The organism is Actinoplanes regularis, from assembly GCF_900188005.1.
Taxonomy (GTDB): domain Bacteria; phylum Actinomycetota; class Actinomycetes; order Mycobacteriales; family Micromonosporaceae; genus Actinoplanes; species Actinoplanes regularis.
This window is the reverse complement of the sequence record NZ_FZNR01000029.1, coordinates 57,672-102,766: the sequence shown is the minus strand read 5'-3', so window position 1 is coordinate 102,766 and position 45,095 is coordinate 57,672. Positions and strand designations below refer to the sequence as shown.

The window sequence follows — 45,095 nt, the reverse complement described above, 5'->3', positions numbered from 1 at the left end:
CGACTCCGGCAACCCCACCGACGCCATCAACCCGCTACCGGCCAACACCGTCAACACCCGCGAACGCACCGCCACCACCCGCGCGGCCTCCGCCAGCGACAACAACCCAGCGACATGAGCCGCCGCGATCTCACCCTGCGAATGACCCACCACCGCAGCCGGACGAACCCCGACCGACTCCCACAACCGCGCCAACGCCACATGCACCGCAAACGACACCGGCTGCACCACATCAACCCGCGCCAACAGCTGCTCATCAGCCAACGCCGCGTAGAGGTCCCAATCCACATGGGGAGACAGCGCCTGCGCACACTCGGCCAGAGCCGCCGCGAACACCGGCGACTCCTCCACCAGCCCGAGAGCCATACCAACCCACTGCGCACCCTGACCCGGGAACACGAACACCGGACCACGACCCGCGACCACCTCGACCGGAACAATCTGCCCCAGCCCGGCCAGCAGCTCCTCACGGCTCGACGCGACCACAGCGGCCCGCACCGGCATCCGGCCACGCCGCGTCGCCAACGACCACGCAACATCCGCCGGCACCACACCCGCATCCGCGCCGACCAACTCCGCCAAACGCCCAGCCTGCCCCTGCAAAGCCACCGACGAACGCGCCGACAACCCCACCAACACCGGACCCTCAACCGGCACCACCTCAGCCGGCACCACCACCGGAGCCTGCTCCAAAATCACATGCGCGTTCGTCCCACTGATCCCGAACGACGACACACCCGCCCGCCGCGGCCGACCCACCACAGGCCAATCACGAGCCGCGGTAAGCAGCTCGACCGCACCCGACTCCCAATCCACCTGCGAAGTCGGCTCGTCAACGTGCAACGTCCGCGGCAACACCCCATACCGCATCGCCATCACCATCTTGATGACACCACCGACACCCGCCGCAGCCTGCGTATGCCCGATATTCGACTTGAGCGAGCCGAGCCACAACGGCTCACCACCAGCCCGATCCTGGCCATACGTCGCCAGCAGCGCCTGCGCCTCGATCGGATCACCCAACGTCGTACCCGTGCCATGCGCCTCCACAGCGTCCACATCGGAGGCGCCGAGCCCGGCATCAGCGAGCGCCTGCCGGATCACCCGCATCTGGGAGGGGCCGTTCGGCGCGGTCAGGCTGCTGGAGGCGCCATCCTGATTCACCGCGCTACCCCGCACCACCGCGAGCACGTTGTGCCCCAGCCGCTCGGCGTCGGAGAGCCGCTCGACCAGGAGCAGGCCGATACCCTCGGCGAAGCCGGTCCCGTCCGCGCCCGATGCGAACGAGCGGCAGCGGCCGTCGGCGGAGAGGCCACGCTGGCGGCTCAACTCGACGAAGACGTCGGGTGTGGACATGACGGTGACACCGCCGGCCAGCGCCATCGAGCACTCACCCCGACGCAGCGACTGCACCGCAAGATGCAACGTCACCAGCGACGACGAACACGCCGTATCCACCGTGACCGCCGGACCCTCCAGGCCCAGCGTGTACGAGACCCGGCCGGACGCCACGCTGTACGCGTTCCCGTTGCCGATGTAGCCCTCCAGGTCGGCCGGGGTCGTGTCCACCCGGGTCGCGTAGTCCTGGTACATCACGCCGACGAAGACGCCGGTCTGGCTGCCCCGCATGGTGGCCGGGTCGATGCCGGCCCGTTCGATGGCCTCCCAGGAGGTCTGCAGGAGAAGCCGCTGCTGGGGATCCATCGCCAGCGCCTCACGCGGGCTGATCCCGAAGAACGCCGGGTCGAAGTCGGCGGCGTTGTCGATGAACCCGCCGCCGGTCGTGTAGTAGGTGCCGGCCGACTCGGGATCCGGGTGGTAGAGCCGGTCCAGCGGCCACCCGCGGTCATCGGGAAACGCCGAGATCGCATCGCGGCCGCCGGCGACGAGGTCCCAGAGCTGCTCGGGCGAGGACACCCCCGCGGGGTACCGGCAGCCGATGCCGACGATGGCGATCGGCTCCGCCGCGCGCTCCTCGGTCTCGCGCAGACGCTCCTTGGTCTGGGCCAGGTCGGCGGTCACCCGCTTGAGGTATTCGCGCAGCTTCTGCTCGTTCTCCATGCTCTCAGCCTGCTGGTCGGGCCGGGCCGGGCACACCCCTAGCGCGCCCCTGCCGCCCCCGTATGCGCAGCGTTCCCGGGCGGCCGGAAAGGCCACCCGGGAACGCCGTGCGCGGGCTCAGGCGAGCGAGTCGATGAAGGCGAACATCTCCTCGTCGCTGGCGTCGTCGAGCTTGCCGGTGAGGCCGGCGTCATCGGTGTCGCCGAGGCGTTGCAGCAGGGCCTGCAGCCGTCCACGTACGCCGCCGCGGTCCTCGTCGGTCATCGGCTCGGCCAGGAGCGTCTCCAGCCGGTCCAGTTCGGCGAGGGCGGGCACCGCCGGCGGCTTCGGGCCGCCGGCGGGCAGCCGGTCGAGCAGGTGCCCGGCGACCGCCGTGGCGGTCGGATAGTCGAACACCAGCGTGGCCGGGAGTTTGGCCCCGATCGCATGGCCGAGCCGGTTGCGCAGTTCCAGCGCGGTGAGCGAGTCGAAGCCGAGATCGATCAGGCCGCGTCCGGCGTCGACGGCGTGCGGCCCGGCGAAGCCGAGGACCGAGGCGACGTGCATGCGCACCAGGTCGAGGACCGCCGCGGCGGCCTGGTCCGGCGCGAGCGAGGCGATCCGCTTGCGTAGCGCCTCGGCCTCGGACGCCGATCCACCACCGGCGGCCGTGGCCCGGCGGCCCGATCCGCGCGCCACGAGGCTCCGGAGGGCCGGCGGTACTCCGTTGCCGGACGCCCGGGAGCGGAGCCGGGTCAGATCGAACCGGGCCGCCACCACCGCCGGATCCGCAGTGGCCAGGGCCGCGTCGAACAGTGCCAGGCCGGTTCCGGTGTCCATGGCGGCGATGCCGGAGCGCCCCATCCGCGCGACGTCCGCGTCACCGAGCTTGCCGGTCAGTTCGCTGCGCTCGGCCCAGAATCCCCACGCGACGGAGGTGCCGGGCAGCCCGAGCGAGCGACGGTGGCCGGCGAGCGCGTCGAGGAACGCGTTCGCCGCCGCGTAGTTCGCCTGCCCGGCGCTGCCGAAGGTGCCGGCGCCGGAGGAGAACAGCACGAAGGCGGCCAGGTCGCGGTCGCGGGTCAGCTCGTGCAGGACGACCGCGGCGTCCACCTTGGGCCGCAGGACCGTGTCGAGGCGGGCCGGGTCGAGCGAGCCGACCACGCCGTCGTCGGTGACACCGGCGGCGTGCACGACGGCCCGGATCGGGTGGGCCGCGAACAGCTCGGCCATCGCCGCCCGGTCGTCGGCCGCGCAGGCCACGATCTCGGTCTCGGCGCCCAGCTCGGCGAGCTCGGCGCGCAGCTCGGCGGCGCCCTGGGCCGCCGGACCGCGCCGGCTGGTGATGACCAGACGGCGTACGTCGTGCGTGCTGACCAGGTGCCGGGCGATCTGCGCGCCGATCGTGCCGGTGCCGCCGGTGAGCAGCACCGTGCCCTGGTCGAGGCCGGCGGGCCGGTCCGTGACGGCCGACCGGGCGAGACGCGGGACGAGCAGTTCCCCGTCCCGTACCGCCAATTCGGTCTCGCTGTTCAGCGCGCCGGCGACGGCGGTCCAGGGGATCGCGCCGCCGTCCCGGTCGAGCAGGCCGAATCGGTCCGGGTTCTCCGCCTCGGCGGAACGGACCAGACCCCACACCGCGGCAGCGGGCAGGTCGGGCCCGCCGGCGACCGCACCGGTGGTCACCGGCACCAGCCGGGAAGCGGCCAGCCGGTCGTCGGCGAGCCACCGCTGGACCAGGACGAGGACCTCGCCGACCGTGTCGCGCACCGCCGTGGACAGCTCCCCGTCGGCGCCGGTGACCGGCGCGAACACCACGTCGGGAGCCTCGGCACCGGCCTCGATCGCCGCAAGCAGCGCGTCCAGATCGTCGTACCCGGGGGCCGCGGAGAGCCCGAGGTCGTCCGCCCCGAGCACCGCCCAGGGTCCCGGCTCGGCGGCCGGCGACTCGCTGACCGGCGTCCAGCCGACCGTGTGCAGGGCCGTGGCGGAGGCGGCGCGTAGCTGAGCCTCGGTGATCGGCCGCAGGGTCAGCGCGTCGACCGACACGACCGGCGCTCCCCCGGCGTCCGCGGCGACCAGGGCGACCCGGCCGTCCGGCGACGGGGTGAGCCGCACCCGCAGCGTGGTCGCCCCGGACGCGTGGACGGTGACGCCGCTCCAGCTGAACGGCAGCTGCACGGTCGTGCCCGTGCTGCCGAGGGCGTGCAGCGCCGCGTCGAACAGTCCCGGATGCAGCACGAACCCGGCGGCCTTGACGTCCGGCGGAAGTGCCACCTCGGCGTAGATCTCGGTGCCCCGGCGCCACGCGGCCCGCAGTCCCCGGAAGGCCGGTCCGTACTCGTAGCCGCGCTCGGCCAGGTCGTCGTAGCCGCCGCCGAGGTCGATCGGCTCGGCGCCGGCCGGTGGCCAGGCCACCAGGTCGAAGCCGGCCGGGCCGGATTCGGCGGCGAGCAGGCCGGACGCGTGGGTGACCCACTCCGCGTCGTCGCCGGCGCGGGAGTGCACCGCGACCTCGCGACGGCCGTCGCCGTCCGGCGAGCCGACGGTGACCTGTACCCGCACCGCGCCCTCGGCCGGGATCACCAGGGGGGCGAGCAGGGTCAGTTCGTCCAGGCGCCCGCAGCCGACCTCGTCGCCGGCCCGGACGGCCAGTTCGACGAAGGCGGTTCCGGGCAGCAGCGCGGTGCCGAGTACGGCATGGTCGGCGAGCCACGGGTGGCTCTTGCGCGACAGCCGGCCGGTGAGCAGCACAACCTGGTCGGAGCCGGCCACCGGAACGACGGCGCCGAGCAGCGGGTGCTCGGCCTGGCCGAGGCCGGCGGCCGTGACGTCGGCGGTGCTGGACGTTCCCTCGAGCCAATACCGCTGGTGCTCGAAGGCGTACGTCGGCAGGTCGACCACCCGGGCGTCCTCCGGCAGCACCGTGTCCCAGTCGACGTCCGCGCCAGCGGCGTAAGCCTCACCGGCCGAGGTCAGGAACCGGCGCCAGCCGCCCTCGTCCCGGCGCAGCGTGCCCACCACCCGCGCACCGGTATCCGCCAGCGGCACCGAAACCACCGGATGCGCCGAGACCTCGATGAACAACCCGAACCCGTCAGCGACCAGCACGGACGCCGCATCAGCGAACCGCACCGGCCGACGCAGATTCTCAAACCAGTAATCGTCACCGAACGACTCGACCCACTCACCGGTCACCGTCGACAACATCGGAACCGTCGCAGAACCCGACGGCACCCGCCCGAGTTCCTGCAGCAGCTGCTCACGCAGGGACTCGACCATCGGCGAATGAGACGCATAATCCACTGCAATCAGCCGCGCCCGAGCGCCAGCCGCTTCCGCATCGGCGACCACCTGGCGCACACCGTCAGGCGTACCCGCGATCACCGTCGAGTCGGCGGCGTTCACCGCCGCCACCGACACCCCGTCCGGCAGCGACAACGCCGACTCCGGCAACCCCACCGACGCCATCAACCCGGTACCGGCCAACACCGTCAACACCCGCGAACGCACCGCCACCACCCGCGCGGCCTCCGCCAACGACAGCAACCCAGCGACATGAGCCGCTGCGATCTCACCCTGCGAATGACCCACCACCGCAGCCGGACGAACCCCGACCGACTCCCACAACCGCGCCAACGCCACATGCACCGCAAACGACACCGGCTGCACCACATCCACCCGCGCCAACAGCTGCTCATCAGCCAAAGCCGCGTACAAATCCCAATCCACATGCGCAGACAGAGCCTGCGCGCATTCGGCCAGAGCCGCCGCGAACACCGGCGACTCCTCCACCAGCGCCAACGCCATACCGACCCACTGCGCGCCCTGACCCGGGAAAACAAACACCGGACCACGACCCGCCACCGCCTCGACCGGCACCGCCGCACGCAGACCCGCGACCAGCTCCTCCGCCGACGAACCAACAGCAACCACCCGATGCCCGAACACCGCACGCGACGACACCAGACTCCGCGCGACATCCACCGGCTCGGCCTGCTCGGCTGCCGCGATCAACCTTTCCACCTGGCCGTCGAGCGCGCCCACCGACTTCGCCGACACCACCCACGGAACAACCGGAGCACCGACCTCACGCTCGGCTTCCACGAGCGGCGGCGCCTGCTCCAAAATCAGATGAGCGTTGGTGCCGCTGATCCCGAACGACGACACACCCGCCCGTCGCGGCCGGTCCACCGCGGGCCAGTCGCGGGCCGCGGTGAGCAGCTCGACCGCGCCGGAATCCCAGTCCACCTGCGGGGTGGGCTCGTCGATGTGCAACGACTGCGGAAGGGTGCCGTGCCGCATCGCCATGATCATCTTGATGACGCCGCCGACGCCGGCGGCCGCCATCGCGTGGCCGATGTTCGACTTGAGGGAGCCGAGCCACAGCGGTTCCCCGCCGGCCCGGTCCTGACCGTACGTCGCGAGCAGCGCCTGCGCCTCGATCGGATCACCCAACGTCGTACCCGTGCCATGCGCCTCCACGGCGTCCACGTCGGACGGCCGCAGACCGGCGTTCTCGAGCGCGGCCCGGATGACCCGCCGCTGAGCCGGGCCGTTCGGCGCGGACAGGCCGTTGGAGGCGCCGTCCTGATTCACCGCGCTGCCCCGGATCACCGCGAGCACGTTGTGACCCTTCGCCAGGGCCTCGGAGAGCCGCTCCAGCAGCAGCACGCCGACGCCCTCGCCCCAGCCCGTACCGTCGGCGGCCGCGGCGAACGGCTTGCACCGGCCGTCCTGGCCGAGCCCACGCTGGCGGGAGAACTCCGTGAACGCGCCGGGCGTGGCCATCACCGACGCCCCACCGGCCAGCGCCATCGAGCACTCACCCCGACGCAGCGACTGCACCGCCAGATGCAATGCCACCAGCGACGACGAACACGCGGTGTCCACACTGATCGCCGGACCCTCCAGCCCGAGCGTGTAGGCCACCCGGCCGGAGGCGACACTGGCGGCCCCGCCGTTGCCGAGGAACGCTTCGAGATCGTCCGGTACGACCCGCAGGCCGGACGTGTAATCGTTGTGGATCACGCCGACGAACACGCCGGTGCGGCTACCGGCCAGCGTGCCCGGGTCGATACCGGCCCGCTCGAGGGCCTCCCACGACGACTCGAGCAGCAGCCGCTGCTGCGGATCCATCGCCAGCGCCTCACGCGGACTGATCCCGAAGAACGCCGGGTCGAACAGCGCCGCGTCGTGCAGGAAACCCCCCTCACGCACGTACGACGTACCGGCGTGCTCCGGGTCGGGGTCGTAGAGACCCGGCACGTCCCAGCCACGGTCGGCCGGGAACGGCGTCATCGCGTCCCGGCCCCGCGCGACCAGCTCCCACAGCTGCTCGGGTGTGTTCACCCCGCCGGGGAAGCGGCAGCTCATGCCGACCACGGCGATGGGTTCGCCGCCGGCTTCGACCAGCCGGCGGTTCTGCTGCTTGAGACGCTCGGTCTCCTTGAGCGACGCGCGCAGGGCGTCGACGAGCTGCGCATTCGAGGTGGTCATCAATGGCTCCAGGTGCGTCGGGTCAGGAGTCGGACGAGCTGAGCGCGAGCTGGATCAGCGCCGCCGCGTCCAGGTCGTCCAGGGAGTCGTCGTTGCCGGGCTCGGCGGTCTCGGTGACGCCGGCCAGGGCGAGCAGCGTGTCGAGGACCCCGGCCTCGCGGAACCGGGCGATCGGCACCGACGCGAGCGCGGACCGCAGCGCGGCCTCGTGATCGTCGGCGGCACCGCCGTTGTCGTCCGGCAACAGCTCGGCGAGGAGTTGGCGGGCCAGTACACCGGGGCTGGGGTAGTCGAAGACGAGCGTGGCCGGCAGCCGCAGGCCGGTGGCCGCGCTGAGCCGGTTGCGCAGTTCCACCGCGGTCAGCGAGTCGAAGCCGATCTCCTTGAACGCCCGGCTCACGCCGATCCGGTCCGGCTCGGCGAAGCCCAGCACGAATCCGACGTGCGAGCGGACCAGATCGAGCACGGCACGATCCCGGTCGGCGGCGGACAGGCCACGGATGCGGTCCACCAGTCCGGAACTGTTCTCGGCACCGATCCTGGCGGTGTTCGCCACCCGGCGCACTCCGCCGACCAGCGAACGCAGCACGGCGGGGATCTCGCCGGACGAGCGCAGCGCCGGGAGGTCCAGCCGGACCGGGGCGACGACGCCCCACGGCGAGTCGACGCTCGCGTCGAACAGCTCGGCACCCAGCTCCGACGAGAGCGGCAGCACGCCGCCGCGGGCCATCCGCCGCACGTCGGCCTCGGACAGGTGCGCCGTCATCGACGAACGCTCCGCCCAGAAGCCCCAGGCCATCGCGGATCCGGGCAGGCCGGCGATCCGGCGGGCCTCGATCAGGCTCTCCAGGAAGACGTTCGCGGCGGCGTAGTTGCCCTGACCGGATTCCCCCATGGTGGCGGCCGCCGAGGAGAACACCGTGAAGAACGCCAGGTCAGCGTCGCGGGTCAGCTCGTCGAGATGCACGGCCGCATCCACCTTGGGCGCCAGCACGCCGGTGAGCCGCTCCGGAGTCAGTGCCGAGACGAGACCGTCGTCCAGGGCACCGGCCGCGTGCACGACACCGGTCAGCGGCGCGTCGGCCGGTACCGCGGCCAGCATCCGCTCCACCACCTGACGGTCGGCGACGTCGCCGGTGACGACGGTCACCAGGGCGCCGAGCGACTCGAGCTCGGCGACCAGCTCCCGGGCACCGGCGGCGGCGAGGCCGCGGCGTCCGGTGAGCACGAGGCTGCGTACGCCGTGCGCGGTGACCAGACGCCGAGCCACCACCCCGCCGACCAGGCCGAGTCCGCCGGTGATCAGGACGGTGCCCAGCGGATCGGCCGGCCGCGGCACGGTGAGCACGATCTTGCCGATGTGCCGGGCCTGCGACATGAACCGGAACGCCTCCCCGGCCCGGCGCACGTCCCACGCCGTGACCGGCAGCTTCGCCAGGACCCCGTCCGCGAACAGCGAGAAGATCTGGACCAGCATCTCCTGGGTCCGATCCGGGTCGAAGTCGGGCAGGTTGTAGGCGGCGTAGCGCACGCCCGGGTGCTGCCCGGCGACCTCGGCGGCATCCCGGATGTCGGTCTTGCCCATCTCCAGGAAGTGACCGCCGCGCGGCAGCAGGCCGAGCGAGGCGTCGACGAACTCGCGGGCCAGCGAGTTCAGGACCACGTCCATGCCGGCCCCGCCGGTCACGGTCGCGAACTTCTCGGCGAAGCCCAGGTCGCGCGAGTTCGCGATGTGGTCGTCGTCCAGTCCCATCCCCCGCAGCACGTCCCACTTGGCCGGGCTCGCGGTCGCGAAGACCTCCGCCCCCATCCAGCGGGCCAGTTGCACCGCGGCCATGCCCACGCCGCCGGCGCCGGCATGCACCAGGATCCGCCGGCCGGGCTTGAGATCCGCCAGGTCCACCAGGCCGAACAGCGCGGTGACATAGATGACCGGGATCGCCGCGGCCTCGGCGAACGTCCAGCCGGCCGGCATCGGTACGAGCTGGGTCCGGTGCGTGACGGCCACCGGTCCGAAGGAGCCGGTGAACAGGCCGGCCACCCGGTCTCCCGCCGCCAGGTCGGTGACGCCCGGTCCCACCTCGAGGACCACGCCGGCCGCCTCGCCGCCCATGATCTCGTTGACGTGCACCATGCCCAGCGCGGTGACGACGTCGCGGAAGTTGAGGCCCGCGGCGCGCACGGCGACCCGGATCTCGCCGTCCTCCAGCGGCGCGGCCGCGTCCGGCGCGGGAACCAGCGCCAGGTTCTCGAAGGTGCCGTCGGCCGTGACATCGAGTCGCCATTCGCCGGCCGGCGGGACCAGTTCGTCGCCGGCCGCCCGCCGCAACCGCCGTACCCGCAGGGCACCACCGTGCAGCGAGATCTCCGGCTCGTCGAGGGCGAACACGGCTGGCAGCGCCGCCCGTGACGCGCCGGCGTCGTCCAGGTCGATCAGGAGGAACCTGCCCGGATTCTCGGCCTGCGCCGACCGCACCAGTCCCCGGGCGGCCGTGACCGCCAGGTCGGTGAGATGCTCGCCCGGTTCGGCCTGCACAGCTCCGCGGGTGACCAGAGCGAGGCGCGATCCGGCGAACCGGTCGTCGGAGAGCCACCGCTGGACCGTCGCCAGCGCGTCGATCGCCGCACGGTGGACGTCGGCGGCCGGTTCGCCCGTCGCCGGACCGGTCAGCGGCAGCACCACCACGTCCGGCACGCTGCCGGTCACCTCGTCCAGGTCGCCCACTTCGGCCCACGAGCCGGCGAAGCCGTCGGCCGGGATCGGCTGCACCGGCCACTCGACCCGGAACAGCGCGTCGTGGCCGGCCGGCCTGGCCGCTCCGGTGAGTTGGTCCGGCAGGACCGCACGCAGGTCGAGCCCGTCGATGGTGGCGACCGGGGCGCCGGTGGTGTCGGCGACCCGGATCGCCATGCTGTTCGGCCCGGTACGGGTGATCGCGCAGCGCAGCGCGGTCGCCCCGGTGGCGTGCAGGCTGACGCCGGTGAACGAGAAGGGCATGGTGACCGCCGGATCGTCGTCCAGCAGCACGCTGCCCTGCAGCACGGCGTCGAGCAGGGCCGGGTGCAGGCCGAAGCGGGCGGCGTCCGCCGCGGCCGCCTCGGGCACCGCCACTTCGGTGAACAGCTCGTCGCCGCGCCGCCAGGCCCGGCGCAAACCTTGGAAGACCGGGCCGTAGCCGTAGCCGTCGAGGCTGTCGTAGAAGGTGTCGACCGGGATCGGCCGCGCGCCCGTGGGCGGCCAGGCGGTCAGGTCGCCGGGACGGCTCACGGTACCGCCGGCCAGCGTGCCGACGGCGTGGACGGTCCAGTCCACACCGTCCCCGGAGGAGTGGACGGTGACCGGTCGGCGGCCGTCGTCGTCGAGCTGGCCGGCGACCACCCGGAGCATCACCGGGTCGTCGCCGAGCACCAGCGGGGCGGCCAGGGTGAGCTCCTCGATCCGGTCGCAGCCGACCTCGTCGCCGGCCCGCACGGCCAGCTCGACGAAGGCCGCGCCCGGAAGCAGGACCGTGCCCAGCACCTCGTGCTCGGCGAGCCAGGCGGGGCTGGTCGCGCTGACCTGGCCGGTCAGCACCACGCCGCCGTCGTCGGGCAGCACGATCGCGGCCGGGAGCAGCGGGTGCTCGGTCGTGCCGAGTCCGGCCGAGGCCAGGTCGCCGACGCCACCGGCGGACTCCAGCCAGAAGCGGTGCTGTTCGAAGGCGTACGTCGGCAGGTCAACAGGCCGCCCGGCAGGAACGATATCGACGTCCGCGCCCGCGGCGTAAGCCTCTCCCGCCGAGGTCAGGAACCGGCGCCAGCCGCCCTCGTCCCGGCGCAGCGTGCCCACCACCCGTGCACCGGTCTCCGCCAGCGGCACCGAGACCACCGGATGCGCCGAGACCTCGATGAACAACCCGAACCCGTCAGCGACCAGCACGGACGCCGCATCAGCGAACCGCACCGGCCGACGCAAATTCTCAAACCAGTAATCGTCACCGAACGACTCGACCCACTCACCGGTCACCGTCGACAACATCGGAACCGTCACAGAACCCGACGGCACCCGCCCCAACTCCGACAGCAGCTGCTCACGCAGCGACTCGACCATCGGCGAATGAGACGCATAATCCACTGCGATCAACCGGGCCCGGGCCCCAGCCGCTTCCGCGTCAGCGACCACCTGGCGCACACCGTCAGGCGTACCCGCGATCACCGTCGAGTCAGCGGCGTTCACCGCAGCCACCGACACCCCATCCGGCAGCGACAACGCCGACTCCGGCAACCCCACCGACGCCATCAACCCGCTACCGGCCAACACCGTCAACACCCGCGAACGCACCGCCACCACCCGCGCGGCCTCCGCCAGCGACAACAACCCAGCGACATGAGCCGCCGCGATCTCACCCTGCGAATGACCCACCACCGCAGCCGGGCGAACCCCGACCGACTCCCACAACCGCGCCAACGCCACATGCACCGCGAACGACACCGGCTGCACCACATCGACCCGCGCCAACAGCTGTTCATCAGCCAACGCCGCGTACAAATCCCAATCCACATGCGGAGACAGCGCCTGCGCACACTCGGCCAGAGCCGCCGCGAACACCGGCGACTCCTCGATCAAACCGAGAGCCATATCGACCCACTGCGCGCCCTGACCCGGGAACACGAACACCGGACCACGACCCGCGACCACCTCGACCGGAACGATCTGTCCCAGCCCGGCCAGCAGTTCCTCACGGCTCGACGCGACCACAGCGGCCCGCACCGGCATCCGGCCACGCCGCGTCGCCAACGACCACGCCACATCCGCCGGCACCACACCCGCATCCGCGCCGACCAGCTCCGCCAAACGGCCAGCCTGCCCCTGCAAAGCCACCGACGAACGCGCCGACAACCCCACCAACACCGGACCCTCAACCGGCACCACCTCAGCCGGCACCACCACCGGAGCCTGCTCCAAAATCACATGCGCGTTCGTCCCACTGATCCCGAACGACGACACACCCGCCCGCCGCGGCCGACCCACCACAGGCCAATCACGAGCCGCAGTAAGCAGCTCAACCGCACCCGACTCCCAATCCACCTGCGAAGTCGGCTCGTCAACGTGCAGCGTCTGCGGCAACACCCCATGCCGCATCGCCATCACCATCTTGATGACACCACCGACACCCGCCGCAGCCTGCGTATGCCCGATATTCGACTTGAGCGAGCCGAGCCACAGCGGCTCACCACCAGCCCGATCCTGGCCATACGTCGCGAGCAGCGCCTGCGCCTCGATCGGATCACCCAGCGTGGTGCCGGTACCGTGCGCCTCCACGACGTCCACATCGGACGTGCCCAGCCCTGCATCAGCAAGCGCCTGCCGGATCACCCGCATCTGCGACGGACCATTCGGCGCGGTCAAACCGTTCGAAGCGCCATCCTGATTCACCGCACTACCCCGAACCACCGCCAGCACGTCATGACCCAGCCGCTCGGCATCGGAGAGCCGCTCCAGCACCAGCATGCCGACGCCCTCACCCCAGCCCGTACCGTCCGCAGCCCCGGCGAACGACTTGCACCGCCCGTCGGCGGCCAGGCCACGCTGGCGGGAGAAGTCGACGAACGTGTCCGGAGTGGACATGACGGTGACACCGCCGGCCAGCGCCATCGAGCACTCACCCCGACGCAGCGACTGCACCGCCAGATGCAACGTCACCAGCGACGACGAGCACGCCGTATCCACCGTGACCGCCGGACCCTCCAGGCCCAGCGTGTACGAGACCCGGCCGGACGCCACGCTGTAGGAGTTGCCGTTGCCGACGAAGTCCGCGACCTCGGGCGGCAGCTCGCGCACCCGGGAGGCGTAGTCGCCGTACATGACGCCGACGAAGACGCCGGTCTGGCTGCCCCGGACGGTGGCCGGGTCGATGCCGGCCCGTTCGAGGGCCTCCCACGACGACTCGAGCAGCAGCCGCTGCTGCGGATCCATCGCCAGCGCCTCACGCGGGCTGATCCCGAAGAACGCCGGGTCGAACAGCGCCGCGTCGTGCAGGAAGCCGCCCTCGCGGACGTACGAGGTGCCGGGCCGGTCCGGGTCCGGGTCGAACAACCGGGCCAGATCCCAGCCGCGGTCGGCCGGGAACCCGGTGATGCCCTCGCCGCCGGCGGCGACCATCGTCCACAGATCCTCGGGCGAGCGGACGTCACCGGGGTAACGGCAGCTCATGCCGACGACCACGATGGGATCCGCCGACGAGTCGCCGGCGGGCGCAATGGTGACGGCCACCGGGTTCGCGTCGCCGACCAGCCGGGCCCGCAACTCCCGCACCAGTGCCGCCGGGGTCGGGTGGTCGAAGGTGAGCGTGGCGGGCAGGCGGAGCCCGGTCTCCAGGGCGAGCCGGTTGCGTAGCTCGACCGCGGTGAGTGAGTCGAAGCCCAGGTCCTTGAACGCCTGCCCGGGGTCCACGGCCCCGGCCCCGCCGTGGCCGAGCACCAGCGCGACGGTACGGCCGACCAGGTCGGTGAGGACGCGGTCGCGGTCGGCGTCGTCCATCGCGGCCAGCCGACCGGCAAGGGACCGCGCTGCCGCGAGGTCGGTGGCGCTGCGCCGGGCCGCGGGGCGGACCAGCGCGCGCAGCAGGTGCGGGACGGGACCGGCGGCGGTCACCGCGGCCAGATCGAGCGGGATCGGCGCGAGCACCGGACGGCCGGCCGTCAGCGCCAGGTCGAACAGTTCGAGGCCGGTCTCGGTGCTCAGCGGCAGGATGCCGGAGCGGGCGATGCGCTTGCGATCGGCCTCGGTGAGATGCGCCGTCATGCCGCTCTCCTGTGCCCACAGGCTCCAGTTCAGCGAGACGGCGCGCAGGCCCTGGGCGGCGCGCAGCCTGGCGAGGCCGTCCAGGAACGCGTTCGCGGCGGCGTACGCGGCCTGACCGGGCCCGCCGAACAGGCCGGCGTCCGAGGAGAAGAGGACGAACGCGGCCAGATCCCGGTCGCGGGTCAGCTCGTGCAGGTGCAGCGCGGCGTCCACCTTGGGACGCAGGACGTTGCCGAGTCGCTCCGGGGTGATCGAGCCGAGCACGCCGTCGTCGAGGACGCCCGCGGCGTGCACCACGGCGGTGAGCGGCTGGGTCGCGGGGATCTCGTCGAGCAACGCCCGCAGGGCGTCACGGTCGGCGGCGTCGCAGGCGGCGATCCGCACCTGGGCGCCCTGTGCGGTGAGTTCGGCGGCCAGTGCCGCCGCGCCCGGGGCGTCGGAGCCTCTGCGGCTGGTGAGCAGCAGGTGGCGTACGCCGTGCACGGTTACCAGGTGCCGGGCGACCAGCGCCGCGAGGCCGCCGGTCCCGCCGGTGACGAGGACGGTGCCGTCCGGGCCGAGCCGGACGGGCTGGGCGTCCGCCGGGGCCGCCGATCGCACCAGGCGGTGTCCGTGTGGCACCCGCTCGCGCAGCACGACCTCGGGCTCACCGCTGGCCACGGCCAGTGCCACCGCGTCCTCGACCGGCAGGCTTCCGTCGGTGTGGACGAGCAGCAATCGGCCGGGGTGCTCCGCCTGGGCCGAGCGGACCAGGCCCTGCACCGCCGCGGTGGTCAGGTCGTCCGGGTCGGCCCGGGCGACGAGGGCGAGGTGATCGTCCGGACGTTGCTCGTCGGCGAGCCGTGCCTGCAGGTCGAGGAGCACGTCCCGGACCGCGGCGTGCACGGCCTCGGCGGTGGCACCGTGGCCGCCGAGCTCGACGATCTGCCACCCGTCGGGGGACGTGACCGGGCCGGCGGGCAGCGGCGTCCAGTCCGGTTCGAACATCGCCTCGTGCGGCACCCCGCCGGCACCGGCCAGCTGCCCGGCCGCGACCGGCCGGGAGACCAGCGCGTCGACCGAGGCGAGCACCTCGCCGGCACCGTCGTAGAGGACCAGGGCGACGGTGTCCGGCCCGGCGGGCGTCATCCGGACGTACGCCCGGGTGGCCCCGGCCGCGCGCAGCGAGACCCCGGACCAGGCGAACGGGACGCGCACCTGCTCGTCGGTGCCGTCGATCAGGCTCGTGGCGTGCAGGGCCGCGTCCAGCAGCGCCGGATGCAGCCCGTACTCGCCGGCGCCGTCCGCCGGCAGCTCGACCTCGGCGAGCACTTGCGTCCCTCGGCGCCAGGCGGCACGCAGACCGCGGAAGGCGGTGCCGTATCCGTATCCGGCCTCGGTCAGCCGGTCGTAGAAGCCGTCCAGGTCGATCTCCCGCGCATCGGCGAGCGACCACGGCTCGACCGGCTCGGCCGCGGCCTCCGGGGCGACCACACCGGCCGCGTGGCAGCGCCACTCCCCCGCCGCCGACGAGTAGATCTCGACCGGCCGGGTGCCGTACGCGTCCAGCGCACCGACCACGACGCGCACCGCCGTCCCGGACCGCTCGTCCAGGATCAGCGGCTCCCGCAGGGTCAGTTCGGTGAGCCGCCCGCACCCGGACTCGTCACCGGCGCGGATGGCCAGCTCGACGAAGGCGGTGCCGGGCAGCAGGATCCGGCCGTGCACCGCGTGGTCGGCCAGCCAGGGCTGATCGGCCACGGAGATCCGGCCGGTGAGGACGGCACCGCCGGAGCCGGGCATCGCGACCGCGGCGCGCAGCAGCGGATGCCCGGTCGCGGTCAGTCCGAGCCCGGCCGCGCCGGCACCCGTGCCGGCCCCGTCGAGCCAGAACCGCTGCCGCTGGAACGGGTATCCGGGCAGCTCGACGCCGTCGGCGGAGGCGCCGGGGAACATCGCCGGCCAGTCCGGGTCGGTGCCGCGGACATACGCGGTGGCGACCGCGGTGAGCAGGGTCGCCGGCTCGGGGCGCCCGGCCCGTAGCGCCGGCACGAAGACGATCCCGGAGTCCGGGTCGACGCACCGCTGGCCCATGCCGCTGAGCACGCCGTCCGGCCCGATCTCGACGAACGTACGGACGCCCTGCGCGACCAGCGTGGTGACCGCGTCGGCGAACCGCACGGTGTCGCGAACGTGCCGCACCCAGTAGTCCGGCGAGCAGATCTGGTCGGCGCCGATCTCCTCACCGGTCACCGTCGAGACGATCGGAATGGCCGGCGGTGAGAACGACAGCACCCGGGCGAGCCACCGCAGATCGGCGAGCATCGGCTCCATCCGGGCGGAGTGGAACGCGTGGCTGACGGTGAGCCGCTTGGCCCGGCGACGCTGGCGCTTCCAGTGGGCGACCAGCTTCTCGACCGATTGGGTCGCACCGGACACCACGACGGCGTCGGGAGCGTTGACGGCCGCGATGTCGAGCTGGGCGTCGAGCAGGGCCCGTACCTCGTCCTCGCCGCCCTCGACGGCGGCCATCGCACCGCCGGCCGGGAGTTCCTGGATCAGCCGGCCGCGCACCGCGACCAGCGCGGCGGCGTCGGTGAGCGACAGTACGCCGGCGACGTGCGCGGCCGCGATCTCGCCGACCGAGTGCCCGGCCAGGTAGTCGGGGCGGATCCCCCAGGACTCGATCAGCCGGTAGAGCGCGACCTCGACGGCGAACAGCCCGGCCTGTGTCCAGATCGTCTGGTCGAGCCGCTCGCCGCCGTCGAGGACGACGTCCCGGACCGAACCGGGCAGGTGCAGATCGAGCGCGGCGCAGGCCGCGTCGAAGGCCGCGGCGAAGACCGGGTACGTCTCGTAAAGCTCCCGGCCCATGCCGGTGCGCTGGGCGCCCTGGCCGGTGAAGAGGAACGCGACGGGATCGGCCGAGCGGACGCCGGTGATCAGGCCGAACGGGTCCTCCAGCGCTTCGCGCAGCTCGCCGGTGGTGCCGGCGACCACGGCGGCCCGGTGTGACAGGTGAGCCCGGGTGGTGGCCAGCGCGGCGGCGACGTCACCGGCCGGCCGGTCCGGCAGGGCGGCGGCGAGGCCGGTGGCGCGCTCCCGCAGGGCGGGCTCGGAGGCCGCCGAGAGCGGGAACAGTACGGGGCCGGTCAGCGTGCCGGGGCGGGCCGGGGCGGCGGCCGGCGCCTCCTCGATGATCACGTGGGCGTTGGTGCCGCTCATGCCGAAGGAGGAGACGGCTGCCCGGCGCGGCTGCTCGCCGGCCGGCCACGGGCGGGCCTCGGTGAGCAGTTCGACGGCGCCTGACGACCAGTCGACGTGCGGGGTCGGCTCGTCGACGTGCAGGGTGGCCGGCAGCGTGCCGTGCCGCAGGGCCTGGATCATCTTGATGATTCCGCCGACTCCCGCGGCGGCCTGGGTGTGGCCCAGGTTCGACTTGAGCGAGCCCAGCCAGGCGGGTTCGGCGCGTCCCTTGCCGTAGGTGGCGAGCAGCGCCTGGGCCTCGATCGGGTCGCCGAGCGTGGTGCCGGTGCCGTGCGCCTCGATCGCGTCCACGTCCCCCGGCGTCAGGCCGGCGTCGGCCAGCGCGGCCCGGATGACCCGGATCTGCGCCGGGCCGTTGGGGGCGGTCAGACCGTTGGAGGCGCCGTCCTGGTTGATGGCGCTGCCGCGGATCACGGCGAGTACGCGGTGGCCGCGCCGGTGCGCCTCGGAGAGCCGTTCCAGCACGAGCACACCGACGCCCTCGGCCCAGGCGGTGCCGTCGGCGGCCGCGGCGAACGGCTTGCACCGGCCGTCCGGGGCGAGGCCCCGCTGCCGGGAGAAGGCCAGGAAGCCGGCCGGGCTGGACATCACGGCGACGCCGCCGGCCAGGGCGGTCGAACATTCGCCGCGGCGCAGGGCGTTGACGGCCAGGTGGATCGCGACCAGCGACCCGGAGCAGGCGGTGTCCACGGTCAGGGTCGGGCCCTGCAGGCCCATGGTGTAGGCGACGCGGCCGGCGATCACGCTCTCCGCGGTGCCGGTGAGCAGATAGCCCTCCAGCCCTTCGGCGGCTTCGGCGAGGCGGGGTCCGTACTCCTGGCTCTCCGCGCCGATGAAGACGCCGGTGGCGGTGCCACGCAGGCTCTGCGGGTCGATGGCCGCGTCCTCCAGGGCCGACCAGCTGGTCTCCAGCAGTAGTCGCTGCTGGGGGTCGGCGGCGAGCGCCTCCCGCGGGTTGATGCCGAAGAACGCGGCGTCGAAGAGGTCGGCGTCGTGCAGGAAGCCGCCGTGCCGGGTGTACGTGGTGCCGGGATGCTCCGGGTCCGGATCGTAGAGGGCGGCGACGTCCCATCCGCGGTTGACCGGGAATTCGGTGATCGCGTCGCCACCGCGGTCGAGCAGCTCCCACAGTCCGGCGGCCGAGTCGACGCCGCCGGGGTACCGGCAGCCGATGCCGACGATGGCGATCGGCTCGTCGGTGGCCGCGGCGGCCGGCTCGGGCTCCGGCTCGCGGACCGCTGTGCCGAGTTCGGCGGCGATCCGCTCGGCGACGGCGCGCGGGGTCGGATGGTCGTAGGCGAGGGTGACCGGAAGCGCGATCCCGGTGGCGGCCACCAGCCGGCGGTGCAGCTCGACCGCGGTCAGCGAGGCCAGACCGAGGTCGAGAAAGGACTGGTCCGGATCGACCCGGTCGTCGAGCACGGCGCCCGCCTCGTCCCGGACCAGGGCCAGCAGCCTGCGAAAGTCTCCGAATTGGCGCGTCATGATGTCTACCCCGTTGGCTGATGCGATGCGGTCACGGTCACGGACGGGCGCCCGGCACGAACAACCCGCGGGCGACGCCCTTCGGATCGACGGCGAGCACGTCGAAGTTCTTCTTGGTGCGGTCGAGCCGGCCGAACAGGTTGTCCGGCCCGGTGATGACGAGCCGGTCGACGCCCAGGTCGTGCAGCGTGCCGGTGACGGCCGGCCAGTCGATGGGCCGGTCGAAGGTGTCCAGCAGCATGGCGCGCATGCCCTCGCCGGTGCGCACGATCGAGCCGTCGCTGTCGTTGATCAGGGTCAGCCGCGGCGCGCCGACGTCGTAGCGGTCGAGCACCTCCAGTTCGGCGCGCAGCCGCAGGGCGCCGAAGGCGGCCGCGTGCACCGGCGGGCGCATGGTCTGCATGGAGTAGCCGCCCATCGCGGAGACCGCGGCCTTCAGCTCGTCGAGTACGGGCTCACGTACGGAGACCATCAGGAAGCCGTCGTCGAGGCGGCCGGAGAGGTCGTGGTATTCGCCGCGGTCGCTGAGGCCGGCCAGGAACTCGGCGAACGGCTCCTCGGGTACGCGGGTGACGGTCTGCGTCACCACGTCGCGGTGCTCGGTTCGGAAGTACTCCTGCTCCAGCTCGGCCCATTCGGCGGTGAGCCGCAGGACGTCGGCGAAGGACAGTGAGCCCACGTACGCGGCGGCCGCCTTCTGCCCGAAGCTCGGACCGGTGCAGATCCCGGGCCGTTCGCCCAGTTCCCGCTCGGCCCGGTCGGCGAGCGCGGTGGAGTTCACCACGAAGGCCAGCTGGTGGTATGTCGAGTACTCGTCGGTGCTGTCGTAGAACCGGTCGAGCAGGTCGTAGCCGAGCACCCCGGAGGCCTCGGCGAGGCGGGCCCGGGCGTACGGGTCCACCACCATGTACCGGCCCACGTCGGCGAAGCTCGACGGTCCCATTCCTGGAAATACGATTGCCGTCCGCTCGGACATCGGACCCCTTTTCAAGCGTTTATCCAGGGGCCGACCCTAGGCGCGCGGACCGCTGACCTTCATCCCCTAAGCGCCCCTATAGCCATCGGCGTTCACGCCAGCGAACGGAGAACATGCAGCTCAGCGCAGTTTGATGGTCAGAAAACGCCAATCTCATAGATCGGCCGTTCATCTGCGTTTACAAGATAGGGGTTACCCCGACTCACCCGTGTTCCTAGCATCCAAACCCGGGAACGCCGATTATCCGAGCCATTTGAAGGGACAAATTTCGTGCCCACGAATACCGCGACAGGCAGCGCCGTGCGTCGATTCCATCCGCGCCCGGAGGCGACTGTCCGGCTGGTCTGCCTGCCGCACGCCGGGGGCTCCGCCTCCGCCTACTTCGGACTGTCCCGCGACCTGTCGCCGGAGATCGACCTGCTCGCCGTGCAGTACCCCGGGCGCCAGGACCGTCGCGAGGAGGCCTGTCTGACCGACCTCCACGAGATGGCCGCCGAGGTGGTCGCCGGCATCCTGCCCTACCTGGACCGGCCGGTCGCACTGTTCGGGCACAGCATGGGTGCCACCGTGGCCTTCGAGTCCGCGCGACTGCTCGAGCGCGAGCACGGGCACACCCCGGCGCGCCTGTTCCTCTCCGGCCGCCGGGCGCCGTGCACGCAGCGACCGGACAGCGTGCACCGCCGGGACGACGCCGGGCTCCTCGCCGAGGTGCGGCTGCTCAGCGGCACCGCGTCGGCGGTCCTCGAGGACGAGGAGATCATGCGGATGGCGCTGCCCGCGCTGCGCGGCGACTACACGGCGATCGAGACCTACCGCCCCGAGCCGGGGGTCGTCACGGCCGCACCGCTGACCGTCCTGACCGGGTCGGACGACATCCGCACCTCAGCCGACGAGGCGGCCGCCTGGGCACGGCACAGCACCACCGAGTGTGCGGTTCACACGTTCACCGGCGGCCACTTCTTCCTCAACGATCATCTCGCCGCCATCGCCCGCCTGGTCGAACGGCACCTGCTCGGCTGAGCGCCCACTGCCGGACCGACGGGGGAAACGATGTTTGCACCGACCACACTCACCGATCGCGACGAGCACCAGGGCCGACTGCGCACCCTGCTGGGTGACGCGGTCGCCGGGAGCGGCCACACCGTGCTGATCACCGGCCCGGTGGCCAGCGGAAAGACCGCCCTGATCAGCACCCTAGCCGAGCCCGCCGGGGAGGCCGGCGCCCTGCTGCTCGAGACCTCCTGCCCGGCCTCGGCCGAGCGGCTCGGGTTCGGGCTGCTGCACCGGCTGCTGCACAGCACGACCACGGCGTCCGACGTGCTCGCGGAGAGCCGTTTGCTGCTGGAGATCGCCGTGACGGCCGCCGCGGAGGAGCGGCCCGCGCTGGTCGCCGAACTGGCCGCGGCGCTCGCCCGGGTGGCCGCCGAGCGCCCGCTGGTCCTCACCGTCGACGACATGCACCACGCCGACGAGCCGTCGGCCCAGGTCCTGCTCGACCTCGGCCGGCGGATCCGGCGGGCCCGCGTGCTGCTGGTTCTCACCGAGCGGGCCGGCCCGGCCCGCGACCGGGGTGGCCTGCACGCCCAGCTCAGCCACGAGCCGCACTTCCGCCGGCTGCGGCTGGACCTGCTCTCCCCCGAGGCGACCGCCGGCCTGCTGACCGAACACGTCACCGCCGAGGTGGCCGTGCGCCTCGCCGCTGAGACGCACGCCAGCACCGGCGGCAACCCGCTGCTGGTCCGGGCCGTCATCGCGGACACCACCGACCAGCCGGTGACCGGCGAGCCCACGCTGATCCGTGCCGAGTCCTACCGCCGGGCGGTGCTGACCTGCCTGCACCGGCACGGGCCGGCCACGGTCGCGGTGGCGCGGGGACTGGCCGTGCTGGGCTCGTCGGCCGGTGACGCCCTGGTCGGTGAGCTGCTCGACCGGCACCCCCGCGAGGTGCTCGACCAGGTCGCCGAGCTGCGCCAGGCCGGGCTGGTCGACGGCTGGCGGTTCCGTGACGAGGCGGCTCAGGCCGCGGTGCTCGAAGCGGTGCCGCCCGGGGACCTGATCACGCTGCACCGGCGGGCCGCCGAGCTGTTGCGCGCAACCGCGGCCGCACCGCTGGAACTGGCCCGCCACGTGCTCGGTGGCGACGTCGAGCCGGCCGCCTGGATGGGACCGGCGATGCGCCAGGCGGCCGGGCACGCGCTTGCCGAGGGCCGGCCCGAGCTGGCCCGCCGCTGCCTGGAGGCGGCGCTGCGGGTCACCCCCGACAAGAAGACCCGGGCCGGGGTACGGATGCGACTGATCAGGTTGCTGTGGCGCACCGCCCCGGCGGCCGCGGCGGAACGTCTGGACGAACTCGCCGACGACGCCCGCGAGAACCGGCTCGGCGGCCCGGAAGTGGTGCAGACGATCGCGTACCTGGCCTGGGCCGGGCGCCTCGAACGAGCGGCCGGACTGGTCTGCGAGCTGGCGGAGGCCGGCACGGTCACCGCCGACGCGCTCGCCTCGGCGGCACGCTGGCTCGGCGTCTTCTGCCCGCCCATGCGGCCGCGCCTCGACCCGCTCGGCCTGTCGCCCACCGGCCCGCTCACGGCGGACGGCACCGCGGGTGCGCCGGACGACCCCTACCTGCACGCCGCGCACGCGGTCACCACCGCGCTGGCCACCGGTTCCTCCGCCGAGGCGGTGCTGGTCCTGCAGCGCTATCACCTCAATGACAGCACCGCGCAACCGGTGCTGCTGGCCGTACAGGCGCTGCTGTTCGCCGGGCAGTTCGACCTCGCCACCGCCTGGGCCAACCGGCTCATCGACGAGGCGGCCCGGCGGCAGGCGCCGGCCTGGCAGGCCATGTTCATCGCGGCCAAGGCCGAGATCATGCTGCGCCGCGGCGAACTCACCCAGGCGCTACCGCTGGCCCGGGCCGCCCTCACGCTGCTGCCGGTCCCGTCCTGGGGCACCGCGCTGGCCTTCCCGGCGGCCACGCTGATCGAGGTGTGCACGGCCGCGGGACTGCCGGACGAGGCGCTCGGCGTGCTCGCGCTGCCCGCGCCGCAGGCGATGACGCAGACCCTGGGCGGGGTCCGGCACCTGCGCGCCCGCGGCCTGTGGCGCCTCGCCACCGGGCGCAGCCACGCGGCGCTCGGCGACTTCATGGCGTGCGGCGAGTTCCAGGAACGCTGGGGCCTCGACTCCCCCGCCCTGGCACCGTGGCGACTGGACGCCGGCGAGGCGTGGCTGGCGCTGGGCGACACCGAACGGGCGGCCAGTCTCGCCAACCGGCAGCTGCGCCGGCTGCGGCCGGGCGCCGACGCGCTGCGCGCGGCCGCTCTGGGCGTACTGGGCAGCACCGGGGATCCGCACAGCCGGCTGCAGGCGCTCGGCGAGGCGGTCGAGATCCTCGAGCGCGGCGGCGACCGGGTCCGGCTGGCCCTGGTGCTCGGCGAGCTCGGCCGGGCGTACCGGGAACTGGGGAACTTCCCGCGTGGCCGGACGCTGACCGGTAAGGCCTGGTACGTCGCCAAGGCCTGCGGAGCGCTTCCGCTCACCGAGACGCTGATGCCGCAGTACACCGACGCCGAGACACCGGCCGTGCTGGAACAGCCCGAGGGCGGCGAGACGCTCACCGAGGCCGAGATGCGGGTCGCGGTGCTCGCGGCGCACGGGCACACCAACCGGGAGATATCGGCGAAGCTTTTCATCACGATCAGTACGGTTGAGCAGCACATGACCCGCATTTATCGCAAGCTCAACGTGAAGCGCCGGCGGGACCTGCCGTTGAGCCTCGCCGGCCCGGAATCGACGCGCCTGCACGCAGATTCGGCCGGGTGATGACGACCCTTGTGTTTGCGCGTACCTCCTATGGAACCCCTTATATGTAAGGAACCTGTAGGAAAATCGCGAACGATCGGAAGAATGAGGGCCAGATACTTCCGACGCGAAGGAAAACATGTGAACCAGACCCAGCCGAACGACGTCGAGCTACTGCGCGTGACGACCGCCGACCACCGATCCCCGTTCCGGCTGATCTGCTTTCCGAGCACCCGGGACTCACCGGCCGGCTATCTGGCGCTGGCCGACCTGCTGCTGCCGACCGTCGAGGTTCTCGCTGTGCGCTACCAGGAGGCGGCCCCGAGTTCGGCGTGGACCCTGAACGCCGAGGAACTCGCGAGCCGGTGTTTCGAGGCGCTGTCCGGCTGGACCGACCGGCCGATCGCGCTTCTCGGCCACCGCACCGGGGCCTACCTGGCCTTCCAGGTCGCCGGTCGGCTGGAGCGCGAGACCGGCGTACGCGTCGCCGCACTGTTCGTGATGGAGCGCAACGCCCCACCGGCCACCGCCGGGGATCCGCCCCTGCGCGGCCGGATCGTGGCGGTGGCCGCCGGGCGCGAGGCGGCCGGCAGCGGCTGGCCCGCGTACACGACGTCGGGCTGCGTCGAGGAATACCTCCCGCCGCGGACCGATCACCGCCGTTTCGGTATGAGCCTGGCAAATCTGATACATGACGAGTTGCTGGGATTCCACGGCGAATAGGACTCGGCGGGATAGGGGCAGGCAAGGGTGTGGCCCGGCCCGCGCGATCCCTAGCGTGTTCAGCAAACGCGAGGAGGATCAGTGGAGCCGACCGTATTCGCCGCTGACAGCGTGCAGACCCGTGCCGAGTTCGAACGGGACTCCCTGCGCGTCGCCGACGTTCTCCGTGAGCGCGGAGTAACGCTCGGCACCCGGGTGATTCTGAAAGGCGATAATTCGACCGGATATCTCAAGACACTGTTCGCACTGATGGACCTGGGCGCGTCCGTCGTGCTCTCCGATCAGCAGGAGCACGTCGCCGACACCAGCGCGGTCGCCACGCTCAGCGGCGCCAAGCTGGTGCTTGCCGACGAGGACGCGGCGGTGGACGACGACCTGCTCCCGGTACGGCTCTACGAGCTGCTGGTCGAGGCGTCGGGCCGCCCGGTGACCCGCGACGAGCTCTGCTTCGACGACTGGGCGGCGAGGCCGGACGGTCTCATCATGCGAACCTCGGGCTCGACCGGCACTCCGAAGTGCGTGGTGAAGTCCGGCGGCTCGTTCCTGCGCAACCTGGAGCGCAACGCCGCGCAGATCGGCCACCGGCCGGACGACGTGCTGCTGCCGCTGCTGCCCTTCGCCCACCAGTACGGCCTGTCCATGGTCCTGATCGCCTGGCTGGTGCGCTGCTCGCTGGTGATCGCGCCGTACCGCCGGCTGGACCAGTCCCTGCGGATGGCCGCCGGCACCCGGGCCACGGTCATCGACGCCACCCCGGCCAGTTACCGCAGCATGCTGGGGCTGGCTCGGCGGCGGGCCACGCTGCGCGACGGTCTGCGGGCCGCCCGGATGTTCTGCGTCGGCGCCGCCCCGCTGGACCAGGCCCTGGTCGACGAGTACCAGGCCGAGTTCGGGATGCCGCTGCTGGACAGCTACGGCAGCACCGAACTGGGCAACGTCTCGTTCGCCACGATCGACAACCCGGTCGCCTGCGGCCGGGTGATGCCCGGCCTGCGCGCCCGGATCGTCGACGACCACGGCGTCGAGCAGCCGGCCGGCACGACCGGCGAGATCGAGATCGACACCCCGGACGGGCTGACCGGCCACCTCGGCGAGAACGGTGTCCTGGAGGCCGCCGCGGCCGGCTGGGCCCGGACCGGCGACCTGGGCCGGATCGACGCCGACGGCAACCTGTACGTGCTGGGCCGCAAGCATGCCGTGCACCGGATGGGCTACACGCTCTATCCGGATCTGATCGAGCGCCGGGTCGGCGAGGCCGGCCTGCGGGCCCGGGTGGTGCCGGTGCCGGACGAGAAGGCGGGCTCCCTGCTCGTGTTCTTCGTCGAGGACGAGACCGGCCGCGACGCCGGGCACTGGCGGACCGTGCTGCAGGAACTGCTGCCGGTGTACGAGCAGCCGAACCGGGTCACGGTGCTGGACAGCTTCCCGCTGAACCGCAACGGCAAGGTCGACAAGGTCCGCCTGCAACGGCTCGCGGCCGAGGCGGCATGATGCGGATCGCCTGCTGGCAGGCCGCCTGCATGCCGGGGGTGGACCGGTTCCTCGAGCGGCTCGGCGCGGTGGCCGCCCGGGCCGCCGCGGGCGGTGCCGAGCTGCTGGTCACCCCGGAGATGTCGGTCGGCGGCTATCCGCTGCGCCGCGACGTGCTGGCCGAGGTCGCCGGCGGAGCGGCCGGGGCGGCGGTGGCACGCATCGCGCGCGAGCACGGACTGGCCATCGTGTACGGCTGGCCGGAGACCGCCTCGACCGGACTGCACAACTCCGTGCGCCTGATCGACCGTACCGGGGAAGCTCTCGTCTCCTATCGCAAGGCGCACCTGTACCGTCCGGCCGAACCGCAGTTCGTCCCCGGCTCGGACGGCGTCGTGCAGGCCACCCTCGGTGAGCTGAGGGTCGGCCTGCTGATCTGCTACGACGTGGAGTTCCCGGAGATGGTCCGGGCGCACGCGCTGGCCGGCACCGAGTTGCTGGTGGTGCCCACCGCGCTGATGACGCCGTGGGAGTTCGTGGCCCGGGTGCTGGTGCCGGCGCGAGCGTTCGAGAGCCAGCTGTACGTCGCCTACACGAACTGGATCGGCCGCAACGAGGGCGTTCGGTTCTGCGGGCTGACCACGGTCGCGGCTCCGGACACCGGTCTCGTCCGCGTCGAGGAGCCGCGTGAGGAGCTGCTGTTCGCCGAGATCGACCCGAAGGTGATCGCGGCCGCCCGGGCGGCGACCACCTATCTGGCGGATCGCCGCCCGGAGCTGTACGGCCCGGTCACCGAGCGCTGACCGGCTCCACCAGTTCGACCAGCACACCGCCGGCGTCCCTCGGGTGCACGAAGTTGACCAGGGAGCCGGCGGTTCCGGTGCGCGGCTCGGGGTAGAGCGTCCGTACCCCGCGTTCGGCCAGGGCGGCCGCGGTGGCCCGCACGTCCTCGACGGCGTACGCGATCTGCTGGATCCCCGGCCCCCGCTTGCCGAGGAACTTCGCGATGGGTGAGTCGGGGGTCAGCGGCGCGAGCAGTTGCAGGCGAGGTCCCGCCGGGTCGTCGCCGACCTGCAGCATGGCCTCGCGGACGCCCTGGCTCTCATTGGTCTCGACGTGCACGCACTTCATGCCGAACACCCGGTCGTAGAAGGCGAGCGCCTCCTCGAGGTCGGGCACGGCGATACCGACGTGGTCGATGCCGGTGATCTTCATTGGTCACTCCCTCATGCGCCGCCGGACGGCGGCGACGATCAGATCGGCACCCTCCTCGGGGGTACGGGTACCGCGTCGCACCTCGTCCTCGACGGCCGCCACCTCGGGGTCCGCGGCCAGTGGCCGCAACAGCGCGTCGCGGACACCGGCACGCAGCCGGACCACCCGCCGATGGCGGCGGCGCGCCTCCAGCGTGCCGGAGGCCAGGCCGCGCTCGTGGTGTTCGCGCAGCGCCGCCCACAGCTCGGCGATACCGGCGGGTTCGGTGGCGCTGCAGGTCAGGACGGCGGGTGGCGGGTCGCCGGAGCCACGGTGCGCCAGCCGCAGCGCCGAGCCCAGCTCACGCGCCACCGACCGGGCGGCCGTCACATTGGCGCCGTCGGCCTTGGTCACCGCGACGACGTCGGCCCACTCCAGCACACCCATCTTGATCGCCTGCAGTCCGTCACCCGTGCCGGTGACCGTGACCAGCAGGAACGTGTCGACAAGGTCGGCCACGGCGGTCTCCGACTGGCCCACCCCGACGGTCTCCACGAGGATCACGTCGTAGCCGGCGGCCTCGACCACGGTGAGCACGTCGTGGGTGCTGTCCGCGACCCCACCGAGCGCCCCCGAGCTGGGGGTCGGCCGGATGAACGCCTCGCGGTGCGCGCCGAGACCGGCCATCCGGGTGCGATCGCCGAGAATGCTGCCGCCGGTACGTCGCGACGACGGGTCGACCGCGAGCACGGCCACCCGGTGCCCGGCGGCGATCAGGTGCCGTCCGAGGGTGTCGATGAGCGTGGACTTGCCGCCGCCGGGCACCCCGCTGATCCCGATCCGGTGTGCCGTCCCGCCGGGGCCGAGCAGTTCCAGCAGGCGGCGGGCGGTCACGCGGTCGGCCGGGCGGACCGACTCGATCAGGGTGAGCGCCCGGGACAGCACGTGACGTTGCCCGGCGCGTACCCCGGCGGCGTACGTCTCGGCGTCGTGGTTCACCGGGAATGGCCGAGCCGGGCCGAGAGTTCGGCGAGGACCCGGACCGCCGCGGTGGACAGGACGGTCCCGGGGCCGAACACCTCGGCGACACCGGCCGCACGCAGGACGGGGACGTCACCGGGTGGGATCACCCCGCCGACCACGATCATGATGTCGTCCCGGCCCGCCGCGGCCAGTTCGGCACGCAGTTCGGGCACGAGCGTGCCGTGCCCGCCGGCCAGGGAGTTGACGCCGACGACGTGCACATCCGAGTCGACCGCCTGCCCGGCGACCTCGGCCGGGGTCTGGAACAGCGCACCGACGTCGACGTCGAAGCCGAGGTCGGCGAACGCGGTGGCCACCACCTTCTGACCGCGATCGTGGCCGTCCTGGCCCATCTTGGCGATCAGGATGCGCGGGCGGCGCCCCTCCGCCTGGGCGAACGCGTCGGTCGCGGCCCGGGCCGCTCCGACGCCGCCGTCCTCGCCGGCCTCGTCGCGGTAGACGCCGGTGACCGTCTGCACGTCACCCTCGTAGCGGCCGAACGCGGCCTCCAGGGCCGCCGACATCTCCCCGACGGTGGCGCCGGCCCGGGCCGCCTCGACGCAACCGGCCAGCAGGTTGGCGCCGCCGGAGTCGCGGGCCGCCGCCGTGAGAGCGGCCAGCGTCACGCGGCACGCCCGCTCGTCGCGGCCCCGGCGCAGTTCCCGCAGCCGCTCGATCTGCCGCTGCCGCACGGCGGTGTTGTCCACCTTGCGCACCTCGGGCGGTTCGTCGGCGACCGGCGGGAAGATGTTGACCCCGACGATCCGCTGCCGCCCGGAGTCGATCCGGGCCTGGGTACGGGCGGCCGCCTCCTCGATCCGCCGCTTCGGGATCCCGGCCGCGATCGCCTCGGCCATCCCGCCCGCGGCGCGGATCTCGGCGAGGTGCTCGCGGGCGCGGGCGGCCAGTTCGTGGGTGAGGCGCTCGACGTACGCGCTGCCACCCCACGGGTCGATCACCCGGGTGCTGCCGGTCTCGTGCCGCAGCAACAGCTGGGTGTTGCGGGCGATCCGGGCGGAGGACTCGGTGGGCAGCGCGAGCGCCTCGTCGAGAGCGTTGGTGTGCAGCGACTGGGTGTGGCCCTGGACCGCGGCCATCGCCTCGACGCACGTACGGACGACGTTGTTGTAGACGTCCTGCGCGGTCAGCGACCAGCCGGAGGTCTGGCAGTGTGCGCGCAGCGCCAGAGATTTCGGGTTCCGCGCGCCGAAGCCGCTGACCAGTTCGGACCAGAGCAGCCGCCCGGCCCGCAGCTTGGCGATCTCGGTGAAGAAGTTCATCCCGACACCCCAGAAGAACGACAGCCGTGGCGCGAAGTCGTCCACCGCCAGCCCGGTCCGCAGGCCGGCCTCCAGGTATTCGACGCCGTCGGCCAGCGTGTACGCCAGTTCCAGGTCGGCGGTCGCTCCGGCCTCCTGCATGTGATAGCCGGAGATCGAGATGGAGTTGAACTTCGGCATGTGCGCCGCGGTGTAGGCGAGCACGTCCGCGACGATCCGCATCGACGGCGCCGGCGGGTAGATGTACGTGTTGCGGACCATGAACTCCTTGAGGATGTCGTTCTGGATCGTGCCGGACAGCCGATCGGGAGACACCCCCTGCTCCCGCGCCGCGACGATGTAGAGCGCGAGGATCGGCAGCACGGCACCGTTCATGGTCATCGAGACGCTGGTCCGGTCCAGCGGGATGCCGGCGAACAGGGTCCGCATGTCCAGGATCGAGTCGACCGCCACCCCGGCCATCCCGACGTCCCCGGCGACCCGCGGATGGTCGGAGTCGTAGCCACGGTGGGTGGCCAGGTCGAACGCGACCGACAGGCCGGTCTGCCCGGCGGCCAGGTTACGGCGGTAGAACGCGTTCGACTCCTCGGCGGTGGAGAACCCGGCATACTGCCGGACGGTCCACGGCTGGGTCGCGTACATCGCCGGGTAGGGGCCACGCAGATAGGGCGGCAGGCCGGGCAGGGTGCCGAGGTCGAGTCCGGTGAGGTCGGCGAGGTCGTACCGGGGTCGCACGTCGAGGCCCTCGGCGGTGCGCCACGGCCGGCCCGGCTCCTCGGCCACGGTGACCGGGGTGCCCAGCTCGACGCCGGAGAAATCCGGGATGTTCATGGGATGTCCAGCTCCTTCAGGGCCCTCTCGAGCACGTCGACGACGTCGCACCCGTCGAACAGATATCCGGTGACACCGGCAGGCCCGGCCGGGCGGCCGGCCAGCCACACGCCGGCGGCACCGGCGTCGGTGAGCGCCCGGGCGTACCTCTCGGCGTCGGCGTACGCCTCGTCCGGCCCGCACAGGCAGGCGACCCGGGTGCCGGCGGCGGTCAGCGCCGCGGCGACCTCCTCCGGGCGCCCGTCGCAGACCGGTGTCTCGATGCCGGCCACCGCGAACAGGTCGGTGGCGAAGTCGACGCGGGCGGTCCGGGCGGCCGGCCGGCCGAGCCCGACCAGGAGTACCGCGGGCCGGGCACCGGCGGTACGCGCACGCAGCCGCTCGAAGATCTCGGCGCCCCGGAACAGACCGGGACCGGAGTCGGGAAGCGTCACCGGACCGGGCTCGGCGTACCGGCTGACGCCCACGATCGGCGGCCGCCGCCGGGCCAGGTCCGCGGCCCGCCGCCCTCGGGTCGCCGCCAGCCGGCCGGCCACCAGCCCACTGTCGACGGCGGCACTCATCCCGCCGGCTCCCTCGATCTCGCGGAACACCGCCCAGGCTCGCCCGGCCAGGTCCGCGGTGTGCTGCTCGACGTACCAGGACCCGGCCGCGGGGTCGGCGACCCGGTGCAGATGCGCCTCCTCGCGCAGCACCGCGTGGACGTTGCGTGCCAGGCGGCGGCCCGGCTCGCCGCGCTCGGGCAGCAGGGCGTCGAACGGGGTCACGGTCACCGCGTCCGCGCCGCCGATCGCGGCGGCGGTGCACGCCACCGTGGTGCGCATGATGTTCGACGATGGGCTGAGCACGGTCATCATGGCTGACGAGGTGACCGCGTGCTGGCGCTGGACGACGGGCGCACCGCACTCGCGCGCCACCCGGGCCCAGAGCCGGCGAGCGGCACGCAGCACCGCGATCGAGTCGAACAGATCGGCGCCGACGGCGTACCGGAACTCGAGCTGACCGAACGCGTCGGACACCTCGAGACCAGCGCCGGTGAGCAGCCGCAGGTACTCCACACCGGAGGCGATCGAGCAGGCCAGCACGTCGGCGTGCGAACCGCCGGCGTCGTGGTACGCGGTCGCGTCCACGGTGACGGCCCGCAGGCCGGGCAGCCCGGCGACGCAGGCGGCGGCCAGGCGCACGAGCCGGTCGAGATCGCCCGGCCGGCCGGTCCGGGCGCGCTCGGCCAGCGGGTCGGCACCCAGGTTGCCGGTCAGCGCGGTCGCGGGTACGCCGTGCCGGCGGGCCACCTCGAGCAGCCGCTCGAGGCCGGTCCCGTCCAGGACGACGCCGACCCGGCCGGGGTCGATCTCGTCGAGCAGGTCCTGCGCCGGACCGGAGAGCCACACCTCGGTGACTCCACCGGCCAGGTCCTCGCGCAGCGAGGCCGGATCCGGCTCGAGGTAGCGCTGCCGCACCCGCCAGGGCCGGCCGCCGGTGCGCATGCCGGGAGCCGGCGGCGGCACCTCGGTCTCCGGGCCGTAGAGCGGTCGCACGGTGAGGCCGTCATAGGTGGTGGTGGCGAGAAGGTTCTCGACGTCCACCGGTTGCGCGTCGTCGGGTGCGCGGCCCACCCGGCGCACCGCCGACAGCGCCATCGCCTGCCACGTCTCGCGGTCGTTCTCCGTCACGGTTGTCATGCCGGCCCCCGTACCGTCGATGTCCGTATCAGCGGTCCGACTGTCGCAACGGCCCGGACCGGGCGACAACCCCTATCGGCCCGGACGCCCCCGGGACGGCGGGAGATCGACGGTGGAACAATTCCGGTGTGCCAGCCTCACTTTTCGCCGTCAGCGATCTGCACGTGGCCTATGAGGAGAACCGCCGGATCGCCGAGGCGATCCGGCCGGAGTCCGACGACGACTGGCTGATCGTGGCCGGAGACGTCGGCGAGAAGTTCGCCGACGTCGAGGCGACGCTCCGCCTGCTGCGCGGCCGATTCCGCCGGGTGGTCTGGGCGCCGGGCAATCACGAGCTGTGGACCCATCCGGGCGATCCGGTACGGCTGCGTGGGGTGGAGCGCTACGAGGCTCTCGTACGGATGTGTCGTGAGCTCGGGGTGGATACGCCCGAGGACGAGTATCCGATCTGGCCGGGACCGGACGGCCCCGTGGTGGTGGCACCGGTCTTCGCGCTCTACGACTACTCGTTCCGGGTCGCCGGCGCGGACACCAAGGAGGAGTCGCTGCGGCTGGCGTACGACGCCGGGGTGGTGTGCACGGACGAGTCGCTGCTGCACCCCGACCCGTACCCGAACCGGGAATCCTGGTGCTGGGCGCGCGTCGCCGAGACCGAGGCCCGGCTGGCCGCGATCGACCCGGCGTTGCCCACCGTCCTGATCAGTCACTGGCCGCTGGTGCGGCAGCCGACCGATGTGCTGTGGTACCCGGAGTTCGCCCAGTGGTGCGGCACCGAGCGGACGGCGGACTGGCACACCCGGTTCCGGGCGGTCACCGTGGTCTACGGCCACCTGCACATCCCGCGCTCGACGGCCTACGACGGTGTGCCCTTCGAGGAGGTTTCGCTGGGCTATCCGCGGGAGTGGAAACGCCGCTCGGAGGCCCCCGCACCGGTACGCCGCATCCTGGGCGGCTCCCGATGATCGACAAGCTGCTGCCGCCGGCGGTACGGGCCGTGCAGGCGTACGGCGACGTACCCGACGAGCCGCCGTACCCGGGCGAGGCCGACCTGATCGCCTTGGCGGTCGAGGGCCGGCGCCGGGAGTTCATCACCACCCGGCGTTGCGCCCGGCAGGCGCTGGGTCTGCTCGGCCTGCCGCCCGCACCGATCCGGCCGGGCCCGAAACGGGAGCCGGTGTGGCCGGCCGGTGTGGTCGGCAGCCTGACGCACTGCACCGGGTACCGGGCCGCGGCGGTCGCGCGGGCCACGGACGTGTCGTCGGTGGGGATCGACGCCGAACCGCACGCGCCGCTGCCGGAGGGCGTGCTGGACTCGGTCGTCGCTCCCGGGGACGCCGAGACCCTGCGCCGGGTCACCGCGAGGGACCCGGCGACACACTGGGACCGGCTGTTGTTCAGCGCGAAGGAGTCGGTCTACAAGGCCTGGTTCCCGCTGACCCGGCGGTGGCTCGGCTTCGAGGACGCGTGCCTGGAGATCGATCCGGTCGCCCGGACGTTCACCGCGCACCTGCTGATCGCCGGTGACCGGCTGGACGGCTCGCCACCGCTCACCGAACTGCGCGGGTCCTTTCTGGTCGCCCGCGGCCTGGTGGTGACCGCCGTGGTCAGCGGACCGCCGGAACGGTAGCCCGCTGGACGGAGGTGCACAGCATGGTGGCTCGTTCAAACAGTTCACCAGGGAGTACGGCGAGCCCCGGCCGGGCGGGCAACTCGCACAGGCTCTCCTCGGCAGCCGTCGCGTAGCCCCGTGCGTACCGGAGGACCTCGGTGAGGATTCCGCCCTCACGGGCCAGGTCACGCGCCGCGTCGAGTTCCCCGCTGTCGAGCGCCTCGGTGAACGCGGTGCCGTAGCGGCGCGCGGCGAGCAGGGCCGGCAGCGTGTAAACCCCGTTGGCCAGGTCCTGGCCGACCGGTTTGCCGGCCTCCGCCGCGGTGGCGCACAGGTCGATCAGGTCGTCGACGATCTGGAAGAGCATGCCGAGGGAGCGGCCGAAGCGGGCGGCCGGGCCGGCCGGGTCGCCGGCCAGCACAGCGCCGATCGAGCAGGCGGCGCTCAGCAGTGCGGCGGTCTTGCCGGACAGGATCTCCAGGTGCTCGTCCACGTCGATGAACCGGCCCTGCGCGTCGACCTCGCCGGCCTGTCCGCGGCACATCTCCGCGTATGCCCGCAGGCCGTCGGTGGCACAACGTGGATCCACCTCGCCGAGGGCCGCGATCGACTCCGCCACGAGCAGGTCTCCGGCCACGATCGCCATGCCCGCGCCATGGGTGACGTGCACCGAGCGAACCCCGCCCCGCTGCGGTGCCTCGTCCATCAGATCGTCGTGGACCAGGGAGCTGATGTGCAGCAGTTCCACCGCGGCCGCGCAGCTGATCGCGGCCCGGTCGCGGCGCTCACCGGCCATGGCGAGCAGCAGGGCCGGGCGTAGCCGCTTGGCCGGGCGGCGCAGTACCGGCAGCAGCACGGGGCGCAGCACGGGGCCCGATCCCTGGACGGCTTCCTCGATGCGGCGCTGGAGCAGTTCGGCAGACCGTATGTCGAGGCCGATTTCCATGCCGTTCCCCTTCCTGTCGGACCCGCGGAGAATTCCCTAAAGAGGTGCACGCACGTCAATACGTCCGGTAACGTAGCGAAATCCCGGCACCCCGACGACCCCTTAGTTATCCACTGTCGGATCCCGGATGAGCCCCTTCATCTGAGAACGACACCCGTCGCGGGCGTTACGCTGGGCCGCTCCACCCATCCGAAGCCGGAGAGTGAGCCACTCGGTGAAGTTCGACATCGCGACCCCACGGATCCTCGGCACCGAGGAACTGGTCGGCCTGCCGCCGGACCGGCTTCTGGACGTGGTGACCTCGGTGACGACGATCCTGTCACTGCCGCATTCGGCGGCCGGCCGCGTCGAGGCCCTCGCCATTCCGGTCGGCCAGGGTGAGGAATGGCGCCTGACCGAGGCGATTCAGCGGTGGGAGACGAATCCGCGGCTGCGTCACCTCCTGGTGGCGAACGGCAACCCGGCCGAGCAGACCTATGTCGACGTCACCCTCGACTACCTGCGGGGCCTGGGCCTGCGCCGAGTCGACGGGGTGCTCGTCCAGCGGGAAACCGCGCCCAACACCGGTTTGCAGGCGGCGTGGATCGTGCGGCAGATCCGGGAGTACGGGATCGGCAGCCTCGCGGTCACCGTTTCCGCCTATCACTTGCCGCGGGTTTTTCTGACCGTCCTACGGGAACTCGACCGGAACGGCATTCGTATACCCCTGATCCCCGTCCCGGTGGCCGTTGCTCCGGACGTGCCCGTGCCGGAAACCGGGGCGACTTCCTACGACCTGATTCCGGGCGAGACAAAACGCATCCTCGCGTACCTGGACAAGGGCTGGGTCGCCACGCCGAATGATCTGAGGCGGTACCTGAACTGGCTGTGGAACAACCACCAGGCCCTCTTGCAGGACCAATCGGCCGGATAGCGAAAGCGGCCTTGGCGTCGGGGTCAGCCGGCGGCGTGCCGGCGCTGGGTGAAGCGGTTCCACCAGGCGGATCGCTGACTCGGTGTGGTGTGGCGCGCGTCCGCGGAAGGTTCGGCCTCGACCGGTTCCGATCCCGGGCGGGACGCCTGCCAGCGGGCTACGACCGCCTCGGCGTCCAGTCGCCGAGCGATCAGGGCGCCGTCGGCGGGGAGTCGCCACGACTGTTCGACACGCTGGTTGAGGTCGTCGACCACAGCGCGGACCCGGTCCTCGGCCGTCAGCGCCCGGACGGCGTCGTCGATCTCGTCGGCCTCCTTGCGCAGCCGTAACGGCAGCGGAAGCGAGACGTCCGCTGTCACTTCCTGGCGTCGCAGGTAGTCGCGGAACCACCAGTCCTCGTCGTCGCCGGTGGGCGGCAGTGCCTTACCGACGCCGGGCAGGCCGTCGAAGTCGCCGCGGTCCACGGCGTCGCCGATCTGCTGCTCCACCCATGACTCGAAACTCATCCCGATCGGCTTGCGCTCGGTCATCGCAACCCCGTCCCCCGGACGCCACCATTGCGTACAAAAGTAGCGCCGTCCGGGCCGGCCGGCACCCTGGCGCGGGCCCGGTAACCGCGGCTACCTGGAGATCTTCAACGTGCCACGTCGATGCGGTCGAAGTCTGGCGCGTCCTCGTGGTCGTTACGCAACTCGATGGTGTTCGCCCCGTCCTTCAACGGGATCCGCAGGGTCAGGACGCCCACGGTGTACCAGTCGACGGTGGCGGGGAAGGTGAGGTTCTCCAGGAAGAGACGACCGTTGACCAGTACGGTCGCCTGTCGCGGCTCACCCGAGATGTACCGGATCTGGACGTTGTAGGTGTCGGAGCCGGGAACCGTCAGCCCCGTGAAGCGCAGGAAGTTGTCCTCACCGTCGCCGACGAACCGCACGAGGTAGCCGCCGGAGGCGTCGTCACGCGGCATCGACCGGGCCTTGCCCGCGATCACGTTGTCATGGGACTCCGCCTCGAAGTACTCCTGGAACGGCGCGGGTCGCGCGGTCCCGGTGTTCCGGGTGGGCGAGGGTCGCGATGCCGGCGACCGGGAAGCGCCGGCGTGCGAGGCCGAGCTCTGGGACGGGGACGGCGAGGGGGCGGCGGGGGTCGCGGGCGGCGGAGCGTCCGTGGCGGGCAGCTCGGTCAGCGACCCCTGGGCCACCGCCGGGGATTCGGATCGGGAGGTGACGGTGACCAGCAGGCCGGCCACCCCGAGGACGGCGGTCACGGCCGCGGCACCGGCGACCACACCTCTCCGCTGCGCCAGGGCCAACGCCCGGCGCCGCGCGGCTCGCGTACCCAGCCGGCTGACGGCCCACTGACCGAGCGCCTCCCTGGGCGCGAGAGCGGGCTGTGCGGAATCGGTCACGGGATCCTTCGTCGCCGGATCCGTGGCGCTGACCGGCGGAACCCATCCACCGACGCGCAGCGTGCTGGTGGACAGCTCCTGGTCATCCTCTGGCATGAGCTTGACCGTCCTCTATCGATGATCCGCCGAGACTAGCCCCGGCCCGTTTCGGGAACGACCGCCCTTTCGGATGATCTTGATGTGACCGATGGACCGAGATCGACATGACCATTCGGTGGAATAAGCCCAGTACAGCCGTCAGCGAGCGGATCGAGCTCCAACGCTCGGCCAGGCCCGCTGGAACATGTTCTGACAGGACGCAACACGACCGATCAACACGATCACCATCGGTCAACTCGCTCGGCAGTTTGACCTCTAACACGCAAGATCCCGCGTACGCCGGAGTCTGGCGGGGTCGATGCCGCGCCCGTAGCATTCGCGACCATGATCAACAGTTCGGGCGGCGAATGGCCGGCCTGACGCACGACAGCGGCGACGGCGGGCAGGAGCAGCCGTCGGCCGAGGTCACGCTGGTACGTCCGTTGTTCGTGCTGACCCCGCCGACGACGGCCCGGCACGCTGTCCGCCGGCGCGCCCCCGAAAGGCGGGCCCCGCGCGGCTGGGCCGGGCTGGTCGCGACGACCGGGTCCAGGTCCGTCGGCGGTGCACCGGATCCGCCGGCCTCCGGCCGGATCACGGGCCGACGCGGAAACGACCGCTCCCGGCGCCGGATCACCGTCCTCGCCGCCGGCACGGCCACCGCGGCTGTGGTCGTCGCCGGCCTGGCCCTGGTGGTCCTCGGACCCGGCGACGGCCGGACGGCGGAGCACACCGCCAACCAGCCCGGCCCCGCGATCGACCAGGCGCTCACCGACCCCACGACGCCCGCCGGCGTGGCATCGGCGCAACCCAGCGACCCTGGCACATCGCCGTCCGCCACCGTCGGCGGTGGGGAGCCGGCTCCTTCACCGAGCAGGATTCCGGTGCGATCCACGTCCACCCGTACGACCTCGTCACCCCGCGCCGCCGCGTTCACGGCGGTCGCCGGCGAGAGTTGTCCCGAGAGCAGCGAGCAGGGCACTCGCATCAGCGGCTTTCACAGCGACTGGTACACCCGGTCCAGCGGCGGGTGGCGCTCGGACGGCTGCGGCGGGCGGGTCGTGGCCGTGCCGATGAGCGGCTCGACCACCCGGGACGACCCGGACAACGTCATCGTGTGGTGGTTCCGCACGGGAGCCGTCCGGTCCGGTGACTGCTCGGTCGGCGTCTACGTCCCCGACACCGGCAACCCGAAGGACGCCGCCGGTAAACCGGCGCACTACCTGGTGCGCGCCGGCACCGACACCGACGGCGACGTGATCGGCCAGTTCGACGTCAACCAGTCCGCGAACCAGGGGCGCTGGGTCGACGCCGGTTCGTACGGCGTGACCACCGGCGAGCTGTCCATCCAGATGGTGACCCGGGGTATCGACTTCGGCAGCGGCCGCGACGGCGACCACCTCGGCGTCTCCGCGCTGCGGGTCAGCTGCCAGGCCCACTGACGACAGGTGGAGAAGGACAGACCGGTGCCCGAACGCACACCCGCCCCGACGATCCGCCCGTACGGATCGATGCTCCTGATCGTCGACACCGACGCCGGGACGGATCTGCCGCAGCTGCCGCAGCTACCGAGCGACCCCCAGGTGACCACGGTCTTCGTCGACCTCACGTCGCCGCCGGAGATCCCGCTGCTGCGGGCGCTGCTCAACCCGGCGCTGGCGCCCGGGTGCGGCGCCGTACGGCTCGTGCTGCCCGGGGCGGCTGCGCCCGGGCCGGACGGCTGGTGCCTCGCCCGGCGCCTCGCCCAGTCGCTGGGCCTGCCCGTGATCGCGCCGGACGGGCCGGTGGTCGCCCTGCCCGACATGCTGTTCGTGGCCGGTGGAACCTGGTGGACCTTCCGTCCCGGAGCGGCGCCCCACGCCGAGGGGCCACGACACCCGGCCCCCGCGTGGCAGCGCACCCTCGCCCGGCCGCTGCCCGCGGAACCGGCGCTGCGGGTGACGCCCATCCCGGCCGGCCTCTGGCTGCACGCCGGAGACGAGGCCACCGCTCCCGACGACCCGGCCTTCGCGGTGCCGGTCCATCCCGCGATGGTGACCCTGGTGATCGGCCGGCCCGGGGACGAGGCCCTCGACGCGCGGGCCGTGACCCGCTACGTCAAGCAGTTCGCGCCCACCGTCGGCGAGGAGATCACCCTCATCCCGTACGGGCCGGACGGGCGGATCGTCGACGATCTCGCCGCGCGCCTGCCCGGCGACGACCTCTCGGCCGTCCACGTCGACGCGGGCATGCCCGGCGTCCAGTCGGACGGGGTCAGGGTGCGCACCGTTGTGGACGGCGCCGGCCGCCCGGCGTGGCGTCCCCCGGCGCAGCGGCTGCGGTACCAGCCCGGCGACGCCCCTCGCCTGCTGGAGTGGCGGGCACCGCTGCCGGACCGGACGACGGTGTCGGTCGGTGCGCAGCGGATCGCCGAGAATTGGCTGGTCGAGGCGGTACGGTGCGGCCTGTGGGTGCGCCGCGACCACGAGACCGACGACGCCGTGCGCCGGGTTCCCGCCGACCCCGACCGGTTGTTGCTGGTGGTCGGTTCGCCGTCGGCTCCGCCTCCGCCGGAGGTGTGGCCGGGGGTACGGTGGCTGCTCGACTCGCTGCACGCGCAGGAGCTGGAGCGGACCCGGCTGGTGCTGCCCGTGGGCACCCCTCAACCGTTCGGGTTCCCGCCCGCGTGGAGCCTCTCCCCGGACGCGAACGTGCTGGCCGTACCGCTGGCGGAGGCAACGGAGCCGGAGCGGGGCGAGCATGCGCGGGCGCCCGGCGGGTCGTCATGACGTGCCCGGCTCCACCCGTGCGATGAGCTGCTTCAGGCGGGTGATCTCGTCGGCGAGCGCGGTGCCGCCGGCCGGGGTGAGCGTGATCCAGGTGCGGCCGCGCTTTCCCTCGTACCCCTTCTCGATCTCGATCAGCCCGGCCTCCTCCAGCACACTCAGGTGCTTGGAGAGGTTGCCGGCGGTCAGGTCGAGCTGAGCGCGCAGATATCCGAACTCGACCCGGCGGGCCTCGTGGACGATGGCGAGGATTCCCAGCCGTACGCGCTGGTGCACCACCTCGTCGAGCCCGTTCGCCGGGTGGCCGGCCTCGGCGGTCACCGCTGCCGCCGGCCGGCCAGCGCGAACCCGATCGCGCCGAGCAGCAGCACGGTGCCGTTGATGATCTGCTGCGGCAGGAACATCGTGCGTTCCTGGCCGTGCCAGTGCCAGCCGAAGTCGACCGGCACGAGCGCCACCACCAGGTAGCCGAGGGTGAACAGCAGCAGCCCGAGGTTGCGTTCGAGGCGGGCCAGCACCAGCAGCGCCACGCCGATCAGGCCCCACGGCGCGACCAGCCGGTCCAGGAGCATCACCCAGTCCGGGAACGGGTGATCCACCACGTGGTGCGCCAGGTATCCCCGCATCCCGATCCAGGCGGCGAGGAACAGCACGGTCAGCCCGGCGCCGGTGAAGGCGAACGGCAGCACCCGGGCGCCCAGCCCCCGTGACCGGGCGACGCGGATGTAGCAGAAGGCGATCACCGCGTACGCCAGCAGCAGCACCGGCGGCCAGTAGAAGAGCACGCCCTTCCGGTCGAACCTGCACAGGCCGCCGCCGGTGCAGTCGAGCTTGAGGAACAGGTAGTCGAACGGGATCCCGATGAGGGTCGCCGCGGCGAGCACGGACAGCGCGAGCCAGGTCACGCGCTGGTCGACCCGCACCCGGCGGGTGAGATCACGCATCTCCGTCAGCAGCCGGCGAGCATCCCCACCGGCGGGCACCGATTCAGTGGTCATGCAAACAGGTTTCCACAGCAAACCTATTTGCGCTAGTCCAGATCAGCTCCCCGTCCGTGTCTTTCGTGTTCGCGAACTCACGGACGACCAGCGAGAAACACGCGACGAAGCTGTCCCCCGAGAGGACGAAGACGCGGACCCTCCCCGCCGACGACCGCCCGGCCACCCCGATGAAGGAGAGCACCTCCGACCGCAACGGCTCGTCGGCATCGGTCACCGTCAGCGAGTTGTACCCGGACTTCAGCTTGACGGCCATCACCCCGAAGAACTTCAGGCTGGTCACCCGCCCCGAGGCGGCCACACTGCGGATCTCGAGCTCCGAGTGACCGATGACGTAACGCCGGGGCTGGAACCGTCCGGACAGCTCCAGCAAGGCGCCGGCGCCACCTGGGGAATCGTCGTTCAAAGGGAGGGTCCTCCAGTCTTTCCCGTTCCGGCAGAACGCCGGCTGAGCGGGGTCACAGCGCCGGCGTCACCCGCACGACCGGGGTCTGCCCGCTGCTCCCGGTCAGGAAGTCCGCGTACCCGGTCACCCTGACCCGGAAGAAGCCGGTGCGCTGCGCCGGCGTCGTGGTGCGGAAGGTGCCGTCCGCGGCGAGCTGAACATCGTTGTATCCGAAGGGGCAGCCGGTGTCGTCGCATCCGCTCTCGACCCAGAGGCCGGTCTGCTCCGGCACCGCGGTCCAGCCGTTCACCCCGAGCCGCTCGACCTTGCCGGTGAGGGTGACCGGGTCACCGGCCTTGACGCGGCGCTTGTCCGCCTGGACCCGGACCCGGGTCTGCTGCGGGACCACCGTGACGGCGTACTCGGTGTTGCCACCGCCGCGGGTCTGCGGGAAGCCGCTGTCGTAGAAGAACTCCATGGTGTTGAGCAGTCCGGACATCGTGAACGTGCGGGTGAAGGTGCCGTCCGAAGCCGTGACGATCGGGTCGCCCGCGTTCTGGTGGACCCAGTGGCCGACGAGCGCACCACCGAGCGGACGGACCTCACCGGTGCCGGGCCAGCGCCCCCGCAGGACGCCGCTGACGGTCACCTCCCGGTGGTCCAGGTCGATCGTCGAGCGATCCGCGCTGAGGTCGTCGACGGTCGCGACGATCTGGTAGCCGTAGAGCGTGTCACCGGCGCGGCCGATCGTGCCGTCCGCGGCGGTGATCGTGACGTTGGCGTCGTACCTGCCGGGTTCCATCACGACGGGCGCCGAGGTCACGTAGCGGGCCCGGCCCGCGATCTGCTCCTCCTCCAGCACGAAGTCGTCGGCCGTCGCGACGACCGCCGAGGTCTCCGGGTCGACGAAGTCCGCGTGGACGGACGCGATCGGGTCGGCGGTGTCGACGCTGACGTGGATGACGCCCGGGTTCGGGTCACCGGTGCTGATGATGATCGCACCGAATTCGGCGGCCTGCGCGATCGCGGGCAGACCTCCGACGAACAGTGCGGTCGCCAGCAGAGTCGCCGCGGCGGTACGCCATTGCCTCATCATTCCCACTCCCCCGTGTGTGGACTACGCGGGTCACGATATCGACATCCATCGACCATCGCAGTCCGCCGTGCCAGTTGCCCGCTGGCACGAATTCCCTACGCTGAGTGTCCACTGAGTACGGGACGGGGTGTCGATGCGGTACCGGCAACTGCTGCGCTCGCTTCTGAACGGGGATGTCCTCCTACGCCTGGCCGCGGTGGTGCTGGCCGTGATCATTCTGGGCCGTGCCCTGCTGTCCGGCTCGTCCGGCTGGTGGGCCGTCGTGGTCGTGGTGGCGGCCGCCGTAACGCTGTGGGGCGTCCTGTGGATCGTCGGCCGGGTGCGCGACCTGATGTCCCGGCCCGCCACCGAGGCGCCGGCCACCGGCCTCGCATCGTTTCTCGCCGGCCGCTCCCGATCACGGCAGGTGGCGGTGCTCGCCCTGCTGGTGCTGATCGTGCACGCCGCGATCACCGGCTACGTCGGGGTGAGCACCATCGCGGTCGCGATCGTGCTGGCCGTCGTCGCCACCATGCTGACCGCCGACATCAAGCTCGTCGCATTGCTCGGTGGCATCGCGGCGTTCTTCGCACTGGCCACCGTCTTCGTCGCCGACATCTTCTCGGGCAGCTCCGAGGCGCGGGCGCTGGGCATCTCGGTGGCCGCCATCGTGCTGCCCATCGTCATCTCGGACAAGCTGGTCGGGCTCGTCAAGCAACCGGCCCTGACCACCACCCACCACGCCGTGCTCGCCGTACTGACGCTGGTCCTCAGCTTTCTCGGCTGGACCCGCGCCCAATGGCTGCCGGGCGTGCTCAACAACTGCTACACGCTGCCCACCTCGACCGGCGTCACCACGCTCCGGGCCACCGCGGACGGCCGTTGCTACGGCCTGCTCGACACCGCCGACGCCGGCGTCTTCGCGACCTCGGCCTTCGGCCGGGACCCGGTCACCACCGCGCTGCAACGACGCATCCTGGACAGCAACAGGTCGCTGAACCGCGGTGACCTGACCGTCGTGTGGCTGGGTGCGCTCTCCTGCGAGCCGCTCAAGACCGATCCGGCGCGCTGCGCCGACGGCCGCGACTACCCCTCCGAGCGCGACCAGTTGCGTGCCTTCCTGTACGCCCAGTCGCACCTCGAGGCGACGACCGACCACCGGGTGCACGTGGTCATCGCCGACGCCGGCCAGGACGTCGCGCACGCCGACGACGTCGCCTCCATGATCATCCATAGGCGGCCGGCCCTGGGGGACCGGCTGGTCGTGATCGGCGGCGGCGACAGCCGGGACATCACCCAGCGCGCGATCAACCGGCTGCTCGACGCCGGGATCCCGGTCATCGCGCCGAACCTGCTCGCCGACCTGGGCGCACCCGACCACCCGTTCGTGGACCGGCCCGGCTACCTCCAGCTGGCCCCGCCCAACTACGCCTATGCCGAGGACGCGGTACGGCGGCTCGCCCAGGCCTATCCGAAGGGTTTCCGGCTGGACGTCTACCAGCAGCCCAGCCCGACCGACCAGTACACCACCTCACTGGTCAACGATCTGCTCGGCGCCGTCCGCCAGCAGCCGCCCGCGACCGCGCGGCACCTGACCTCCATCGACCGGATCGACGACTCGATCTGCGAGTCCGACAAGGGCAGGCCACCGGCGGTGCTCTACTTCGCCGACCGGTGGACCCGCTTCGCGGAGTTCGTGCAGCGGGTCAACGAGGTGTGCGGGCACTCGCGCCCCCGGCTGGTGATCGCCGACGTGTCGGTGAGCCGCTTCATGGCGAACTATCAGCTGAGGGCGGTCAGCACCGCGGACTGGGCGGTCAACTACAACGTCAGCGGGCCCGGTTGCGCCGATCTCACCGCGGAGGCGTACCGGACCCTGGCCCATGAGATCGAGAAACAGGGCGATCTCGTACGACTGAAGGGCCCCTTCGCCTGCGCCGACCGCGCACCCGGCGCGGTGAACGGGCTGCTGAGGGACGCCTGTCCACTCGATGCGGCCGCGAAACTCACCAGCCAGCCCTGCCGCGCGAACGACCTGGGCACCTACCTGATCCCGGCGTGGGACGCGGTGCGGCTGGCCGATGCCCTGCTGCCCGCCGAGCCCGCCGGCGAGAACCAGCTGACCAGCCTTAACCTGCCGAAGTTCGTGCTCTCGACCGGCGACGTCGCCACGGTGGAGGCCGGCAAGCTGCGGGATCCCGCCATCGACGTACGCATGTGGCACGGCAACCCGCTGAACGACCCGAGCACCATCTGGGAGCTGCCGACGCCCGCGCTGCGGCTTCCCGGCGATCCCGCGCCCGGCAGTCCCAGCTCGAACGGAGACTGACCGGCCCTTCCCTCGCCGGCGCACTGGACCTGTCTAATCGCCTTGGATACGCTGTCTAATGACATTAGACAGAGGGGACCCGACATGCGCCTCGTACTGCGGACCGAGGTCGATATCGCAGCGCCACCGGAAGACGTCTGGCAGCATCTGATCGACCTGCGGGCCTACCGCGCGTGGAATCCGTTCATCACCGAGGCTGCCGGCAACGTCGCCGTCGGCGAGCGGCTCACCATCCGCGTGCAGGCGGGTGATCGGGCCTCCACATTGCGTCCCACGGTCACCGTCGCCGATCCCGGCCGGGTGTTCGAGTGGATTGGTCAGATCGGCATTCCGGGTCTGTTCTCCGGACGCCACCGATTCGAACTGGCTCCCAACGGCACCGGGTGCCGGCTGGTGCACAGCGAGACGTTCCACGGCCTGCTCGTCCGCCCGTTGCGCCGCTCACTCGAGACGGCCACCCGTGCGGGATTCGAGGCGATGAACGACGCCCTCGCTCACCGGGTGCTCGTCCAGCGCGCGGCCTGAGGGCACCTGCCGAATGGGACGCAAGGTGGGGCT

At 72.3% G+C, this 45,095-nt stretch carries 26 protein-coding genes and 2 pseudogenes (1 of these 28 only partly in view); 13 read left to right on the top strand and 15 right to left on the bottom strand.

Annotated features, from left to right (window positions below; genetic code table 11):
• From CHC09_RS40625 to CHC09_RS40610, 4 genes and pseudogenes are all read right to left on the bottom strand, one after another.
• Positions 1 to 2,043 (bottom strand): annotated as a pseudogene (locus CHC09_RS40625) (type I polyketide synthase); the annotation flags it as partial.
• Positions 2,044 to 2,178: 135 nt separating this feature from the next.
• Positions 2,179 to 7,539: a type I polyketide synthase gene (locus tag CHC09_RS40620; protein WP_089298599.1), complete on the bottom strand. Its 5,361-nt coding sequence runs from the start codon at positions 7,537 to 7,539 to the stop codon at positions 2,179 to 2,181.
• Positions 7,540 to 7,795: 256 nt separating this feature from the next.
• A pseudogene (locus tag CHC09_RS40615) lies at positions 7,796 to 19,015 on the bottom strand (SDR family NAD(P)-dependent oxidoreductase); the annotation flags it as partial.
• Positions 19,016 to 19,091: 76 nt separating this feature from the next.
• A complete protein-coding gene (locus CHC09_RS40610) occupies positions 19,092 to 19,997 on the bottom strand; it encodes an ACP S-malonyltransferase (RefSeq protein ID WP_239138845.1) in 906 nt (301 codons plus the stop codon).
• Between the two features lie 333 nt (positions 19,998 to 20,330).
• Here CHC09_RS40610 and CHC09_RS40605 point away from each other — a divergent pair, with 333 nt between their 5' ends.
• The 5 genes from CHC09_RS40605 to CHC09_RS40585 all read left to right on the top strand — a co-directional run bounded on the left by CHC09_RS40605 (position 20,331) and on the right by CHC09_RS40585 (position 26,827).
• Positions 20,331 to 21,050, top strand: coding sequence for a thioesterase II family protein (locus CHC09_RS40605; protein WP_203833405.1), 720 nt, complete (start codon positions 20,331 to 20,333; stop codon positions 21,048 to 21,050).
• A gap of 30 nt (positions 21,051 to 21,080) precedes the next feature.
• Positions 21,081 to 23,852: a helix-turn-helix transcriptional regulator gene (locus CHC09_RS40600; RefSeq protein WP_089298595.1), complete on the top strand. Its 2,772-nt coding sequence runs from the start codon at positions 21,081 to 21,083 to the stop codon at positions 23,850 to 23,852.
• Between the two features lie 120 nt (positions 23,853 to 23,972).
• Positions 23,973 to 24,554: a thioesterase II family protein gene (locus CHC09_RS40595; protein ID WP_179277491.1), complete on the top strand. Its 582-nt coding sequence runs from the start codon at positions 23,973 to 23,975 to the stop codon at positions 24,552 to 24,554.
• Positions 24,555 to 24,635: 81 nt separating this feature from the next.
• Positions 24,636 to 26,045 carry a class I adenylate-forming enzyme family protein gene (locus CHC09_RS40590; RefSeq protein WP_089298593.1) on the top strand — a complete coding sequence of 470 codons (1,410 nt, stop codon included), beginning with the start codon at positions 24,636 to 24,638 and terminating at the stop codon, positions 26,043 to 26,045.
• Positions 26,042 to 26,827 carry a carbon-nitrogen hydrolase family protein gene (locus CHC09_RS40585; RefSeq protein WP_203833406.1) on the top strand — a complete coding sequence of 262 codons (786 nt, stop codon included), beginning with the start codon at positions 26,042 to 26,044 and terminating at the stop codon, positions 26,825 to 26,827. The genes CHC09_RS40590 and CHC09_RS40585 overlap by 4 nt, the downstream gene beginning before the upstream one ends.
• Here the strand turns inward: CHC09_RS40585 and mce are convergent.
• Genes mce through CHC09_RS40565 form a run of 4 tightly spaced genes read right to left on the bottom strand, consistent with a single transcriptional unit; the run spans position 26,814 to position 32,034 of the window.
• On the bottom strand, positions 26,814 to 27,239 hold the full coding sequence (gene mce, locus CHC09_RS40580; RefSeq protein WP_089298591.1) for a methylmalonyl-CoA epimerase: 426 nt from the start codon (positions 27,237 to 27,239) through the stop codon (positions 26,814 to 26,816). The two genes, CHC09_RS40585 and mce, sit on opposite strands and share 14 nt — an antisense overlap.
• A gap of 3 nt (positions 27,240 to 27,242) precedes the next feature.
• Positions 27,243 to 28,217: a methylmalonyl Co-A mutase-associated GTPase MeaB gene (gene meaB, locus CHC09_RS40575; protein ID WP_089298590.1), complete on the bottom strand. Its 975-nt coding sequence runs from the start codon at positions 28,215 to 28,217 to the stop codon at positions 27,243 to 27,245.
• Positions 28,214 to 30,304: a methylmalonyl-CoA mutase gene (gene scpA, locus CHC09_RS40570; protein WP_425320684.1), complete on the bottom strand. Its 2,091-nt coding sequence runs from the start codon at positions 30,302 to 30,304 to the stop codon at positions 28,214 to 28,216. Before scpA ends, meaB begins: the two co-directional genes overlap by 4 nt.
• 44 nt (positions 30,305 to 30,348) lie before the next feature.
• Complete coding sequence (locus CHC09_RS40565; protein ID WP_089298588.1) at positions 30,349 to 32,034, bottom strand: methylmalonyl-CoA mutase family protein; 1,686 nt, start codon at positions 32,032 to 32,034, stop codon at positions 30,349 to 30,351.
• A gap of 128 nt (positions 32,035 to 32,162) precedes the next feature.
• Between CHC09_RS40565 and CHC09_RS40560 the strand changes: the two genes are divergently transcribed.
• Entirely contained in the window at positions 32,163 to 32,996 is an 834-nt protein-coding gene (locus CHC09_RS40560) for a metallophosphoesterase family protein (RefSeq protein WP_089298587.1), read from the top strand.
• Complete coding sequence (locus CHC09_RS40555; protein WP_089298586.1) at positions 32,993 to 33,661, top strand: 4'-phosphopantetheinyl transferase family protein; 669 nt, start codon at positions 32,993 to 32,995, stop codon at positions 33,659 to 33,661. The genes CHC09_RS40560 and CHC09_RS40555 overlap by 4 nt, the downstream gene beginning before the upstream one ends.
• On the opposite strand, the gene CHC09_RS40550 is transcribed toward CHC09_RS40555, so the two are convergent.
• Positions 33,639 to 34,589, bottom strand: a complete 951-nt coding sequence (locus tag CHC09_RS40550) for a polyprenyl synthetase family protein (protein WP_089298585.1) — start codon at positions 34,587 to 34,589, stop codon at positions 33,639 to 33,641. The two genes, CHC09_RS40555 and CHC09_RS40550, sit on opposite strands and share 23 nt — an antisense overlap.
• 214 nt (positions 34,590 to 34,803) lie before the next feature.
• Between CHC09_RS40550 and CHC09_RS40545 the strand changes: the two genes are divergently transcribed.
• Positions 34,804 to 35,502: a YdcF family protein gene (locus tag CHC09_RS40545; RefSeq protein ID WP_373872015.1), complete on the top strand. Its 699-nt coding sequence runs from the start codon at positions 34,804 to 34,806 to the stop codon at positions 35,500 to 35,502.
• A gap of 23 nt (positions 35,503 to 35,525) precedes the next feature.
• Here the strand turns inward: CHC09_RS40545 and CHC09_RS40540 are convergent, their stop codons facing one another.
• Together CHC09_RS40540 and CHC09_RS40535 are read right to left on the bottom strand one after the other, a co-directional pair.
• Positions 35,526 to 36,032: a DnaJ family domain-containing protein gene (locus CHC09_RS40540; protein WP_089298583.1), complete on the bottom strand. Its 507-nt coding sequence runs from the start codon at positions 36,030 to 36,032 to the stop codon at positions 35,526 to 35,528.
• A 104-nt stretch (positions 36,033 to 36,136) separates the two neighbouring features.
• Entirely contained in the window at positions 36,137 to 37,003 is an 867-nt protein-coding gene (locus tag CHC09_RS40535) for a carbohydrate-binding protein (RefSeq protein ID WP_089298582.1), read from the bottom strand.
• Positions 37,004 to 37,353: 350 nt separating this feature from the next.
• Here CHC09_RS40535 and CHC09_RS40530 point away from each other — a divergent pair, with 350 nt between their 5' ends.
• Together CHC09_RS40530 and CHC09_RS40525 are read left to right on the top strand one after the other, a co-directional pair.
• On the top strand, positions 37,354 to 38,427 hold the full coding sequence (locus CHC09_RS40530) for a hypothetical protein (protein WP_089298581.1): 1,074 nt from the start codon (positions 37,354 to 37,356) through the stop codon (positions 38,425 to 38,427).
• A 24-nt stretch (positions 38,428 to 38,451) separates the two neighbouring features.
• The gene (locus CHC09_RS40525) at positions 38,452 to 39,753 is read left to right on the top strand and encodes a hypothetical protein (protein ID WP_143232855.1); all 1,302 of its coding nucleotides are present in this window, start codon (positions 38,452 to 38,454) and stop codon (positions 39,751 to 39,753) included.
• Here the strand turns inward: CHC09_RS40525 and CHC09_RS40520 are convergent.
• From CHC09_RS40520 to CHC09_RS40505, 4 genes are read right to left on the bottom strand one after another with little or no spacing between them, the layout of a single operon-like run.
• Positions 39,748 to 40,071, bottom strand: a complete 324-nt coding sequence (locus CHC09_RS40520) for a winged helix-turn-helix domain-containing protein (RefSeq protein ID WP_089298579.1) — start codon at positions 40,069 to 40,071, stop codon at positions 39,748 to 39,750. The genes CHC09_RS40525 and CHC09_RS40520 overlap by 6 nt on opposite strands.
• Positions 40,068 to 40,748, bottom strand: a complete 681-nt coding sequence (locus CHC09_RS40515; RefSeq protein WP_089298578.1) for a hypothetical protein — start codon at positions 40,746 to 40,748, stop codon at positions 40,068 to 40,070. The genes CHC09_RS40520 and CHC09_RS40515 overlap by 4 nt, the downstream gene beginning before the upstream one ends.
• Positions 40,738 to 41,154, bottom strand: a complete 417-nt coding sequence (locus CHC09_RS40510) for a hypothetical protein (protein WP_143232854.1) — start codon at positions 41,152 to 41,154, stop codon at positions 40,738 to 40,740. Before CHC09_RS40510 ends, CHC09_RS40515 begins: the two co-directional genes overlap by 11 nt.
• A gap of 52 nt (positions 41,155 to 41,206) precedes the next feature.
• Positions 41,207 to 42,229: a hypothetical protein gene (locus CHC09_RS40505; RefSeq protein WP_089298576.1), complete on the bottom strand. Its 1,023-nt coding sequence runs from the start codon at positions 42,227 to 42,229 to the stop codon at positions 41,207 to 41,209.
• Positions 42,230 to 42,362: 133 nt separating this feature from the next.
• On the opposite strand from CHC09_RS40505, the gene CHC09_RS40500 reads away from it, so the two are divergent.
• The 3 genes from CHC09_RS40500 to CHC09_RS40490 form a co-directional block, all read left to right on the top strand.
• Positions 42,363 to 44,537 carry a hypothetical protein gene (locus CHC09_RS40500; protein ID WP_143232853.1) on the top strand — a complete coding sequence of 725 codons (2,175 nt, stop codon included), beginning with the start codon at positions 42,363 to 42,365 and terminating at the stop codon, positions 44,535 to 44,537.
• An 84-nt stretch (positions 44,538 to 44,621) separates the two neighbouring features.
• Positions 44,622 to 45,062 carry an SRPBCC domain-containing protein gene (locus CHC09_RS40495; protein WP_089298574.1) on the top strand — a complete coding sequence of 147 codons (441 nt, stop codon included), beginning with the start codon at positions 44,622 to 44,624 and terminating at the stop codon, positions 45,060 to 45,062.
• 25 nt (positions 45,063 to 45,087) lie between these two features.
• A protein-coding gene (locus tag CHC09_RS40490) for a TetR/AcrR family transcriptional regulator (RefSeq protein WP_179277490.1) crosses the window boundary here: on the top strand, positions 45,088 to 45,095 show its beginning. It continues 604 nt past the right edge of the window; only the first 8 of its 612 coding nucleotides appear in the window; its start codon is at positions 45,088 to 45,090; the stop codon falls past the right edge of the window.

Excerpts from the sequence above, each read along its gene's own strand:
- CHC09_RS40610 (WP_239138845.1), bottom strand. The coding sequence starts at position 19,997 with ATGGGACCGTCGAGCTTCGCCGACGTGGGCCGGTACATGGTGGTGGAC.
- CHC09_RS40555 (WP_089298586.1), top strand. The coding sequence starts at position 32,993 with ATGATCGACAAGCTGCTGCCGCCGGCGGTACGGGCCGTGCAGGCGTAC.
- CHC09_RS40600 (WP_089298595.1), top strand. The coding sequence starts at position 21,081 with ATGTTTGCACCGACCACACTCACCGATCGCGACGAGCACCAGGGCCGA.
- CHC09_RS40495 (WP_089298574.1), top strand. The coding sequence starts at position 44,622 with ATGCGCCTCGTACTGCGGACCGAGGTCGATATCGCAGCGCCACCGGAA.
- CHC09_RS40515 (WP_089298578.1), bottom strand. The coding sequence starts at position 40,748 with ATGACCACTGAATCGGTGCCCGCCGGTGGGGATGCTCGCCGGCTGCTG.
- CHC09_RS40535 (WP_089298582.1), bottom strand. The coding sequence starts at position 37,003 with ATGCCAGAGGATGACCAGGAGCTGTCCACCAGCACGCTGCGCGTCGGT.
- mce (WP_089298591.1), bottom strand. The coding sequence starts at position 27,239 with ATGAAGATCACCGGCATCGACCACGTCGGTATCGCCGTGCCCGACCTC.
- CHC09_RS40620 (WP_089298599.1), bottom strand. The coding sequence starts at position 7,539 with ATGACCACCTCGAATGCGCAGCTCGTCGACGCCCTGCGCGCGTCGCTC.
- CHC09_RS40530 (WP_089298581.1), top strand. The coding sequence starts at position 37,354 with ATGGCCGGCCTGACGCACGACAGCGGCGACGGCGGGCAGGAGCAGCCG.
- CHC09_RS40500 (WP_143232853.1), top strand. The coding sequence starts at position 42,363 with ATGCGGTACCGGCAACTGCTGCGCTCGCTTCTGAACGGGGATGTCCTC.
- CHC09_RS40540 (WP_089298583.1), bottom strand. The coding sequence starts at position 36,032 with ATGACCGAGCGCAAGCCGATCGGGATGAGTTTCGAGTCATGGGTGGAG.
- CHC09_RS40585 (WP_203833406.1), top strand. The coding sequence starts at position 26,042 with ATGATGCGGATCGCCTGCTGGCAGGCCGCCTGCATGCCGGGGGTGGAC.
- CHC09_RS40550 (WP_089298585.1), bottom strand. The coding sequence starts at position 34,589 with ATGGAAATCGGCCTCGACATACGGTCTGCCGAACTGCTCCAGCGCCGC.
- CHC09_RS40505 (WP_089298576.1), bottom strand. The coding sequence starts at position 42,229 with ATGATGAGGCAATGGCGTACCGCCGCGGCGACTCTGCTGGCGACCGCA.
- CHC09_RS40565 (WP_089298588.1), bottom strand. The coding sequence starts at position 32,034 with ATGACAACCGTGACGGAGAACGACCGCGAGACGTGGCAGGCGATGGCG.